Origin of the sequence: Tenacibaculum sp. 1B UA, assembly GCF_033978845.1 — a bacterium.
In the GTDB taxonomy this organism is placed as follows: Bacteria; Bacteroidota; Bacteroidia; order Flavobacteriales; family Flavobacteriaceae; genus Polaribacter.
This window is the reverse complement of record NZ_JAKVUA010000015.1, coordinates 1-57401: the sequence shown is the minus strand read 5'-3', so window position 1 is coordinate 57401 and position 57401 is coordinate 1. Positions and strand designations below refer to the sequence as shown.

Annotated in this window: 65 protein-coding genes and 2 tRNA genes (1 of these 67 running past the window's edge); 25 read left to right on the top strand and 42 right to left on the bottom strand. The window is 33.3% G+C overall.

Going from position 1 to position 57401, the window contains the following annotated elements; all coding sequences use genetic code 11:
• From ftsA to MK851_RS11850, 7 genes are all read left to right on the top strand, one after another.
• Positions 1-695: the 3' portion of a cell division protein FtsA gene (gene ftsA / locus MK851_RS11880; RefSeq protein ID WP_320244146.1), read on the top strand. It extends 646 nt beyond the left edge of the window; 695 of the gene's 1341 nt are visible here — the last part of the coding sequence; its start codon lies beyond the left edge, outside the window; it ends in the stop codon at positions 693-695.
• Positions 696-779: 84 nt separating this feature from the next.
• Positions 780-2642, top strand: a complete 1863-nt coding sequence (gene ftsZ / locus MK851_RS11875; protein ID WP_303510061.1) for a cell division protein FtsZ — start codon at positions 780-782, stop codon at positions 2640-2642.
• Between the two features lie 70 nt (positions 2643-2712).
• Positions 2713-3159: a GatB/YqeY domain-containing protein gene (locus tag MK851_RS11870; RefSeq protein ID WP_320244145.1), complete on the top strand. Its 447-nt coding sequence runs from the start codon at positions 2713-2715 to the stop codon at positions 3157-3159.
• Positions 3160-3170: 11 nt separating this feature from the next.
• Positions 3171-3244: transfer RNA gene (locus tag MK851_RS11865), tRNA-Arg, on the top strand.
• 467 nt (positions 3245-3711) lie between these two features.
• A complete protein-coding gene (locus MK851_RS11860) occupies positions 3712-3873 on the top strand; it encodes a hypothetical protein (protein WP_320244144.1) in 162 nt (53 codons plus the stop codon).
• Positions 3830-4333 (top strand): hypothetical protein, encoded by a 504-nt coding sequence (locus MK851_RS11855; RefSeq protein ID WP_320244143.1) that lies wholly within the window; start codon positions 3830-3832, stop codon positions 4331-4333. The genes MK851_RS11860 and MK851_RS11855 overlap by 44 nt, the downstream gene beginning before the upstream one ends.
• Before the next feature lie 10 nt (positions 4334-4343).
• Complete coding sequence (locus MK851_RS11850; protein WP_121145949.1) at positions 4344-4643, top strand: hypothetical protein; 300 nt, start codon at positions 4344-4346, stop codon at positions 4641-4643.
• A gap of 8 nt (positions 4644-4651) precedes the next feature.
• Here MK851_RS11850 and MK851_RS11845 read toward each other — a convergent pair whose 3' ends face one another.
• Complete coding sequence (locus tag MK851_RS11845; RefSeq protein ID WP_121145951.1) at positions 4652-5011, bottom strand: helix-turn-helix domain-containing protein; 360 nt, start codon at positions 5009-5011, stop codon at positions 4652-4654.
• Positions 5012-5726: 715 nt separating this feature from the next.
• Here MK851_RS11845 and MK851_RS11840 point away from each other — a divergent pair.
• The 10 genes from MK851_RS11840 to MK851_RS11795 all read left to right on the top strand — a co-directional run bounded on the left by MK851_RS11840 (position 5727) and on the right by MK851_RS11795 (position 13220).
• On the top strand, positions 5727-5915 hold the full coding sequence (locus tag MK851_RS11840; RefSeq protein ID WP_320244142.1) for a hypothetical protein: 189 nt from the start codon (positions 5727-5729) through the stop codon (positions 5913-5915).
• Positions 5916-5940: 25 nt separating this feature from the next.
• On the top strand, positions 5941-6153 hold the full coding sequence (locus MK851_RS11835) for a hypothetical protein (RefSeq protein ID WP_320244141.1): 213 nt from the start codon (positions 5941-5943) through the stop codon (positions 6151-6153).
• 53 nt (positions 6154-6206) lie between these two features.
• The gene (locus tag MK851_RS11830; protein WP_320244140.1) at positions 6207-6662 is read left to right on the top strand and encodes a hypothetical protein; all 456 of its coding nucleotides are present in this window, start codon (positions 6207-6209) and stop codon (positions 6660-6662) included.
• Positions 6659-7624: a hypothetical protein gene (locus MK851_RS11825; protein WP_320244139.1), complete on the top strand. Its 966-nt coding sequence runs from the start codon at positions 6659-6661 to the stop codon at positions 7622-7624. The genes MK851_RS11830 and MK851_RS11825 overlap by 4 nt, the downstream gene beginning before the upstream one ends.
• The gene (locus MK851_RS11820) at positions 7608-7790 is read left to right on the top strand and encodes a hypothetical protein (protein WP_320244138.1); all 183 of its coding nucleotides are present in this window, start codon (positions 7608-7610) and stop codon (positions 7788-7790) included. The genes MK851_RS11825 and MK851_RS11820 overlap by 17 nt, the downstream gene beginning before the upstream one ends.
• On the top strand, positions 7777-8814 hold the full coding sequence (gwsS, locus tag MK851_RS11815; RefSeq protein ID WP_320244137.1) for a grasp-with-spasm system SPASM domain peptide maturase: 1038 nt from the start codon (positions 7777-7779) through the stop codon (positions 8812-8814). The genes MK851_RS11820 and gwsS overlap by 14 nt, the downstream gene beginning before the upstream one ends.
• A gap of 70 nt (positions 8815-8884) precedes the next feature.
• Positions 8885-9088, top strand: coding sequence for a hypothetical protein (locus tag MK851_RS11810; RefSeq protein ID WP_320244136.1), 204 nt, complete (start codon positions 8885-8887; stop codon positions 9086-9088).
• Positions 9089-9157: 69 nt separating this feature from the next.
• A complete protein-coding gene (locus tag MK851_RS11805) occupies positions 9158-9718 on the top strand; it encodes a hypothetical protein (RefSeq protein WP_320244135.1) in 561 nt (186 codons plus the stop codon).
• 6 nt (positions 9719-9724) lie between these two features.
• Complete coding sequence (locus tag MK851_RS11800; protein ID WP_320244134.1) at positions 9725-11917, top strand: peptidase domain-containing ABC transporter; 2193 nt, start codon at positions 9725-9727, stop codon at positions 11915-11917.
• Position 11918: 1 nt separating this feature from the next.
• Positions 11919-13220, top strand: a complete 1302-nt coding sequence (locus MK851_RS11795; protein WP_320244133.1) for an HlyD family secretion protein — start codon at positions 11919-11921, stop codon at positions 13218-13220.
• Positions 13221-13319: 99 nt separating this feature from the next.
• On the opposite strand, the gene MK851_RS11790 is transcribed toward MK851_RS11795, so the two are convergent.
• The 26 genes from MK851_RS11790 to MK851_RS11665 all read right to left on the bottom strand — a co-directional run bounded on the left by MK851_RS11790 (position 13320) and on the right by MK851_RS11665 (position 32946).
• Complete coding sequence (locus tag MK851_RS11790; protein WP_320244132.1) at positions 13320-14330, bottom strand: hypothetical protein; 1011 nt, start codon at positions 14328-14330, stop codon at positions 13320-13322.
• Between the two features lie 75 nt (positions 14331-14405).
• The gene (locus tag MK851_RS11785) at positions 14406-16235 is read right to left on the bottom strand and encodes an ArdC family protein (RefSeq protein WP_320244131.1); all 1830 of its coding nucleotides are present in this window, start codon (positions 16233-16235) and stop codon (positions 14406-14408) included.
• A gap of 134 nt (positions 16236-16369) precedes the next feature.
• Complete coding sequence (locus MK851_RS11780) at positions 16370-16807, bottom strand: hypothetical protein (RefSeq protein WP_121145973.1); 438 nt, start codon at positions 16805-16807, stop codon at positions 16370-16372.
• A 1-nt stretch (position 16808) separates the two neighbouring features.
• Positions 16809-17456, bottom strand: a complete 648-nt coding sequence (locus MK851_RS11775) for a glycoside hydrolase family 108 protein (RefSeq protein WP_320244130.1) — start codon at positions 17454-17456, stop codon at positions 16809-16811.
• Positions 17457-17473: 17 nt separating this feature from the next.
• Positions 17474-17914, bottom strand: coding sequence for a hypothetical protein (locus MK851_RS11770; protein WP_320244129.1), 441 nt, complete (start codon positions 17912-17914; stop codon positions 17474-17476).
• A gap of 50 nt (positions 17915-17964) precedes the next feature.
• A complete protein-coding gene (locus tag MK851_RS11765; protein ID WP_320244128.1) occupies positions 17965-18459 on the bottom strand; it encodes a hypothetical protein in 495 nt (164 codons plus the stop codon).
• Positions 18443-18712 carry a hypothetical protein gene (locus tag MK851_RS11760; RefSeq protein ID WP_274635358.1) on the bottom strand — a complete coding sequence of 90 codons (270 nt, stop codon included), beginning with the start codon at positions 18710-18712 and terminating at the stop codon, positions 18443-18445. Before MK851_RS11760 ends, MK851_RS11765 begins: the two co-directional genes overlap by 17 nt.
• A 77-nt stretch (positions 18713-18789) precedes the next feature.
• The gene (locus tag MK851_RS11755) at positions 18790-19269 is read right to left on the bottom strand and encodes a carboxypeptidase-like regulatory domain-containing protein (protein ID WP_125066251.1); all 480 of its coding nucleotides are present in this window, start codon (positions 19267-19269) and stop codon (positions 18790-18792) included.
• A gap of 23 nt (positions 19270-19292) precedes the next feature.
• Complete coding sequence (locus MK851_RS11750) at positions 19293-19871, bottom strand: hypothetical protein (protein WP_320244127.1); 579 nt, start codon at positions 19869-19871, stop codon at positions 19293-19295.
• Positions 19872-19905: 34 nt separating this feature from the next.
• Complete coding sequence (locus MK851_RS11745; RefSeq protein WP_274635355.1) at positions 19906-20061, bottom strand: hypothetical protein; 156 nt, start codon at positions 20059-20061, stop codon at positions 19906-19908.
• The gene (locus MK851_RS11740; protein WP_320244126.1) at positions 20045-20860 is read right to left on the bottom strand and encodes a hypothetical protein; all 816 of its coding nucleotides are present in this window, start codon (positions 20858-20860) and stop codon (positions 20045-20047) included. The genes MK851_RS11745 and MK851_RS11740 overlap by 17 nt, the downstream gene beginning before the upstream one ends.
• Positions 20853-21152 (bottom strand): hypothetical protein, encoded by a 300-nt coding sequence (locus tag MK851_RS11735; protein WP_320244125.1) that lies wholly within the window; start codon positions 21150-21152, stop codon positions 20853-20855. Before MK851_RS11735 ends, MK851_RS11740 begins: the two co-directional genes overlap by 8 nt.
• A gap of 2 nt (positions 21153-21154) precedes the next feature.
• Complete coding sequence (locus tag MK851_RS11730; protein WP_320244124.1) at positions 21155-21580, bottom strand: hypothetical protein; 426 nt, start codon at positions 21578-21580, stop codon at positions 21155-21157.
• Between the two features lie 63 nt (positions 21581-21643).
• On the bottom strand, positions 21644-22231 hold the full coding sequence (locus MK851_RS11725) for a hypothetical protein (RefSeq protein WP_125066256.1): 588 nt from the start codon (positions 22229-22231) through the stop codon (positions 21644-21646).
• 25 nt (positions 22232-22256) lie between these two features.
• Positions 22257-22682 (bottom strand): hypothetical protein, encoded by a 426-nt coding sequence (locus tag MK851_RS11720; protein ID WP_147431690.1) that lies wholly within the window; start codon positions 22680-22682, stop codon positions 22257-22259.
• A 3-nt stretch (positions 22683-22685) separates the two neighbouring features.
• Positions 22686-23105 carry a hypothetical protein gene (locus tag MK851_RS11715; RefSeq protein ID WP_320244123.1) on the bottom strand — a complete coding sequence of 140 codons (420 nt, stop codon included), beginning with the start codon at positions 23103-23105 and terminating at the stop codon, positions 22686-22688.
• Positions 23106-23116: 11 nt separating this feature from the next.
• Complete coding sequence (locus MK851_RS11710; RefSeq protein ID WP_320244122.1) at positions 23117-23827, bottom strand: hypothetical protein; 711 nt, start codon at positions 23825-23827, stop codon at positions 23117-23119.
• 6 nt (positions 23828-23833) lie between these two features.
• Positions 23834-25246 (bottom strand): hypothetical protein, encoded by a 1413-nt coding sequence (locus MK851_RS11705; RefSeq protein ID WP_320244121.1) that lies wholly within the window; start codon positions 25244-25246, stop codon positions 23834-23836.
• Positions 25247-25501: 255 nt separating this feature from the next.
• Positions 25502-27031: a restriction endonuclease subunit S gene (locus MK851_RS11700; RefSeq protein WP_320244120.1), complete on the bottom strand. Its 1530-nt coding sequence runs from the start codon at positions 27029-27031 to the stop codon at positions 25502-25504.
• On the bottom strand, positions 27001-27432 hold the full coding sequence (locus tag MK851_RS11695; protein ID WP_320244117.1) for a hypothetical protein: 432 nt from the start codon (positions 27430-27432) through the stop codon (positions 27001-27003). Before MK851_RS11695 ends, MK851_RS11700 begins: the two co-directional genes overlap by 31 nt.
• Complete coding sequence (locus tag MK851_RS11690; RefSeq protein WP_320244115.1) at positions 27413-29029, bottom strand: type I restriction enzyme HsdR N-terminal domain-containing protein; 1617 nt, start codon at positions 29027-29029, stop codon at positions 27413-27415. The genes MK851_RS11695 and MK851_RS11690 overlap by 20 nt, the downstream gene beginning before the upstream one ends.
• Positions 29030-29274: 245 nt before the next feature.
• Positions 29275-29463, bottom strand: coding sequence for a hypothetical protein (locus tag MK851_RS11685; RefSeq protein WP_125066263.1), 189 nt, complete (start codon positions 29461-29463; stop codon positions 29275-29277).
• A 17-nt stretch (positions 29464-29480) separates the two neighbouring features.
• Positions 29481-30098, bottom strand: coding sequence for a hypothetical protein (locus MK851_RS11680; protein WP_320244110.1), 618 nt, complete (start codon positions 30096-30098; stop codon positions 29481-29483).
• The gene (locus tag MK851_RS11675; RefSeq protein ID WP_320244108.1) at positions 30070-30216 is read right to left on the bottom strand and encodes a hypothetical protein; all 147 of its coding nucleotides are present in this window, start codon (positions 30214-30216) and stop codon (positions 30070-30072) included. Before MK851_RS11675 ends, MK851_RS11680 begins: the two co-directional genes overlap by 29 nt.
• Before the next feature lie 452 nt (positions 30217-30668).
• A complete protein-coding gene (locus tag MK851_RS11670; protein ID WP_320244106.1) occupies positions 30669-32507 on the bottom strand; it encodes a hypothetical protein in 1839 nt (612 codons plus the stop codon).
• 211 nt (positions 32508-32718) lie between these two features.
• Positions 32719-32946, bottom strand: a complete 228-nt coding sequence (locus MK851_RS11665) for a helix-turn-helix domain-containing protein (RefSeq protein WP_099214612.1) — start codon at positions 32944-32946, stop codon at positions 32719-32721.
• 162 nt (positions 32947-33108) lie between these two features.
• Between MK851_RS11665 and MK851_RS11660 the strand changes: the two genes are divergently transcribed.
• Positions 33109-33822 carry a hypothetical protein gene (locus tag MK851_RS11660; protein WP_320244103.1) on the top strand — a complete coding sequence of 238 codons (714 nt, stop codon included), beginning with the start codon at positions 33109-33111 and terminating at the stop codon, positions 33820-33822.
• Positions 33823-33824: 2 nt separating this feature from the next.
• Here the strand turns inward: MK851_RS11660 and MK851_RS11655 are convergent, their stop codons facing one another.
• Entirely contained in the window at positions 33825-35135 is a 1311-nt protein-coding gene (locus MK851_RS11655) for a tyrosine-type recombinase/integrase (protein ID WP_320244101.1), read from the bottom strand.
• 338 nt (positions 35136-35473) lie between these two features.
• Here MK851_RS11655 and MK851_RS11650 point away from each other — a divergent pair, with 338 nt between their 5' ends.
• Positions 35474-36277 carry a zinc-dependent peptidase gene (locus MK851_RS11650; RefSeq protein ID WP_320244099.1) on the top strand — a complete coding sequence of 268 codons (804 nt, stop codon included), beginning with the start codon at positions 35474-35476 and terminating at the stop codon, positions 36275-36277.
• A 1-nt stretch (position 36278) separates the two neighbouring features.
• On the opposite strand, the gene MK851_RS11645 is transcribed toward MK851_RS11650, so the two are convergent.
• From MK851_RS11645 to MK851_RS11615, 7 genes are all read right to left on the bottom strand, one after another.
• Positions 36279-36467: a DUF2892 domain-containing protein gene (locus MK851_RS11645; RefSeq protein ID WP_303510053.1), complete on the bottom strand. Its 189-nt coding sequence runs from the start codon at positions 36465-36467 to the stop codon at positions 36279-36281.
• 1 nt (position 36468) lies between these two features.
• Entirely contained in the window at positions 36469-39675 is a 3207-nt protein-coding gene (locus tag MK851_RS11640) for an efflux RND transporter permease subunit (RefSeq protein WP_320244097.1), read from the bottom strand.
• Between the two features lie 63 nt (positions 39676-39738).
• A complete protein-coding gene (locus MK851_RS11635; RefSeq protein WP_320244095.1) occupies positions 39739-40812 on the bottom strand; it encodes an efflux RND transporter periplasmic adaptor subunit in 1074 nt (357 codons plus the stop codon).
• A 119-nt stretch (positions 40813-40931) separates the two neighbouring features.
• Positions 40932-42242, bottom strand: coding sequence for a TolC family protein (locus MK851_RS11630; protein WP_303510045.1), 1311 nt, complete (start codon positions 42240-42242; stop codon positions 40932-40934).
• 116 nt (positions 42243-42358) lie between these two features.
• Complete coding sequence (cydB, locus tag MK851_RS11625) at positions 42359-43435, bottom strand: cytochrome d ubiquinol oxidase subunit II (RefSeq protein ID WP_320244093.1); 1077 nt, start codon at positions 43433-43435, stop codon at positions 42359-42361.
• Positions 43436-43438: 3 nt separating this feature from the next.
• Positions 43439-44767, bottom strand: a complete 1329-nt coding sequence (locus MK851_RS11620) for a cytochrome ubiquinol oxidase subunit I (RefSeq protein WP_320244092.1) — start codon at positions 44765-44767, stop codon at positions 43439-43441.
• A gap of 274 nt (positions 44768-45041) precedes the next feature.
• Positions 45042-45674: a Crp/Fnr family transcriptional regulator gene (locus tag MK851_RS11615; protein ID WP_303510037.1), complete on the bottom strand. Its 633-nt coding sequence runs from the start codon at positions 45672-45674 to the stop codon at positions 45042-45044.
• A gap of 143 nt (positions 45675-45817) precedes the next feature.
• Here MK851_RS11615 and MK851_RS11610 point away from each other — a divergent pair, with 143 nt between their 5' ends.
• Positions 45818-46237, top strand: coding sequence for a CBS domain-containing protein (locus tag MK851_RS11610; protein ID WP_320244089.1), 420 nt, complete (start codon positions 45818-45820; stop codon positions 46235-46237).
• A 362-nt stretch (positions 46238-46599) separates the two neighbouring features.
• Here the strand turns inward: MK851_RS11610 and rpe are convergent, their stop codons facing one another.
• Together rpe and MK851_RS11600 are read right to left on the bottom strand one after the other, a co-directional pair.
• Positions 46600-47256, bottom strand: coding sequence for a ribulose-phosphate 3-epimerase (gene rpe, locus MK851_RS11605; protein WP_303510031.1), 657 nt, complete (start codon positions 47254-47256; stop codon positions 46600-46602).
• A gap of 149 nt (positions 47257-47405) precedes the next feature.
• A complete protein-coding gene (locus tag MK851_RS11600; RefSeq protein ID WP_028891227.1) occupies positions 47406-48269 on the bottom strand; it encodes an RNA polymerase sigma factor RpoD/SigA in 864 nt (287 codons plus the stop codon).
• Between the two features lie 219 nt (positions 48270-48488).
• On the opposite strand from MK851_RS11600, the gene MK851_RS11595 reads away from it, so the two are divergent.
• The 3 genes from MK851_RS11595 to MK851_RS11585 are packed head-to-tail and all read left to right on the top strand — an operon-like array spanning position 48489 to position 50111.
• Positions 48489-49058 carry an RNA polymerase sigma factor gene (locus MK851_RS11595; protein ID WP_115901773.1) on the top strand — a complete coding sequence of 190 codons (570 nt, stop codon included), beginning with the start codon at positions 48489-48491 and terminating at the stop codon, positions 49056-49058.
• A 6-nt stretch (positions 49059-49064) separates the two neighbouring features.
• A complete protein-coding gene (locus MK851_RS11590) occupies positions 49065-49250 on the top strand; it encodes a hypothetical protein (RefSeq protein ID WP_115901772.1) in 186 nt (61 codons plus the stop codon).
• A 42-nt stretch (positions 49251-49292) separates the two neighbouring features.
• Positions 49293-50111 (top strand): mechanosensitive ion channel family protein, encoded by an 819-nt coding sequence (locus MK851_RS11585; RefSeq protein ID WP_303510019.1) that lies wholly within the window; start codon positions 49293-49295, stop codon positions 50109-50111.
• Positions 50112-50407: 296 nt separating this feature from the next.
• Here MK851_RS11585 and MK851_RS11580 read toward each other — a convergent pair whose 3' ends face one another.
• The 5 genes from MK851_RS11580 to MK851_RS11560 all read right to left on the bottom strand — a co-directional run bounded on the left by MK851_RS11580 (position 50408) and on the right by MK851_RS11560 (position 55448).
• A complete protein-coding gene (locus tag MK851_RS11580) occupies positions 50408-51106 on the bottom strand; it encodes a porin family protein (RefSeq protein WP_303510016.1) in 699 nt (232 codons plus the stop codon).
• Position 51107: 1 nt separating this feature from the next.
• A complete protein-coding gene (gene ubiE, locus MK851_RS11575; RefSeq protein ID WP_320244081.1) occupies positions 51108-51836 on the bottom strand; it encodes a bifunctional demethylmenaquinone methyltransferase/2-methoxy-6-polyprenyl-1,4-benzoquinol methylase UbiE in 729 nt (242 codons plus the stop codon).
• A 24-nt stretch (positions 51837-51860) separates the two neighbouring features.
• A complete protein-coding gene (locus MK851_RS11570) occupies positions 51861-52754 on the bottom strand; it encodes a NifU family protein (RefSeq protein ID WP_303510012.1) in 894 nt (297 codons plus the stop codon).
• A gap of 99 nt (positions 52755-52853) precedes the next feature.
• Positions 52854-54248 (bottom strand): OmpP1/FadL family transporter, encoded by a 1395-nt coding sequence (locus MK851_RS11565; protein ID WP_320244078.1) that lies wholly within the window; start codon positions 54246-54248, stop codon positions 52854-52856.
• 48 nt (positions 54249-54296) lie between these two features.
• Positions 54297-55448, bottom strand: coding sequence for a hypothetical protein (locus MK851_RS11560; protein ID WP_320244076.1), 1152 nt, complete (start codon positions 55446-55448; stop codon positions 54297-54299).
• A 147-nt stretch (positions 55449-55595) separates the two neighbouring features.
• On the opposite strand from MK851_RS11560, the gene proS reads away from it, so the two are divergent.
• A complete protein-coding gene (proS, locus tag MK851_RS11555) occupies positions 55596-57074 on the top strand; it encodes a proline--tRNA ligase (protein WP_320244074.1) in 1479 nt (492 codons plus the stop codon).
• 75 nt (positions 57075-57149) lie between these two features.
• A tRNA-Glu gene (locus MK851_RS11550) sits at positions 57150-57221 on the top strand.
• Positions 57222-57401: the final 180 nt, after the last annotated feature.

Genomic DNA, 57401 nt, shown 5'->3' with positions numbered 1-57401 from the left:
ATTTAGCAATATTTAAAGACGGAATTATTCGTCATACAGCAGTCATCCCTTTTGGAGGCAATGTAATTACTGAAGATATCAAAGAAGGTTGTTCAATAATTGAAAAACAAGCTGAATTATTAAAAATTAAGTTTGGTTCTGCGTGGCCTGGAGAAAATAAAGAAACAGAAATTGTTTCAATTCCTGGGTTAAGAGGAAGAGAACCTAAAGAAATTACGCTAAAAAATTTATCAAAAATAATTCATGCTAGAGTTCAAGAAATTATTGAACATGTGTACTTAGAAATTAAGAACTATGGGCATGAAACTCAAAAAGGAAAACTAATTGCAGGTATTGTATTAACAGGAGGTGGAGCTCAATTAAAACATTTACGCCAGTTAGTAGAATATATTACTGGAATGGACGTTCGTATTGGGTATCCAAATGAACACTTAGCGGGAGATTCAGATGAAGGATTATCAAGTCCAGCATTTGCAACTGCTGTAGGGTTGTTAATGGAAGGTTTACAAAAGGAAACTGAAGAAAAAGTAGTTGTAAAAGAAGTGCCAGAAGCGTTAGTAGAAGAAGCTATTGAGGAAGAAAACGAGATTGTAGAAGAAGTTCGAGAAGAGAAGGAACACAAAACGAAAAAATCTAAATCATTTTTTGACAAGTTTACTGAACGATTCAAAGAATTTTTAGATAACGCAGAGTAATTAGTATATATAAGAAAACTCCTGATTAATCCCCTAAAAAGGAGTGTAAAATTGAATAAGAATTAATAAAAAAGAAAAGTTATTATGAGCGCAGAATTTGATAACATTTCATTCGACATGCCAAAAACACAATCGAATGCCATTAAAGTAATCGGTGTTGGTGGGGGAGGAAGCAACGCAGTAAACCACATGTATAGTAAACAAATTCACGGAGTAGATTTCGTAATTTGTAATACAGACGCACAAGCATTAGAAAACAGCCCAATACCTAATAAAGTTCAGTTAGGAGCACATTTAACTTCAGGGTTAGGTGCAGGCGCAAATCCAGAAGTTGGAGCACAAGCAGCGGCTGAAAGTATACAAGAAATTCAACAAATGTTGAGTACACATACCAAAATGGTTTTTATTACCGCAGGTATGGGGGGAGGTACTGGTACAGGTGCGGCTCCAATCATTGCTAAAATAGCTAAAGATATGGATATTTTAACGGTAGGTATCGTTACAATGCCATTTCAGTTTGAAGGAAGAATGCGCTCAAAGCAAGCTCAAAAAGGGATTGATGAGCTACGTAATAATGTAGACTCATTAATTGTTATCAACAATAATAAACTGCGCGAAGTTTATGGTAACTTAGGGTTTAAAGCAGGGTTCTCTAAAGCAGACGAAGTATTAGCAACAGCAGCAAAAGGGATAGCAGAGGTAATTACACATCACTACAAACAAAATATTGATTTACACGATGCAAAAACGGTATTGTCAAATAGTGGTACAGCAATTATGGGATCTGCAAAAGAAACTGGAGCAAACAGAGCTAAAAATGCCATTGTAAAAGCATTAGATTCACCATTGTTAAACGATAATAAAATTACAGGAGCTAAAAATGTATTATTATTAATCGTTTCTGGAGGAAATGAAGTTACACTAGATGAAATAGGTGAAATAAATGACTACATTCAAGATGAAGCAGGGTACGATGCCAATATTATTATGGGTATTGGAGAAGATGAGTCATTAGAAGATGGAATAGCAGTAACAGTTGTAGCTACGGGTTTCGCCGCTGATCAGCAAGGGAATATTACCAATACAGAAGTAAAAAAAATAGTTCATACTTTAGAAGATGAACAAAAGGCAACGTATAACTTTGGTGATCAGAAAGTGCAAACGTCTCCAGCAATTGACGAGCCAATAAAAAACAAGCCATCAAATAAGGTTGTTCATGTTTTAGAGGAAGAAAAACCTGAGTCAAAACCGAAAACTATTCCTACAACAGAAGCAATAAAAAATATTGATGTAACGTATGATGAAATAGAAATAGAAACTGTTTCTGAAGATGATTTTATCATTACCAATATAGCTGAACCTAAAGTTGAAGAAAGAAAAATAAAGGAACAACCGACACAACAAGATTTGTTGTTTGATTTGCCGTTAAACTCTTATGAAGAAATAAAGCCAACCTCTCATTTAGTAGAAACCACTAATGAGATTAAAAATATAGAAGTAAAAGCTGAAGAAGTAAAGAGTCATAAAGTTGAAAAACGATATGTGTTAGACGATTTTAGTGCACAACCAACAATTGGCAAAAGTTCTACTCCTACAATTAAAGAAGAGGTAGAAAAAGAATTACAATTTGAGGTGAAATCTAAAACACAAGAAGAAATTAATGGAATAGATACTTCAAGTGAGGAAGTTTCTCCGTTAGACTTAACAATTTCTGAGTTGCAAAAAAGGGCACAGGAAAGAAGGGAGAAGATGAAAGGTTTTAACTATAAGTTTAACGATCAAGTTAGTAAAAATATAGATGAAATTGAACGTCAACCAGCCTATAAAAGATTAGGAGTTGATATTGAAGCAGGATCGGATATTAGTAAGTCAGATACGGCATTAAATACTGATAATAACGATTTATTACGTTCTAATAATTCGTTTTTACACGATAATGTAGATTAATAAAAGAATAACACTTATTTTTAAAATCCCGATTTATCGGGATTTTTTAATATTTTAAAAATATAAGATTATGAGTTTGCAAAAACAGGTAATGGATAAAATGAAAGAAGCTATGAAGTCTAAAGACACGGTAGCTTTAACGGCTTTAAGAGCATTAAAGTCAGCATTTATGTTGGCAAATACTGAAGCTGGAGCAGGAGAATTGTCTGAAGCAGAAGAGTTAAAGATTATTCAAAAACAAGTCAAACAACGTAAAGATAGTGCAACTGTGTTTACGGAGCAAGGACGTAATGATTTAGCGGAACCAGAATTAGCGGAAGCGGCTATTTTAGAACAATTTTTACCAGAAGCTTTAAGTGAAGAAGAAATAGGTAAAATTGTAGAAAAAACTATTACAAATGTAGGAGCAGAAGGAATGAAAGATATGGGGAAAGTAATGGGAATTGTTTCTAAACAGTTAGCAGGACAAGCAGATGGAAAAACAATTTCAGCAATTGTAAAAGCAAAGTTAGCTTAATAGAATGTAACGGCTCAGTAGTTCAACTGGATAGAACATCAGATTTCGGCTCTGAGGGTTGGGGGTTCGAGTCCTCTCTGGGTCACATTTAGAAATGAAACCTATTGATTTTCAGTAGGTTTTATTTTTGAGGGTAAGTGTAGTGTTAAGTTTTTTTCTTTTCTCTAAAATAAAATTGTACCATTTCTTCAACTATAAGCATCCCTTAAAGATAAAAATAATTTTACTTACTTTTTAGGAAACCATATATAAAAGAAGTGAGGAACAAATTACTTTTTGCCATTCAAAATACTTTTTTATATAAAAAAGTACTATAAATTAAGATTTTACATATATTAGCGTTAATAAGTATTATAATGATACTTAGAATTATCCCCCGAAATAAATCAGTTAAAATATGGCACACTTATCAATTTACTCTAAGAATTCCTTTTTCTTGATTTGTTTCTAGTATGATTCTAGTATCTAATTTAACTATTAGTATTAGCTAGTTTAAGCTACAAATTATTGATTATTATATTTACTCTAGTATTAATTTTAAATAGAGTAATTATGAAAAAAGTAACTTTAATTTTAGCAGTAGTATTTTCTACATTTTTATTAACTAGTTGTACTGATGAGTCTAAAGAACTTGAAGAGTTAAACAATGAAAAATTGGAAGTTTTTTCAGTTGACAAAACTAAAATCAAAAGACCAGGCAGTCAAGGGGCATAATCCTGAGACAAAATTTATTCTTAGGATATTTGGAAGTCTTTTAGTTGCTTTGTCTGGATTTATTCTATTTATTGATAAAGTGACTAAAGGCTTTCATCTTGAAAATAACTTTGGTTATGATGATACTGAAACTTTTATATGGGTAATATCACAAACGTTATCACCTCTAATACTTATAGCTGCTTCTGTATTTAAACCTTATAAAACATCATATTTAATTCCTATCTACATATATGCAATCCAATTATATTGGGTGTTTGATTCAAGCGCATTACTTGATAATGGATACCTCCACATATATGCTACTGGCTTTTGTTTAAGTTTTTTACTCTTATCTTATATAGTCTTTAAAATTAACTCTCTTAAGAACAAAAGAAAAATAGAAAATGAAAATTTTCAAAAAGACGTAACAGAAACAATTGAATTATTAAAGAAAGATATTTTAACAAAAACAGAATAAATAAATTGAAATGGATATTAAAATTGAAAAAGCTAAAGAAATTAGAACACTAATAGAGAATAACACGATTGATAAAATTGCTGCTTTAAATCTTTTACAAGAGCTAGTTAATACACAAAATATTTCTATTTCTGAATTAGATGTTTACCTACACGAAATAGACAATTTAAAAAAGATCAAATTAATCAAAAACAATATTAGTAGTAGTATAATAGAGTTAGAAGAAAATAGTAATCAAATTATGGAGTTTTTAAGTTTAAATAATGACGATTTCAAAAAACTTAAACAATTTGGATATAAATTACTATAGAAAGAAAATTAATCTATACTGTCCAATCTATTTTTAAGAACTTCTTTTAAAGTCTTATTTCTCTCATCTGTTCTTAGAGATTTGACCCATAAATAAAAATTTTCATACTTCATTAGTTCATCTTCATGCAAGAGAATTTTCTCTATAACATCTAAAGCATCTTTCTCAGAAAGGTTTTTAGTTTCAGAGCTGGGTTTTCTATCATATTCTTTGAATACCTTTTCTAAAATTGGGATTTTAGATTTGGGTACAACTCCACTATTCTCATAATTATAAATTGTATTTTTACTCAAACCAACTAGTTCTCCTAATTCTTCTTGAGATAAACCAAATTTCTTTCTTAATACTTTTAAATCTGAACCGTTCATTAATTAGTAGCAAGTTAAAAACAACTTTCTTGTTTTTTTAAAAAAAAATCACAATTTTGTGACTAAAATATTTGTAAATCACAAAATTGTGATTATATTTACACCGTGTAACATTTCAAATATAGGTAATTTATAGTGATTCCCTATAAAAATTAGTAGCAATAGTAGAAAACAATAATTAAAGTAACAAGAGACTAAAAACAAAAAACTGATTCTTAAAGACTAAATAACTCTATTTAAAACTAATACTATCTATGTTGTTAAGTCAAAGAATCTAAAAATTTGAAAGCGGGGCTTTTCTTTTGTGTTAAAAAGAAAACTTTCTAGTCGGGGGCGACTAGGTTTTTTGAAGTTTGTGAAGGGGCTTCTTTAAACCAAAAAAATCGCTTTTTTCCCCTTAAGCGATGTCACCTCAAGTAGCAGTTACTTGGGGTGTTTTTATAACTATGAAATCAAATTTTTGAAATATTAATTATTTAATAAAAATAAAGCTTAGTATTATTTTATTTAATAAATACTTAAAAAAAATACACATATTATATATTAATCTGTTTTTTTTATATATTTGACTTGTTAAGAAAGAAAAATTGCTATCTGATAAAATTGCTATCCAATATATTATATAAAACATATTTCAATTGAAAATACTTGTTGCAACAATGGGCGGAAACAGAAAAGCCCTTAATAGAGTATGTGTAAATATAAAATTTTAAAGATGAAAAAAATTAGCGAGTTTGACTCAAAAGCTATTAGTAGCATTAGCTCCTCTTTAATTTATGGAGGAAGAGAAGTTAAGACAACTCTTAAAGAAGAAGGTTTATCTGATGTTCACAGAGACAATGATAACGACGGTAAATGGAGTCCCGGTGATCAATATGTATTGATTTGGGCGCCAGAAAAATAACAGTAATAATTAAAAACAATTTAAAATGAAAAAATTAGAAGAATTTAAGAACCAAGAAATTGATGTTAAAAATATTTTTGGAAGTTTTGACGGTATAGTTGCCACAGGTGGTGGGGAGTTAGGAGGACTCAAATATACTTCAGACCTTCTAAGAGATGATAATAGAGATGGAAAATTTGGACCAGGTGAACACCTAACCTTAAACTGGGATAGAACTGGTGGTGGTGGAATGGGATAAATTATAATTTTAAATTACCTCTCTATTTTAGAGAGGTTTTTATACAAAAAAAAATGAGAATTTACACTTTAATAGCATTATTTATATCTCTATCATCCTTTTGTCAAGAAAAGAGAGAAATTCCCAAAAAGATATTAGAAGAAGTTAAAATCATGCTAGAAAAAGACCAAAAAAACAGAACTCTTTTAGCCGAAAATAAAAACGATTTTTCAAAAAAGGAAATAGACAGTATATGGCGGCTACAAAAGACAATAGACTGTAAAAATGTTCTTAGACTAATTCAAATTGTTGAAAAGTATGGCTATTTTCATTCAGGAAACTCTAATAGTAAAGAAGCCATTTTTGCGATTTTTATGCACTCCCCAAATAAACTCAAAAAAAAGGTTTCTACCTTAATAGAAAACGAAAAAAAACAAAATAGAATAGACAAAGGTTCATATAGTTTAATAAAATGGCACCTTGAAGGAAGGTCAGTCAAAGACTTAAAAATAAATATAGAAAATAAATGATTGTATTAATTGGAAGTAAATATGATATTTCTACGTTTAATGTATCTCGATGGTTATACAAGCTTGAGAGCAACTTTACATGCTTGTTTTCTGAAGAATTTAATAGTCTAAACTCTTTAAAAATAACAAATCAAAATAAAAAAATAGTAATAAATGATTTAAATATTGATAATGCATCTGTAATATGGCATAGAAGAGGGCGTTTAAGGCATTTACCTAATGATTTAAATAATAGAGGGAATTTAACTAGCTATTTAAAGAAAGAAGAAGATGCCTTAATTAAATCCTTGGAGTTAATACTTAATGAAACCACCATTTATGTAGGCTCATACATTAAAGAGGTTGAAAACTATAAAATTTACAATTTAATCAAAGCCAAAGAATGTGGATTAGCAGTCCCAAATACTTTAGTTACAACTTCAAAAGATGAATTATCTCGATTTTACTATGAAAATGACGAAAAAATTATTTCAAAAGATTTAAGATATCCTGTTGATATTATTAGTGATAAAGAGCATATTTCTTCTTGTGGCACATTTCAAGTAAAGTATAAAGATATTGATATGTTAGAAGATAATTTTGCTCCAATTTTAGTTCAGAATCTTATTAAAAAAGAGTTTGAAATCCGTGTTTTTGTTTTTTTAGACCAATTATATGCAATGGCAATTTTCTCGCAGAACAATACCCAAACAATTATAGATTTCAGGAATTATGATAATGAAAAGCCTAACAGGTGTGTTCCTTTCCTTTTACCTGAAAAAATTCAACTTAAAATTTTAGAGTTTTGCTCTAAAATAAGTTTAAACTCTGGTTCAGTTGACTTAATTTATACTAAAAAAGGAGAGTATGTTTTCTTAGAAATAAACCCTATGGGACAATTTGATTGGGTCTCTAAAAATTGTAATTATTATATAGACAAAAAAATAGCTAATTCTTTAAACAGTTATGAAAAAAACAATTAAAGGAAAAGTCTCTTTAACCTTATTAAAGGCTGAAAAAAAAGACTTATCAATTAAAAATAAACATCAAAATCAATTAATAGAAATTAAAAAATTCAACTACTTCGCTAATAATCAAAAAGTAACGAAACCAATTTCTAAAATGATAAGCTTAGATGGAATTGAATAAACCTTTTAATCTATATGCAAACTGTATTCCAGTTAAAGGAGCTAGTAGAAGTACAATATGTGATTTGCAGAGAAATCAAGTAAAGATTATTCCAAACGATTTATTTGAAATTCTTGAAGTGTATGAAGGAAATTCTATTGAACAAATTCAAAAAAAATTTAAAAACAAGTATGATGAAATAATTAAAGAATATTTTATTTTTTTGTTAGAAAATGAATTTATCTTTTTCACAGATACACCTAATTTATTCCCTAAAATATCTACTTCTTGGGATACGCCCTCTAGTATAACTAATGCTATTATTGATTTTGATGAACAATCAAATCATGAATTTGAAAATATCATTAATCAATTAAATCTATTGAACTGTATTAATTTAGAGGTTAGGTTTTTTCACAAAGTAAAAAGAAGTTATATCGATAAAATATTGGATTATGTTGAAGAAAAAAAAACAACCATACAAACAATTGATATTACACTTCCTTTTAATGAAGAATCTAAAAAACTTGAATCATTCCTATCTAAGTTTAACCGGTTAACTTCTCTAAAAATATTTAACGCTCCGTTTGACAAGTTTATTTCTCAGATAGAAGAAAATAATGGATACATTATTTACACACAAAAGAAAATTGAAAATGAAAACCATTGTGGTATTATCTCTAAAAATTTCTTTGTTGTAAATATACCCACATATACTGAAAGTATAAATTTTAATTCATGCCTTAATAGGAAAATAGGAATTGACAAAAGGGGTAACATTAAGAATTGTCCAACAATGACTGAGAGCTTTGGTAATATATCCAATAAAAAAATAAGTGATGCTATTAATGAAGAAGGATTTAAAAAGTATTGGGGTATTACTAAAGATAAAATAAACGTGTGTAAAGACTGTGAATTCCGATATATATGTACAGACTGTAGAGCATTTGTAGAATCAAAATACGACAAACCTTTAAAGTGTGGATATAACCCATATACCAATATTTGGGAAGAATGGAGCTTAAACACTCTCAAAAACCAATAAAAAATTGTTGCAACTGTAGGTGGAAACTGAAAAACCTTAATAGAGTAGGTATTAATTTAAATCTAATATTATGAAAAGATTAAATGAAAAGTTATTTCAAAACTTTGAAATTAAAAACCCATCAAATATAAGAGGGGGTGATGGAAGCACAAGTTATAAAAAACCAGATGGCGTTTCTGGTAAAGACTGCTATAGTGATGATGATGGAGATGGTAAATTAAGTAAAGGAGACGGAGTGCTTCTAGATTCAGGTGAGTGGCATACTATGACATAAACAATTTTTACTAATTAATTTTGCACTTTTCTATTCCTTAATAGAAAAGTGCTTTAAATTTCAAACACAATGAAACCTTATCTTTTATTTTTTATTTTTTTTACCTTTTACTCTTGTGAAGTAAAATCACAAGATTTATGTACTACACTAAATACCCTTTACCAAAAAGATCAAAAATACAGAGGGAGTAAAGAAATGGAAGACCCATTTTTTAGAGTTTTTGATTCAATCAGAAAAAAAGAAGGTATAACTAGAGAAATGTATATGAAATATACTAAAGAAGAACAACTAGAATACGGTAAGAAAATTAGAAAAATTGTTAACTTGATGAAAATTACAAATCAAGAAGTACAAGATTCATTAATGGATTTACAAATTGAGCTAGATAAAGAAAATACCAAAAAACTTTTAGAAATAGTCAAAAAAAATGGTTTTCCTGACATTAAAAAATTAAACTGCTCGAGTTATTCTGCTCCCTTTTCCATTTTTCTTCATTCTCCTGAGGAGTATTGGGAAGAAATTAAAGAGGTCATAAATAAAGAAAAAAAGAACAATAGGATAACTAAAGGTGATTATGACTATATTATGTGGCATGTAAATGGAAGAAAAGGAAGTCCCATTCTAAAATAGTTAAGCTTGAAAAAATTTCCATTTTATAAACAATCTGGTCAAAAAGATTGTGGTCCTACATGTCTTAAAATTATATCTAAACACTATGGTAAATCTATCTCTACAAATGACTTACGTCAACTGTCAGAGACTACTCGGATTGGAAGTAGTTTATCTGGTTTAAGTGATGCGGCTGAAAAAATAGGGTATAGAAGTTTAGGAGTTAAAATCTCTCTTAAATTACTCAAAGAGGCTCCTTTACCATGTATTTTACACTGGAATAAAAATCACTATGTTGTTTTATATAAAATAAAAAATGATATTTATTACATATCTGACCCAGCTCATGGATTATTAAAATATAATAAATCTGATTTTCTAAAATATTGGATTGGTAACAACACCAATGAAGACACAGAGGAAGGAGTAACTTTACTTTTAGAGCCAACACCTAAATTTGATACTCAAAACTTTAAAAAAGATGATAAAACATTTTTAGGTTTTTCTTTTTTATCAAGATATCTTTTAAGGTATAAAAAATTTATTTCTCAATTACTTATTGGATTATTAGTAGCTAGTTTACTTCAACTCATTTTTCCTTTCTTAACTCAAAGTGTTGTAGATGTAGGTATAAAAAATCAAGATATTCATTTTATTTATCTTATTCTTATCGCGCAATTAACTCTTTTTATAGGTAAGACAGCTATAGAAATAGTACGTAGTTGGATTTTATTACACTTAAGCACAAGAATAAATATATCTCTTGTTTCAGACTTTTTTATAAAATTAATGAGTTTACCTATATCTTATTTTGATACTCGTATGACAGGAGACATTTTACAACGTATAAACGACCATAAACGGATTGAAATGATTATGACTACATCTTCTTTAAATGTTTTATTTTCAATGGTTAATCTGATTGTTTTTAGTTTTGTTCTTATGTATTATAATTTACTGGTTTTTTCAATATTTTTAGCAGGAAGCTTTCTTTATTTTTTATGGATTGCTCTTTTTCTAAAAAAAAGAAGAGATTTAGATTATAAACGTTTTTCTGAAGTAAGCGAAGAGCAATCAAAGGTAATCGAGCTTATTAATGGAATGCAAGAAATAAAGCTTCATAATGCTGAAAAGAAAAAACGTTGGGGATGGGAGTTTGTTCAAGCACGATTATTTAAAGTTTCAATTGAAGGCTTGGTTTTAGAGCAGTATCAAAGTGTTGGTTCAGGGTTTATAAATGAGTTAAAAAATATTTTAATTACTGTTTTATCAGCTAAGCTAGTAATTGATGGAGAGATAACATTAGGAATGATGCTAGCCATTAGCTACATTGTAGGACAACTTAATTCACCTATTGCGCAATTAATAAATTTTGTAAGAGAAGTACAGGATGCTAAAATTTCTTTAGATAGACTCTCTGAAATTCATAATAAAGAAGATGAAGAACCTGTAGATACTGAAAAAATAAAAGATATTAATGTGAATGATGATTTTCAGATTTCTGATTTATCTTTTCGATATATAGGTTCTGAGCAAATAGTACTCAAAGACTTGAGCCTTCACATTCCTGCAAATAAGGTTACTGCTATCGTGGGGGTTAGCGGAAGCGGTAAGACTACTTTAATGAAGTTACTACTAAAGTTTTATGACCCTAATAATGGAATTATAAAGTTAGGCAACTATGATTTAAAAAATATATCTCAAAAAAAATGGAGAGATGAGTGTGGTGTAGTAATGCAAGAGGGATATATCTTCAATGACACTATTGCTAATAATATTGCTGTAGGTGATGATTATATTGACAAAAAAAAACTAGCTCATGCCGTTGATGTCGCCAACATTAAAGAGTATATAGAGGGTTTACCCCTTTCTTACAACACCAAGATAGGAATGGAAGGTGTAGGGTTAAGTACAGGGCAAAAACAACGTTTATTTATTGCTAGAGCTGTTTATAAAAACCCTAGCTTTTTATTTTTTGACGAAGCAACTTCTGCTTTGGATGCCAACAATGAAAAAGTAATCATGGAAAAACTTAATACTTTTTTTAAAAATAAAACAGCAGTAGTTATCGCACATAGGTTAAGTACTGTGAAAAATGCACATCAAATAGTTGTCTTGGAGAAAGGAAAAATTGTAGAAGTTGGGAATCATGATAGTTTAATTCAAGAAAAAGGAAATTATTATCACTTAGTAAAAAATCAATTAGAATTAGGAAAGTAAAATGCCAGAAAATAATCATTTAGATAATATAGAATTACGAAGCGAAGAAGTACAAGAAATACTTACTAAAGTACCTCATTGGATGATTCGTTGGGGGAACTCTTTATTTTTAGTATTAATTTTAATGCTGTTACTTTTATCTTGGTTTATCAAGTATCCAGATATTATCACTTCAGAAGCAACTATAACTACAAAAATACCTCCTCAAAAAGCATTTGCTAGAGTTGCTGGAAAAATAGATACTATTTTGGTTAAAGACAACCAACAAATCACAGAGAACAGTCCTATAGCTCTTATCGAAAACACAGCTAATTATGAAGATGTTTTTTATCTAAAATCTGTTTTAGATACTATTACCTTGAAAAAAGATAGCTTTTCTTACCCGATTGAAAAAATGCCTCTATTATTTCTTGGAGATATTGAAAATGCCTATGCTAATTTTGAGAATAGTTATATACAATACATTTTAAATAAACAACTACAACCCTACTCAAATGAAGCAATTGCTAACAGCATTACTACATCTGAACTAAGAAGAAGACTACAAAACCTTAAATCTCAAAAAAAAATAAACAAAGCTGAATTAGGCTTTAAAAAGAAAGACTTAAACAGAAGTAAATCTTTATTTGAAAAAGGCGTAATTTCTGCAAAAGATTACGAAACTAAACAATTAGAATATTTGCAGTCAGAACGCAGTTATCAAAATATGAGTTCTTCAATCTCTCAATTACGTGAAGCGATTGCTAATAGTAATAAAACTTCAAAAGGAACTGAAATTACTCGTATTCGTGAAGAAATGACTTTATTAAAAAACACTATTCAATCTTTTAATTTATTAAAGAAAGCTATTAAAGATTGGGAATTACAATATGCTTTTATATCTAAAATAAATGGAACAGTATCTTTTTTAAATTACTGGAATGAAAACCAAACAGTAACACAGGGTGATTTGGTTTTTACTATTATTCCCACTAAATATTCAGCCTATATAGCTAAGCTAAAAACTCCTTCTCAGAACTCTGGAAAAATAACAATTGGGCAACGAGTAAATGTAAAATTGCAAAATTATCCTGATTATGAGTTTGGTGTTTTAAATGGAACAGTCAATAATATTTCTATGATTCCTGATAAAGAGGGTTTTTATACGGTAGATGTTCTACTTCCTAAAAAGTTAGTTACTTCTTATGATAAAACAATAGAGTTTAAACATGAAATGCGTGGAACAGCAGAAATTATTACTGAAGATTTACGGTTAATAGAACGCTTCTTTTATCAATTTAGACAAGTTTTAAATAGAACTTAATGAATACATATTTATAATCGCTTCACTCGTAGCTTTTTCACTTCTTCAATAGTTAAACAGGTAGCAAAAACAATTGCTTCTCTATCAAAACCTTTCTTTTTAAAACTCTATTTTAAACCCTTTTATAAGTTTCCAAAAAAAACTTTTTTTATTCCAAGCATGAACTAAACTTTCTGTTTTTTCTTTTTCTTCTTTTAGCTTTTCTTTTTGAGATTGATAAATCTGATTTTTTCTTTCTATCTGTTCATTACGCTTTAATAAATTTTCAATTATTTTTTTGCTTTCTTCTAATTTATCTTCCGTTCTTTTACTATCGTCTACTAACTTATTATTTTTAATTTTTAGAGTATTATATTTTTGAAAATAAATAGACTCAAAACGCATTTTTTTATACTCATCAGAAGAAGGGTCTACAATTAAATCAGACCAGATACTTTTATTAAAAAAGTTTTTAATTTTATATTCAAGACTATCTACTTCTTGCTTCGTTATTTGTTTAAAACTTTTCTTTTTAAAAACATCAAAATGTTTAGAGTAAGGAATTTCAATAACTCCATGTCCCGTTTTCTTTAACAAATTAATTTTATCTCCATTAGTCTCATTGTTTTCTACAACTTCAATATATAACTTATTGTTCCATTTTAAAGCTAATTCAAAAGGTTCATCAAACTCTATTGTTATGTCAGGTCTTAAACGTTTACCTTCAACATAGATGGTTTCTTCAATCAATACTTTTTTATAGATAATCGAAACCTGTTTTTTAGTATTAATTTTCTTGTTAATTATATTTCTGATACTAAAAACAGCTTCTTTTCTTTCAGAAATAATTTTTTGTCTTAGTAAATGAGATATTGTTACGGACTTGCTTTCTGTATTACCAGCTCTATCCTCTTCTGAAAAATAGCTAAAAGTCCCATGCCCTCTATGAAAGAAAATTAATGGGCTATCTATATCTCTATTAACATGAATTTTTTTATAGTACCTAGAATGCCATTCTCTATACTCTGTTTCTGACCTTTTATTTAACTGCATCAATTCCCAAGCATTAAATTCTGTCCAGTCATTATCTTCTTTTACATAGCCATAAATTTTTTGATCTCTTTTTAACATATTCTAACAAATTTTTTAAAATAAAGTCTAGCTACTTAGAGCTAGACTTTACAACTTAAAATTAAATAAAACATTTTAAAACTCCACCTCTTTCGGCATCAGATTTCCTGTAACCACTTCTTCAGAAATAATCGGGTCGAGTTTCCCTGAATAAATATTGTATTTCAACTCATCGAGTGGTTTATCTTGGTAACGGTTTTTATCCGTGTAAATAAAGTTAGTTTTGTAATGATTTGTTTTCTCGGTAAAGAAAATACAATCCCCATCAAAGCCACTTTTAGCACCGCCACGCATTTTACCGTCTGCGGTTTGTTGAAAGATGATAAAAAACAATTTCCCGTCGTACTTCTTTCGTAAGTCTTTGTCAATTTCAAACTTACTATCCAGTTCCTTTAACTTGGCAAAACTATCAATCACAATCACATCGTTTTCTCTAATCAGCTTGTCTAATTGGTCTAGGTTTTCAATATCAGGGTTGGACAAATTTCGTTCTGCTACCTCGTTAAAATACATATCCGCTTTATCCCAATACAACGCACTTTCAGGATGTTCTTCCATAGAGGCATGACCGACCTTGTATTTTTGAGCTAGTATATTGATAAATTTAAACGCAAAGTGTGTTTTGCTTGAACCTCGTTTCCCTGCTAGGGTAATCACCAAACTTTCTTTGGTTTTTATCTCTAACTTTCCTAAAAAGCTTGCCAGTACAGCATCCTCAATTTGGTAATACTCAAAGGTTCTATGTCGTAGTTGCTTTCGTTTGTAAGCTACCGAGTTTGTATTGAGATTCCCTGGTATATTGTTATTGGATTGAGGCTTTGACACTCTTTTGACGGGGCTGTTTAAAGCAGGTGTTTTCGTTGGTTTTGGGCTTACTTTTTGACTCTTTTTTACCAGTGCTTTGTAAAACTTAGGCTCTTTGTTGGTGTCAACTTGTAAGAGGTAATCCACTGCTTTTTGTGCCTCACTAGCTGCACGCATCAAAAGCTTTGTGTCTTCTTGCATAAATTGTAACGCCAATTGCCAGTTTTTTAAGTAGTCCGCATGGTTTGCTTGTGTCTTCCATAAAATTCCTGCTTGTGCAGATAAAAACACCGCTCCAAATTCTGCTATGAGTTCTTCTTTGGCATATACCACATCGCCAAAACGTTTTCCAAAAGGGCGGTTCAATCGGCTTGGGTGTCCTGTGCTGTGTATCATTTCATGGAATAGCGTACTGTAGTAGTCTACACTTTGATAAAAGGCTTCGTACTTAGGCATTTTTACTTTGTCTTGTACTACATTGTAACTCGCTCCTTTAAATCCGTGTACTATCTTCGCACTGTCTTTCGGAAAGTGTTGAATGATAAGTTCTGCTATCGGGTTCTTTTCTTCTGTATTATGAGGAGTACTTGGTGCGACAAAGCCTAAACGTGCTTTTTCTAAAGCGGTAAGCTTATTCAATCCAAAATCAATCCCCTCAATATCTGCTCCATTAAAAACCGTGTAGTATTTTAAAATAGGTATGGTTTGTACGAGAAAATCAAAATGGCTCGTATCATAGCCTTTCGATTGTAAAAAGTCTTGCATTTTTTGTTTGTTATAGGTGGCATGTTCTAGTCCTTTTTGAGCATCTGAGAATTTATACAAGCGGGTAAAGTAGATTACCTCTAATCCTTTAGCGCCTTTTTTAAGTTTCCCTTTTGCTTCTTGTACTTGTTTAAAGGTTAAGAAATAAGGGTTTTGATACGCTCCAAAAGGATTGCCTTTTTTTAGGAGTATGATATTGATACCTCTATAGGCTTTTTTGGAGACAAAGTTCACAAGCGATAGATACCCGCCTTTTTCTAAAAAGCTATCATCCCATCCCAATTTTGGTGTTCCTTTAGCGCTCCTGATAGCACTGATAAGTTTATCCGTAATCATTTGATAGATTTGGTCGGGACGTACAGGTGCACCCAGTCCTGTGGTGTTGGTGTCTTCTTCCTGAATGAAGTCTAAACCTGCTAAAAATTCTAAGGGAATGTTTTCAGCAGGTTGTTGGGGTTTAGTGGCAGGCGCTACAGCACTTTTTTTTTTGAGGTAGCTTTTACAATCCTACCTCCTTTTGCATATTTATAGCCTTTCTTCAAACGTCCACTAGCGGTCAATCCCTCTTTTCTTTTTGGGGCTGCCAATCCTTTTCGAGTAGGTTTGGGTACTTTGGCGCTTGCTTTGACTACACGTCCTTTGATAAAACGCCATCCTTTGCGCAAACGTCCGCAACTGGTTAAGGCTTCTTTGTATGCTCCTGTATGCCTTGGTGCGTTCAGTCCTGTGGCATATCGTTTGACTGAAATGTTAAACGTCGTGTATTTAGGGTGGTCGTTTAAGATTTTTGAGACTCTATAAATAACCTCCGTATTGTTTTCTTTTTTTGCCTGTGTTACTAATCTTTCTAACGTACTTCGGCTGACTTCCTTGCCGTCTAAGGCTTGAAATTTTTGTATGGTATTCATCTTATTTTTTCTTTTTCTTTTTAGCTTTTGTATATATCACATAGCTTATAAGGGCTATGCCTGCAATACTTCCTAGTAGCGGTGCTACCTTTTTTTTTTTGAGGTCAACACCAAACTTATGAGCTAGTGCAAACACTCTTCCTGTCCAACTCGTAGCAAAGTATTGGTAGTCTTTTAAGCGTTTGTAATAGGCGAGACGTTCTTTTCCTATGCGCTCAAAAAGCTGTTTGGCATCTACCGAGTTAATGGCTTTAACAGTATTAGATCCTATGACATAATCTACCTGTAGGTTTTTGCCAAAGTATCGGTTTAATGAGCGTTGTACGATACCTGCGGTTACTCTTGGATTGGCGTTTATCGCATGGTCGACTATCATTTCTGCAACTGCCTGACTACGGATGCTATCGGCTCGCATTTTGTCCCAAAACTCATTTTTAAAAAGGATGTGGGCTTCTACTTTGGTAAGGCTTTTCATATCGCTGATACTCGGAGGTCTGCCTAGTACCTTTTCATAGAATTTAGCGGAGATTCCGTGATTGGTTCCAACTCGTTCTTTTTTTGAGTTGTAGTTTCCTTTGTCGTCTTTTAGGTTTTGATACCCGCCCTCTGCTTGTTCTAAAGAGGGTTTGAATAGTTCATAGCTTGCCATTTTCTTTTTCTTCTTTTTTAAAATTGTACGGTTCGTGTGTTTCCTAAACTGGCTATGTCCAGTTCAAAACGCAACGCCTTTATAAAGTCCTGTTGCTTTTTTTGAAGCTCCTCAAACACCAACTCTCCTACGGTGAGTACTGGCAGGGTAATGTGCGTGGGTGGTAACTGGTACATACCACCACTAGGAATGCTAATTTTGTGGGTATTCAGCTTGGTAAAGGCTAATTGTTTCCCTGTCTTCTTTTCATATACTCGTAGCTCTTTTGCACTTATAAATCCTGTATTGATGTTCAAATGTTCTTTTGTTGGGTTTTGTAGCTGTATGTCTAGTTCTAAGGCGATGTGTTGCCATGAGAGTTGCACATTTCTAATTCCTGAAACACGAAACTGTAATTGTTCTATAATACGGGTCAGTTGGACTTTCTTTTGGCTGATAAAAGCGGTTAGGGTAACCAAGCCAATGCCCGCTCCAACGACCCATAGCTTTCTTGTGTTCATTCTTAGTTTTAGGTTGTTTTAACTATTCCATAGACCATGCCTGCAAGCACTAAGAGCAGTACCCAAACCCACAAGGGCAATCGGTGTGTTGTTGTTTGCTCTTTTACCTCTTGTTTTTTCTTTTTGTGTTGGCTCGTTGATGTACTATCCCGCTGTTTGGTAACCACTTCCTTGGTAGTGCCTATGGTACTGCGTATCTCAAATCCTTGGGCTTGGGTGTCGTAGCGAACGCTATAACTGTTTGTACCGCTTTGTTTGCTACTGGCAAAGTGTTGTAATTTTTGATTGACTAGGCTGTCTAGTAAGGTATCTCCAGTGGCAACTTTTATAAATATTTTATCTTGAATAGCGCTATTGATAGTGATGCTCTGTACGCTGTCTTTTTGTACATAGACACTATCCACTTGGGTTTCTAAACTATGTGTCTTACTGTGTTTGGTTGTCCCACATCCTGTAATCAGTAGTAGTAAAACAACACTGAGTATTTTAAATGTCTTTTCCATATTTTGTAATGTATTTGTCGAGTTCTTTTTGTTGCTTGGCTACAATGCTGTGTAGCTTTGTGTTCATGTGTTCCAATTGTTCGATATACTGATGTAGTGAACCGATACGAGCCATAAAATCACTTTTAATGCTTTCTATCATTTCTGCATTGATATCAAAGGCTCGTTTGTAATTCTCTAGCTTTTGTAAATCGGCTTTGTAACGTCTTTCTAGGGCTAGGTTTTTAGCTTCTTGGTGGCGTATCTTCCGCATTTTAAAGCCTGCGAAAAAGGAAAAAATCAGCCCTAAAATGCCCGTGATTTTTTCCCAGTGCATGAGTATAAATTCCATTAGGTCGTTGTTTTATTCTTTTTCTTATCCTTGGCAATGGCATACATAAACAGTAAGCCTAACAGTCCCATACTGGCATAGATATAATTGTTATCTCCTTTCTTATTAGCGGTTATCACTACTTCTGATAGTAGTTCCGAGCTTTCCTGCAACGTGATGGTGGCAGGTAGTTTTGAGGCTGCTATTTGTAGGGTATCATAGCCCACAAAGGAAATGTGTATCACATCGGTAGGACTGGCATACAATTGAAATGCTCCGTTTGCATCGGGCGTTGTTCCTTTTTTGGTTTGGGTATTGTACACATTGACAAGCCCTGCTTCAAAGGGTTTTCCTGTGCTTCCGTTGATAATGATTCCGCTGATTAATTGTTGTGCTGTTGTATTCATCGTACATCCGCAATTTTTTTTCGTGTCAAATTCTTCTTGGGCTTGTTGGGTGTCGGGACATGCCAACCCGTAAATTGGTAAACTTGCTTCCATTGTTCTTTTTCATTTTTTTTTATTTAAAAGGGCATATCTGCGCTTTGTACTCGTTGTTTGATTTGGTGGTATAATTGCCTATCCCACGTCTCTGAAATCTCTGCTTTGAGCCAGTAGATTAAATCGTAATCGTCCGCAAGCTTTTTATCGAGCCATACCGTTGGGGTTTTGCCTCCCATGCGTTTTCTTCTGCCAAAGATTTTATAGACGAGCCTAAAGTCATCGCCTGTTTGTAGTTTGTCAAAGACTTGTTGTACTTTGGCTTCATCGGTGGCAGGAAGTCCAAAAGCGGTGTCGTTAAAAGCATCTAGTAAGGACTTGGCTAAAATCTTCGCTTGTTCTTTGTTTATGCTTAGCTTTCCTGTATTGATGTGTAGGTCTGCTTCGATATGGTCGTTTGCTACATCTTGAAAGACTTCGGTTACCGCATCGGCTGATTGTTTGAGTCTTTTGTATAGGAAATACGCTACGACACTTCCGCCTGCTACTATCAGTAAAGGTTTGTTGGCTAGTAAAAAGGCACTGGCTTCGTTGGCTTTGCTTACCGCTTTTTTAGCGTTGTTTCGGGTGGCAATTTTCGATACACTTGTTTTCTTTTTCATCGCTTTTTTTTCTCCTGTATCTTGTTGTTGCTTTCTACTTCAAAAAGCTCTTGACCGCTCCGTATTTTATCGGGCATGCAAAGTAGCTTTGTGCTTCTTTATGACTGGATAGCTCTGCTAGGCGTATCAATACTTTTTCTGGTAATTTTTCTAATTGGGCAATGGCTTCTTTTTTAGTTTGTATCTTCATGGTGTTCTTGTTGTTCGATAATCTGTGCTACTTGTGTGATTAAATCTTCTTGCCAGTTGTCAAGCAAATAGTTAAAAAACATCACTTGTTCGTCAGTGGCAGTGGGAAGCTTTTGTACAAAGGCTTTTTGTATGGGCGAAACATTCGGGCTTGCTAACTGACTCGGGTGTCTTACAGCGTTGCCTCCTGAAGCTTCTAAAATTTTAGGAAGCATTCCGCCCAAGGTTTCCATCGTCTTTTCAAAGGCGGGGGTTTCTAAAAAGCTTTTTTTCTTCAGCAATTCTCGCTCAACTCTGAGTTCTTCTCGTTCTTTTGCTGTCTCTAACTTAATAGTAAGTGAGCTATTGGTTTCTTCTAATACTCGGTTGCGAGAACGCAGGTCTTTGACGGTTTCTTTTAGCTCTTGTACTTGTTCTTTATAGTCTGCCGAACGTTCTGCTTGTACCATCTTTGCCATCAGCTCTGGCGCTCCTAAAAAGGCGGTGGTGGGGTCGGTAGCATTCATATCTTGGGTTAATTTTTCTGTGAGTGTTTGTAGCGTGTGATAGGTGGTTTTACCATCCTTGGTATAGGTTTTTTGTAGGGTAAAGACCACCGTTCCGCTAAATCCTTTTTCGGGTAAGGCTTGTAAAAATTGGGCTATCGAACCGTATTTGCTTTCAATGTCTTCTAAGGTAAAGGCGTACTTCTGTGCCGAAGTAGACTTGACAAGTTTTACGCCGTTACTGGATACCTTGATAACATGATTGCTTCCTCCTTGTAGGTGGCTTTTTAATATGTTCGATAATTGATTATTCACAATATAAATACCTTACTATGGCTTTTTTAAAGGGTGTTGTTTGTACGGCTGTGAGTGCTGGGTATTCTGAAAATTCAAAGCGTATCAAGCCGTCTACAATTGGGTGATTGGTGTCTATTACAAAAGGGGCTTGGGCAGTGATTCGCTGTCCTGAACCGTCTTTGATAAGCAAAGGGGCGCTTAGCTCGTGTAGGTGTATTTCAAGCTTTACAACGCCTTTGCAATCGTTCTTCTCGGAAAAGTTTATCTCAAAATCATCGGTAAACTGTTCGCTGTGGTATATGGTTTTCATCCTTAGCACGGGTTAGGGGCTTCTATTTCAAAAATGAACTCGCCACAAATGGGTCTACTTCCTAGGGTTTCCCAACTGATAGTCACTCGTTCGTTTTTGCTTTCAAAGTCAAGCTCTTTAAAGCCCTCGTTATAGCCTCCGCTTTTGTGTTCATAGTCTTTGATGTCCGTGGTCTCCGTCAGCAAATGCCCTCTACTGTCTTTCAGGGTAATGTCTGTTTGAGAAATCCCAAAAGGAACTAATCTCGACATGGTTTCTCCTGTGGGCATGCCTGTGTCCATAGGGGGCATATAGGAGATAAAATACACTCCGATTACTTTTCCTGTGGGGATGGTGTCGCTGACCTCATTTTGTAAAAGCTCTTCAGGAGGAAGATTGGTCTTTAAAAGGTCTTTGTTGATTTTTATACGTTTGTATATCTTTTTCATCTTTGGTACTTGTGGTAACACTTTGCGCTTGTCTTAGCGCAAAGTGTGGTTATAAAAATGAGCTTAGCGTTTTTGATAGGTCGCAAATCCTGATAAGCGTGCAGAAGCGAACAGGGCTTTTCCGTCTTCTAACGTGATTTTTGCTCCTTCTGGGTATTGGATTTCGATTTCGGTAATGGTGTCGTCTTCCAACAGGGCAAATGAGCCTAATTTGAAATAGTGGTTACCGCTTTCGGTAGCGCCTAAAATGTCACAAATCGGTAGTTCTATTAGGATTTCGTTTTTTTGCTTGACTACAACCATCGATTGCATTAAGGTGTTCGGGACTTTGGCAATGCTATAGGCAATGTCTTGCTCTGGTTTGCTGGCATCGTCAATGGCGCATTTAAACGTGATGCCATTGGCAACAAACACACGTCCTTTGACTAGGGAGTTTCCGTCAAAATTGGTAACGCCTCTTTTGGCTACTGACGAACCTGTTAACAGGGATACCGTACCGCCTACATCTACTTTTTTGTTGGCGTATAAAAAGCTAGGCATGGGCTTCATCGCACTGATGTTCCACTTTTCGTTTTCTTTGCGTTTGGAGTTCTTGTATTTTAAATACTCGGTTACTCGTAAATAAGGTTCTTCGTTTCTTAAAAAATTCATCTTTTTCTTTTCTCTTTTTTGTTTTTTAACTATTAAAATCTTCTACGGTTTCGTAGGAAATGTCTTCGGAAATTCCATCGTAGTTAGGACTGGTGTAACTTGATAAAAAGTCGGTGCTATCTAGCGCAAAGGGTTCGTTCCAATTGTCATAAGGAGATCCTAAAGCGGAATGTAATAGCGGGTTGTTTTGCAACTTTTCATCCAACAGTTCTTTGACGAGTTCGCCTGTTTGGGTGACGGCTGTTCCCATTGCCATATCTTGTGCAATGGCTTTGCCTGTGGTTTTCCTGTCTAAATAGGCTGCGCCTACGACACCTGCCAAGGCTAACATGCCTTTTTTGAGCTTGGTGTTTTGCATCGGTAGCTTTTTAGCGGTTACACGTGAAAGCATTGCGCCTGCACTCATACTTAGCAAACTGACTACCGAGTTTTCTATTGATTCTTTTCTCATCGTTTATTTTTTTTGTGTCATTACGTACATGCCTCCTAACAATACGAGTATGCCTGCTCCAACTCCTACATACAACAGCGTGTTGTCTTTTTTAGGTTGTTGTTGTGTTTGTAATTGTAGCTGCATCATTTTTACCAAGTTGTCGACCGAGGTTTGCTGTGCTTGTGCTTGTTGTTCTAACCTGGCAATGAGCATCGGGGCAATGTCCTTGGTTTCTCCATTGGCTTGTTGTACATAGACTGGTTTTCCGTTTCGGGCTTGTTCTATTTGCGACCATGTTCCGCCAACGGTATTGATTATCCCCATCAGGTTCGCTCCGTCCCAAAATCCATGAAGTCCGCTTGCTTGTGGTTTAGAAAGTGCTTGGTTCTCTAAAGCTTCTTCTTGTTCGGCAAGCAATAGGTGTGTTTGTAACAAATTCATCGTTCTTAATTTTATACACTTACGGACTTCACCGTTTTGTGGGTTGGACTTCTTTTATTGAGATAGACGACTGCGCCTAACAGTGCGATACCTCCTAGTATCAGCGGTGCGTTTTCTTTGGCGATTCCTGCAATGCGTTTCTTGTTGGCGTTGCTGACCTCGGCGGGTGTGGCGTTGGCTGCTTGGGCTTTTTCATGGTCTCTTTCTGCTTTGTACTTTGCAATTTTTTGTTTGACTTGGACAATGCTTTGTTTGATGGCATTGAGTTTTTGTTGGTTTGCTTTAATCACTGCATTGGCTTCTTTGATACCTTGGGTTTGTTGACGTTCCAAGGTTTGAAAAGCGCCTTTGATATGTCCTAGGGACTTTTCTGCATTGCGCAAACTTTCTTCGGCTTTTTTTCTTTTGGAGACTGCTCCGTTACACCAAGCGCCTAAGCCTAACGCATCGGCGATGCCTTCTTCTTGTGCTAATTGTTGTTGTTCAGCTTTTATGGCTTGTTCTAAGCGCCGCACTTCTTTTTTAAGGCTTTCCCATTCGGCGGCTTGTCGTCCGTTTTGGAGTGCCTTGTACTTGTTGTCCCATTCGGCTTTTTGCGCCCATACGCCTTTGGCTTGGTTATTCAATCGACTGGCAATTCCATTGGAGGGACAAAAGCCATCGAACCAACCATACAGCCCATACGGAACATGGCTGCCTATGGTGTCAAATTCTTCATTCATAACTTTTTATTTTTTTTGTAAAAACAATACGAGCAAGGCGGAGGCTGCTGCGCCAATACCTACTTGGATTTTTAATCGTTTGCGCTTTTTGGCTTGCTTATCTTCTGCCACATTTTTTTTAAAGCGTTCTTGATAGTCTCGTAGGGCTAATTCATTAGCGGTACGTGTGTTTTGAGCTTCTTCTTTTAGGTATTGGGTGTAGTTTGCATCATATCGCAACCATACTTTGTAGAGTTCTCGTTGTAAGGGTTGTTCGAAATAATACAGCATTTCTCCGCCTAAATGTGCTTTGGCTCGTAAGGCTTTTACTTTGTCTAACAGTGGGGTTATTTCTTTTTCATAGCTTTTTTCCCGTCCGTCGTTATAGGTTTTTTGTAAATGGGCTAGGTTGTTTACTAACCATTGTGCTGCATTGGCTTCAAATGGAAATATCGGGTCTAGTCCATAGGTGGATATTTCTTTTCGTACCACAATAAAGCGGTAGTCAGCTACGATGGGGTTGGTCTCGTTTTCCACCACAAAATAGAGCGTTCTACTGTTCACATTGGCTGACTTGGTAAATGCTTCTACCTTGAAATAGGGGGCATGCTTTTTAAATTCTTCGAAAAAATTATCGATAAATGTTTTTAATTTTTCCGCAAAGGCTAACGCATGGGCTAGGGTTTCTCCGTCGCAATGTTCATAGGAACTATAAGCGGTTTCGTTACGTAAATGGGCAATACCTAAATCTACTTCTTTAAAAATTTCGTTGAACAGGTGTTGTGTCCTTGCACGGTTTCTAAAAGTGATGGCTTCGCCTAATTGGGTGATTTTTTGTTGTAGCTTGTCTCGTAAATCACGTCTGATTTTAAGTTCTACTACCGAGGCATCGTAATACGAACCACTACAGGAGTTCATTTCTTGTATGAATTCACTCACAGCATAGTTCACTAGTTTTCCAACGCCTTTTACCAGTTCTCCGCCAATAGCTCCTGATAAGCCTTGGGTTTTGGGTGTCATTAGTACATCGTCAGATTGGTGTATGTCCTGTTCTTTGAATGTTTGTAAGGTGCCGTCTATGGTATAGTACCCGTCGTTTAGGTCAAATGTGTGTTGGTTTTTGGGGACTATCACATATACATGACTGTAACCCTCACCCTCTTGTTGTATAACACGTCGCAAGTAGTGTGTAACCCCACAATTTAATAACACACTGCTTGCGAAAATGCTATAACTTTTGCAATCCAATCCCTGTGAGCGAGTAGCCCAAGCACAGGCAGGGCTACGTAATAATTGGTCGTAGGTATCTATCTTGTATTGTAGATGCTGATACAAAAACCTGTGTAGCTCCTTGCATAATTTTTGTAAGGGGTGCTTTGCAAATTTTTCTTGGGATAGCTTTTGGGTGTGGTGTTGGTATTTATATACCCACAATGCCATACTCTCAATTGCTACCTTGGTGTCTCCGTTGGCAATTTTTACACTACTACAGTCGCTATGTGGAAGTAACTTGTCGTATGTACTTCCTTTTTGGATGGGTCTGTATAAGATGGTATTAATTGCCTCGGGATTCACTTCTTTTTCTTTTGTTGAGTCAAAAGTACTTGAAGTGTTTTGTGGGCATTCAGGGTTTGAAAGGCTTCGCTAAGCTTTGCTGTAATTAGCTAGTTTATGCTAACTTTTGTCAAGTTTAGCTCATCTTTTTGTATGTAGAGAAGTTTTGTTATCTATTATCTCTTCCATTTTTTTTATCGCTTCCTGCTCTTTTAAATGGGCTTGATATCTCAATTCATTTGCTTTAAGAACCAAGTCATTTATTTCTTTCTGCTTTCGTTCGTTCTTTAATAATGGAATATCAATACTTGACAACATAGTAGGCTCCATTGCATCTACTACACCACCATAAATTTGTCTTTTAATTAATATACTACCATATTCAGAATTTAAAATAGAGAACAAGTAACCTGCAACATTTTCATTTGTAGGTCTTATGTTTATTATGTTATCACTTATCGCTTTATCAGAAAAGTGTTCAGGTGCAAGTACAACTTTCCCAATTGTACCTCTTGAAGGTGTAAGTATATCGTTCTTTGATATTTTCAAATCACCTTCTATTTGCTTTTTATGAACGACTTTGGATAAATATTTTTCCGTTGTTGGGCTTAATTGAAATAAATCCCTACCGCCTAAAAATTGTACTCCGTTTTCTTTATCAACATAAGTTCTACTAAAGCGACCTGGTAGTACAATATCATTTGTTAAACTTAAATCAGAAAGTTTAACTAATTCTTTAGCATTTAGTTTTAAAGCAGATTCCACCTGTTTAACTATTGGGATATGAAAAGAACCATCAAAACGCAATCTTAAATCACTCAATTTTGTGGTGTAATTTCTTAACTCGACTGAATTATCAAAGTATTCAGTTTTCAGTTCTTCAATTGGTTTTAATTGAAGTTCCTTATATAAAATTTGTTCTGCTTCATCAATCAAATCATTTGATTCATCTCTTAATTCATAAGAAGTAACTACAAGTTCATGAATTTCTCTTTTAAGTTGCTCTGGTGCGTTTGGTATTATTATACTTTGCAAATGTTCAGGCTCAATATGCTTAACTACTGCACCATAATTATTGGTTTGTAAAATCAGTTGCCCATCTGTTGTCTGAAAAAAAGCATAGGTATATCCTAAATCATATTTATTTTTGAAACCAACTCTTATAATATCGTCCGAATATAGTTTTCCTATGTTAGTTTTTGATGAAATTGTACATCTACCAATTGTACCTGATCTAGACATTAATAAATTGTCTTTTACAATTTCAATACCATTAAGAGTTTTATATGTTTTTGGTGAAATAAATTTTGTTGCTTTTGGTTTTATTTCGGTCATTTGAGAAGGTAGGAAAAATGGTTTTCCTTCTTTTTTTGAAACATAAATTCGTTTAAAACGACCAGGGTAAAAAGCATTATCTACTAATCCATTTTTTGACCATAGATTTATAAACCCATATTTATTATTCAATACCTTTTCTTTAGCAGTCTTTGCTTCCAAGTTAAAAGCGTTCGCTTCCAAACGTAACTTGTTATTTAATATTTCTGTTAATGATACAGAAGTATATTTGAGCTTATCTGGTAAGTAGGTATAATTTATTTCCTTTTCTACTTCTTGAAACTTATATGCTAAATTACTCTTATCTACCATGTTATTCCTTGTTTGTTCTTCCATTTACTAAAAACATTTGCAACATGAATAGTTTGGTCGTTTACAATTTTTTCTTGTGTTACTTCTTTTCGAGCTATTAAATTACCTTCTGCATCTTTTTCTTTTACAATTTCTTCAACTTCAAGCATCACAATATTACCTTTCTCATCACGCTTAAATATTTTTCCACCTCTTTTGTCGTGTCCAATATGGTCTATCATTGTCATGAAAATATCATAGTCAATTATTTGTCTTGATTTTTCTTCTTCAGTAATCTCTTCTTTGGTTTTCTTTTGGAGGAATAGGATAGAACATTGTGTTCCATTTCTTGGTTGGAATGCATCCGCATGTAAATCAACACTTGCAATTATCTTAGTATTTTTAACCAACCAGTAACGAATAAATTCAAGACCAGGTGCTCCCAATATGGAATCTGGTAAAACAATAAATAGCTGTTCTACCTCCTTCTTTTAGAAGTTGTATAATTCGTTCAATAAATAGTTGCTCAGGCGGAACACTCGACTGTAAACGGTTAGTTTTATGCCAATTTCCTTGCTCATCTTTAGACCAGATATAAGCAATTTCAAATTGCTCTAATATTTGTTGGTCTTTAATTGGAATTTTTGAACCAAAAGGAGGGTTCGTTACAATGACATCAAAATGTCCTAAACTTCTATGATTACGGATATCTCTTGCTGAAATCCCTAATGCTTTAGCTAGCTTCTTTTTGGTTTCTTCTTCCCATTCTGCTGGTGGTAATAATGAATTAAGTTGTAAAATATTCCCACTTCCATCATTATTCATTACCATGTTCATTTTGGTGGCTTTAACCAAGTCTGGGTTAATGTCAAAACCATAATAATTTTCAGCAGCTATTTCAGATATTTTATCGTTAAATACTTTTCTTATATCTGCACTCCAACCTTCTTCTTCTCCGTATTGGTTTTCCATTCTTTCACGTAGTGAATCAATTACAGAAGTCATTGCAGTAACGACAAATCCGCCCGTACCACAACTGCTGTCCAAAACACGTTCAGTTTCTTTCGGATTTATCATGGCTACTGCCATTTTCATTACATTTCTCGGTGTAAAAAACTCACCTCTATCTCCTCTTAAATTTGCTCCAACAATTTCTTCGTAGGCTTTCCCTTTTATGTCAATGTTAGTTGTTAAAAGAGCATATTTTTGAAGTTCTGCAACCAAATATGTAACCGTTCTTGGAAGTAATTTTATTTCGTCATTTTTATCAAAAATTTGTCCATGACGCTTTTTTACTTCTTCAAATATTTTTGAGATACGCTTGTAAACACTTGCTTGCCCATCTTTGTAATTTCGTTCTTTAGAAGTTGTAAAAAATTCTATTGGCTCAAGTAAATTTCTCTCATCATGTATTTTACAGAAAATTATCTTTAAGAACTCAAAAAAAGCAGGTTGCTTCTGTAATCCTTCGTTTACGTAAATAATGTTGTGACAAGTTTTGAAAGTGAAAAGTAAGTTGTCTTCGTATGCTTTAATTAACGTGTTTCGATTTGGTCTTTCCTGTTCATCTGTTGTTCCGTCAGCAGAAGGGATGTCGTTAAATTCTTCGTAAATGTATTTGCCTTTTTCATTTTTTACTTTCCTCCAAACTTCCTTATGCATTCCATTTGTCCACATTCCCCATTCGCAATTTGCACAAGCAGCCATGTAGGACTTCATTTGTTCAACTCCGTTGTTTTTGTCTGTTGGTTTAACAGCTTCTTTTTTACATTCAATGACTAACCAAACATTGTCTTGGTCTTTCATTTCTTCTTCTGTCGAATCTTCTGGAAATATTACAATGTCTGCACGTTTTTTACCTGACCCCATTTGTACACCATATTCAATTTTGACTTGGTCTTTTGAATATTTATGTTCGTTGATTAGTCTTTTTTCAACAGTCTGCCTAACGTATTCCTCTGGCGTGTCCTTTCGAATAGTTCCGTCAATATAATCTCTTAACTTCCCTTCGGGAATTGAAATGATAACCTTGGTTTCAATCATTTTTTATTTTTTATTTCTAACAAGCATATTAAAATAACTTGTAAAATATTGTATGCTTTTTTAATTCCTAAACATTAAAGAGTTCTATTGTTTATTTTCTCTTCCAGAAATGTTCTATATCAAGTTTTCTTTAAATTAATAGATGTATGATTAAGTGATGTGTGAAATTAATCGGTATTTCTATATGCAATATAGCGTTTAAGATTAAACGCAAAAATAATAAATACTTTTTTAGTTTTTTTTATTTATTTCAAATCATATACTTCTAAAAATCTTCTTACTTCACTTGGACGTAGTTTTTTTTTATGTTTGGCTACCTCAAAAGGTAAATGGCGTATCTCTGCGATAATCTCATTAATCGTTGCTCGCATTTCTCTCTCTGGTAGGTAATAGTATTTTTCAAATAGTTTCTTTTTACTGTAAATAGCGGTCATTGTTCGTGTGTTTACTGCTAATAGGCTTTCTCATAGACATACCCTGTAATGGTATTGTTGCCATCATACACATAAACCTTTTTGGGTTCGTGTACGTAACTGGTACTTCCTGACATTAGAATGTAATTGATAAGGCTCTGGTTGTCTAGCTTGTAGTAGTAACGCAAGGTTACTCGAATGATAAATGTTTCAAACTGACAAAAAAAATCTTCTTCGCTTATTCTACCGTCTTCATGGTATCTTTTTCCTCCGATATTGTCTTGATGTTCTTTAACAAAACTTAGCAACTTTTCGTAAGTGTTGGCTTGTAAATAAGCGACATACATCGGGTCTTGTTCTTTGGTTTTAGGTGGGGCTTCCGTTGTTCCTCCTTGTAATACTAATTCGTTTTCTAACATACTTTTTAAACTCTGTGCATTTCCGTGAAACCTCGTTTCGTTTACATTGGTTACATTTCTTGCGAGTATGGTAATGCCTTGTTGTTCGTCTTTGTAATTGGTATTGTGGGTTATTAGTATTGCTTCATTAGGGTATCTCGGGTGTTTGTGAATAGTTATTGTGGGTAAGATGTGTTCTATCACTCCTGATGTTCCTATGATTACTATATTACCATTTGCTGATTGTTGTATTTTCATGTTCTCTTTTTAATTGTACTTCTCTTTTTGCGTTTCCTTGCGCTTTATTGCGTTTTTCTTGCGTCTTCCAATACTGCTTTTCTTCTTGGAGTTCACACCATTTTTGATAACTGTTCATTGCTTATTTTTTTATCTAATTCTGATCTCCCAACGATAGACTGATTTACTGGCGAGCTTAATGGGTATTTCGGGGTTTCAGAGTTTCAGTCTCATACTACAAACCCTTTTTCTGTGTTGGTTGATGCTTTGTTATTCTTTTTATGCGGTTACTATTGTCGTGATATGTTGTTTGGTTTGATTGTCAAAAAACATAAGTTTATTGGTAGCGTTTGCATATTTGGACTTTTGAAATCGTTTGTACATGCTATTGATTAAGGTGTTGATGGTTTTATTATTTTTACTCAAATGGTTATACCAAACGGGATTTGCATAGGTGGTATGGCTTATTTTATACTTTAAATGACTGTTCCCATTTTTTAAGAGGATAACCATTTTTAGCTTGCTACATTGGGGACAGGTGATTTTGTGTCCTGTTCCGCAATGGCATCGGTTTTCTTTTTTGCTCATTTTTTATATACTGTTTTGATGATTATAGTGTATCATAGTGGACAATGCTGACAAATAGCTATGTGGTAAGTTGGTTTGCACATAGGTATATAGCTGTTTTGCCGTATAATTGCCCTTTTCATATTTCTTGATGGCTGTTGTAATTTTCTTTTGATAGGTCGCTTTGCGCTTTCTTGCGTTTTGTTGCGTTTGTCGTTGCGCTTTTTCTATTGCCTTTTGTTCCTGATACTTTACATGGGTTTTCCATACTTTATGCAAGCTGAAAAAGCCTATCTCATGGGTTTGGGTACGTGTTTTATCAAAGTACAACGAGGGATACAATGCGGTTACTTGTGATTTGATAAACCACTTGCGAGCAAACTCTAGTTTCCAACGGTATTCTTTGAGCTTTTGAATCAGGGTTGTCTTTTGAGTGATGTTTGTAAATAGTTCGTCGTTTAGGTAATTGATGGCTTTTTTCCATTCGCCTACATAGACATTGTGCTGTTTCCATAGTCTTGCAGAAGTTTTGATACAATCCTGTATTAAAATTGCCTTAAATTCTTCAGTCGTTACATTGGCGTAGAGTTCTATTTTTTGCAAATAGTCATAACGCAATCCTTTGTAATTATCATACATACCGTCTGCCAATTGTTGGGCTAGCTCTCTATCATCTTGCAATCGAGCTAGAAAATTATGTGTAAGCTGGCTGTTTGTGCCTTGGCTTGTTTTTTCTTGTTTTAAAAAATCAGGTAACAGGGCTTTAACTGCTTCGGAAGTTTGGCGCGGGCGAGTTGTTGTTTTCTTACTTATCACTGTGGTGTTCTTGTAGAAGCCGTCCGCAGGACATATAAATTCTTCCTTTTGAAATCCTGTGTTATTTACACAGTCTTTTATTTCTTTTTCTTTTAATAAAAAGGTTCTAGTAGTATCATTATTATCTGGTAATTCTTTCCAGTTCTCTTGTTTAAAAAATTGGTTTTCAATTCTTTTGGGTTTTGGTGGATTTCCGTCTAAAATTGTTAGAATTTCAGGGTGAAAATTAACCGCTATGGGTTTGTACTGGTTGGTATATGTATAGTTGATTAAGATGTTGGCTTCTCTAAGTCGTTTGATGTGGTTTTGCGCTGTTTTTTTACAAATAGCAAGTCTTGGTATCTCTGCAATGGTGTGTGTCGCTAATTTACGGTGGTCTATGGTTAGCTTTGGTAAGGCATTTTTTAATACACTGGTTGGACGATTCATTTCTAAGAGATATGAATTGCGTTGTTTTAGTTGGGCGATATAAAAGCCTACCAAGACATTAAATAAAAGCTCTGTGGTGTACTTGATGGTTGGTTTGCGCTTTTTTGCGATATAGTTTGCGTTTTTTTGCGCATTGAATTTTGCTACAGCTTTGTTGTAGTGAATTGTAAATTCACTACGGTGTTTCTTTGTAAAGTTTGTAACCTCTTGGGTTAGTGTTGGAGTGCTAGGAATTATAACCGTTTTGTTATACTCGGCTATGGCTTTGTTATACTCTACAGCTTGCTGATTGTAGCTATGTACATATTGACGGTAGTTATCCATCGTACTTTTCATAGCACTTCTATCTAGAAAAGGATAGTTGATATAGTTGTAGTGTTTACTTATCGCTTTTTCATGCTCTTTTCCCTTTTTTAAAAGTAAATAACCATGTTGGGTATTAAATTCCTCTACGGCTTTGTTGTATTGCGCATTGTTTAGCTTATTGCGCTGCGCATTGTCTTTAAATAGCTTGATAGCTAGTTGGGTGGTGGCATCCAACGTTGTGTTTTGTAAATACTCATGTACTTTTTGATTGTACAATCCTATCGCTGTGAGCGATACATTACTTTTTTTCATATCTTTGAGGTTCTTAAAAGGTTCTGCATCCTTGCAGAATTTTTTTCTTTTTCATAGCAATTTTTTAAACGGTTAGTGACAGCTAACCGTTTTTTGCTTTAAAAAAGCAACCCACAACCTGAATGTTGTGAGCTACTTACAATAAGTGCTTACTTATCGCTGTGGTGTTTTTGCGCTTTTTGCGTTTTTCATTGCGCTTTCTTTTCCATGGTTATTGTTCAAAGCTCTCTACTATCTTTTCTAAAAATTGAATTTTAGGGATATGGTATTTACCGTCTTGAAAGATTGCTTGAATGGTATTTTTATGGATGCGGTTTTTAACCGTGTTAGGATGTACCTTTAAATACTTTGCGCAACCATCTACAGTAAGCATCGTATCATTGGCATTAAAAATGGTTAAGGCTTTAAGGTTTACTTTTAACAAGTCTGCTTGGGTCATATTCAATTTTTAAATTTTTGTGCTATTTTTTATTTTTTGCTCACAAATACCAATAATATATCGTTAATTGCTATATTTGTGGACAATTATAGCGCAAAAATAAAATCAATTGTCAACTTTTAGAATAAATTGTGGACAAAATAATTTAAAGAAATTGATAAGATGTTGAAAACCAGTTCGGAAATTTTACAGGAGTTATTAGACCATTTAGGCATCAAAGCAAATCGCTTATCGGTTGAGATTGGAGACAATAGTAATTCTCGTATCTACTATGTAAGAAATGGAAGAAGTAAAATAAGCCCAAAGCTTGCCAAAGCGATTACTAATAGATACAAAGAGATTAACTACATGTATTTGCTTACAGGAGAGGGGGAACTTGTCAACAAGGATATTATGGTGAATACCAATGGGAATGTTTTTGTGGAAAAACCTGATGGTAGTTTTAACGTAACTACACGACTGATTCCTTTTGATGCCTATTCTTCTTTTTTAGAAACACTAGATGATGCAAATGTGATTTATGAATGGGAGGAAGTGACTTTTAATGTAGAAAAGTACGGTCGTGGTAATTACGAAGCGTTTAGAACTAAAAACGATAGTATGAACGGGGGAGGAATTAATGATACTCCTAACAGAGCTTTGGTATTGGGTAGAGAGCTTGGACGCCATCATTGGATGGATGGATTCAATCCTACTTTATACGGATGGATTATTCTTTCTAAGCACAATGTTTTTCACAAGGATATTATCGGACTGGATAAAGAAAACGGGACGATTATTTGCCGTAGTAGAAATAAAAGTCCCGAGTATTCAGATTTTGAGTTAGACCTTAATGAGGTATATCAAATTTTTAAAGTGATTAAAAGAACGTTTTAGACTTAATCAACTCTTTTTTGACTATAATATTCATTCCAGTGATTAAGTAGTTTCTCTGCATGTTCTGTTGGCGTAACTTTGATGTATGATAAAAAGCTTTTTTCAGAACTATGTCCAGTAATTTTCATAATAGAAAGAGAAGGGAAGTTCATCTTATATAAATTCGTTGCAAAAGACCTACGACAAGTGTGGGAACTAACTAATTTATATTTAGGATACATGCCTACTTTTTTACGGTAAATGTCTGTTTTCTCATCTTTAACCATGAGTGAACCTTTTACCTTATCGGTAAATCCAACCTCTAAGCAAACCTCCTTAATATATTCATTGAATTTAACGTCAGTAATCATTCTAGGCATGCCTCTTTTATTAATGACTTCTTTGATTTGATGGTGTAGGGGAATAACGACTTTAACCCCTGACGAATTTTTGGTCTTTTTAGGTTGTACAGTAATAAACTTATCATCCGTATTAATTTGAGGTAAGTTAAGAAAATCAGAAACTCTTAACCCTGTCCAAAGACCAATAATAGCCATGTCTCTACAATTTTGCAAACGTTCATTTTTTGAAAAATCGTGATTGAAAAGTGTATCGATTTCTTTTTCGTTTAGTGCTATTGATACACTTTCTTCTTTGATAACGGAGAACTCACTTCGTTTATAATCCTTATGAACATCATAGCCAAATTCTACATCAGCTACCTTAAGCAATTTTTTGATGTTTTTTATCAAATCTCCTGTATAGTTGACTGAGTATTTTTTGTTATCTGTGAGGTAGTGTACCAAGGCATCATAGACAACAATATCAAACTTGTTTATTTTGATTTTTGAACGTCTGTAAGTTTCAAACTCTTTTAATCGATTGTTTGTTTTTTTATAGTGCTTTATCTTGTCTGTTGTATAATTTCGTTTTGTAGAACGATTGATAAGATTAGGCGCTTTGATAAGAAAATCATCGATAAAATCAGTAAGGTATTCAAATCCTTTTTTTTCTGCTGCAACCTTTTTCTTGAAATGCTTGTCAAACTCTGTTTTTAAGAACTTTCGAGTTAGGGGTGTATTATTGATTTTACAGTTATCAATCAATCGTTCCAAAAAGGTATCATAGCGCATAATATTGGAAGTTATTTTTTTTAACTTCGCTCCACCGATTCCTTTTTTGGATTTTGGTAGTCTGTTTTCAAAATCCCAATTCTCGGGATTTATTTTTTCGCCAGTTGAATATTTGAAAATAGCCTTTTCGCTCTTTACATAGAATTGAATAATTATCAGTGTCTCTTTTTCTGACTTAGGTTCTTTTAAATAGAAATACATTTTTTGTTTTTTTACTTACCCCAAAGATACAATAGTGGTAAATATAGTGGTAAGAAAAATTGTATTTTTTAGTTTTTTTAATGAACATTTATAAACAATAATATTCATGTATATAGCTTTGTTGTTGGGGTTTTGAAAAAATAGAGATAATGATAAATAATATAATGTGACCCTCTCTGGGTCACAAAAACATAAAGCAGCAGATACAATTGTATCTACTGCTTTTTTTGGGGAAAATGATTAGAAAAAGTTGCTTAACTGAGGCAATATTACAAAACGGAAATTTGAAGTAATGTAACTAAAGTTACATAAGCCATATTTGAATTTTAAAAATTAAAATGAAACCTTTTTTTCTTATAAAATATACCGCTTTCTTTTTGGGGTTTATAGCTGTTGGAGTTAACGTAATAGAATCTATTTATGTGTACATATTTAATAAACCTATTTTTGTGCACTTTTATCTTGTAAAGAAGAAGTTGCCTAAGAAGAAGAAAGAGTTTTTAGTTGAAAATATAGCTTTTTATCAGAGGTTAAATGAAAAGCAAAAAGTATATTTTGAACATCGATTAACTAAGTTTATTAGAACCTATGACTTTATTGAAAGGGATGATTTTGAGTTAACCCCAGAAGCAAAAGTTTTAATAGCTACATCGTATGTCAAATTAACTTTCGGTATGCGAAGATATCTCACAGCTACATTCGATAAAATTATCGTATACCCAACCAGTTTTTATTCAACAATAACTAAACAATATCACAAAGGAGAGTTTAACCCTAGGCTAAAATCTATAGTGTTTTCTTGGGAAGATTTTTTGTTAGGAGATATTGTGTTAAATGATAACATAAACTTAGGAATTCATGAGTTTTCACATGCGTTAACTTTTCATGGAAGAAAATCGAAAGATGTAAGTTCTCGAATTTATTATAGATTGTTCGGAGAAATAACAAGTTTTATGAATGACAAAGCAAATATTGAAAGAATCAAAACATCAGGTTATTTTAGACCATATGCATTAACAAATAAATTGGAATTTGTTGCTGTAATTATGGAGCACTTTTTTGAAACTCCAGAAGACTTACAGCAACAATTTCCACAATTGTATAATAAGATTCAACTCATGTTGAATTATTCCATAGAATAAATTAATCTTTTACTTTAAAAACCTTGGTTAAAATATCATCTAGTAAACACCATTTGGTTAATGATGATTGTAATAAGTTGGCTCCTACAAAAGCAGTGAACCATAACCAATTACTATTTACTTTGATTGCTAGGGTTAAACTGATAAGTATAAAAGCTCCTGCAATACCGCGTACAATTCTATTTTTCATGTTACTTATAATTTTTACGTTCAATTAAATAATATACCAAAGGCACTACTAATAAGGTAAGTACTGTAGCTGTAATTGTTCCTCCCATTAAAGAGATAGCCAATCCTTGGAAAATAGGATCAAATAAGATTACAAATGCCCCAATAACTACCGTACCTGCTGTTAATAGTATAGGAGTGGTACGAACAGCACCAGCTTCAATCACAGCTTGCTTTAGCGGAACTCCTTCTGCCAAGCGTAAGTTGACAAAGTCAATCAATAAAACGGAGTTTCGAACCATAATTCCAGCGAGGGCAATCATTCCAATAAATGAAGTAGCTGTAAAATAAGCCCCCATCATCCAGTGTCCTAAAATAATTCCTACCATTGATAAGGGAATGGCAACCATCATTACAATTGGAGCTTTAAAGTTTTGAAACCAGCCTACAATCAACATATAAATAATAATGATTACTCCTAAAAAGGCAATACCTAAATCTCTAAACACCTCTAAGGTAATTTGCCATTCACCATCCCATTTTACGGTGTAATCATCTTCAAAATCGGGTTGTTTAATGTATAATTCGTTCAATTCATATCCCTTTGGAAGTGGAATTTCTTTTAACTTTTCTTCCATTCCTAAAATAGCATAGGCAGGACTTTCCAATTCACCAGCCATGTCTGCCATCACATAAACTACACGCTTTTGATTTTTTCGATAAATACTTTTTGCGCTGTTTTTTTCTTCAATAGAAACCAAATCACTTATAGAAACCATAGTACCGTGTTGCGATTTAATCTGTAACTGAGCAATATCTTGAACAGAAGACTTCTCTTTCTCATCCAAAGCAAACACAATTCCTACTTGATTAGAAGCATCTTCATCATATAAAGTTGAAACCGCTCTGTTAGACAATGCCATATTCAATGTGTAAGCAATTTGCTGAGGTACCACACCATACAACATTGCTTTTTCCTTGTCGATTACAAATTCATATTCAGTTTGATTGTCTTCTACCATCCAATCGATATCTACAACGTCATTTGTATTATGTAAGATGTTTTGAACTTCATTAGCAATTTCAATTTGCTTTTCATAATCTGGCCCGTACACTTCTGCAACAATGGTAGATAATACAGGAGGCCCTGGTGGAACTTCTACTAATTTTACATTTGCTTTGAACTTTTTAGCAATGTTTTGAATGTCACCACGCATTGACTTTGCGATATCATGACTTTGTATGCTTCTATCTTTCTTGTCAACTAAGTTTACTTGAATGTCTGCCATATTATTACCACCACGTAAATCGTAATGACGCACTAACCCGTTAAAGGTAATAGGAGCAGAAGTACCCACATAACTTTGGTAGTTTACTACTTCTGGTCGTGTAGCTAAGTACTGTGCAATTTCTTTGGTTACTGCATCGGTACGTTCTAACGTGGTGCCTTCAGGCATATCAATTACTACCTGGAATTCATTTTTATTATCAAAAGGCAACATTTTTACAGCTACCGATTTGGTAAAGAACAACGACATAGAACCTAATAATAAAACAATCGTGATTCCTAAGAATGCCCAACGCTTGGTTTTGTTTTCAATCAACGGACGTTCGAATCGCTCATACAATTTATAGATTAGCGTGCTTTGCATAGCTTTGGTTTCGTCTTCTTCTGCCTTTTCCTCCGCACCGTGCTTGTCTTTTTCACGTAAGAAAATATATCCTAAATATGGAGTAATCGTTAATGCAACAAATAATGATAAAATCATAGCGATAGAAGCTCCAATAGGCATCGGACTCATATAAGGTCCCATTAATCCAGAAACAAATGCCATTGGTAATACCGAAGCAATTACGGTAAAGGTTGCCAATATGGTTGGGTTTCCTACTTCGTTAATAGCATATAAGGCAGCTTGTTTAAACGGCAGTCGCTTCATTTTAAAATGCCTGTGCATATTTTCGGCAATAATAATGGAATCATCTACCACAATGCCTGTTACAAATACCAAAGCAAACAAGGTAATTCGGTTTAAGGTATAATCTAACATGTAGTAACTTAACAAGGTAAGCGCAAAAGTGATGGGTACTGATAAGAATACAACTAAACCACCACGCCATCCCATGGCTAACATTACCACTAACGTTACTGCGATAATTGCACCGATTAAGTGTAATAATAATTCCGATACTTTTTGAGAGGCTGTTTCACCATAATTACGTGTAACTTCAACATGTACATCATCAGGAATCAAGTTGGTACGTAAATGATCAACCTTAGCCAAAATAACATCGGCAATTTGCATTGCATCTGCACCTTTTCGTTTAGCTACCGATATGGTTACCGCTGGATACTCTGATTGATATGTCGAAGCATTACTACTCGCTTGTCCGTACCCAAAACTTACATAGTTTTTAGGAATTTCTGGACCGTCTAGTACGTTCGCAACTTGTTTTAAATAAATCGGTTGATTTTGTTGTACACCAACGACTAAGTTTTTTACATCTTCAGCAGATTGTAAAAACTTTCCTGTAGTTACTAAAAACTCGGTATCATTTTTATCATAACTTCCAGCACTCAGTTGCTGATTGCTGGCTTTTAGCATTTCAGTAACCGATAAAAAGTCTAGCCCACTAGCAGCTAATTTATCTTTATCTACGACCACACGTACTTCACGATTTCTACCTCCAATTTTTTGAGTAATCGCTACATCGTTTACCTTTTCGATTTCGTTGGTAAGTTCTTGTGCCATTTGTTTTAATTGATAGTCATCATAGTTTTCACTCCATAATGTCAACCCTAACATAGGTACATCATCAATTGCACGTGTTTTTACCAAAGGCATCGTAACATCTTTCGGCACTTGATCCATATGTTTTTTAATCTCATTGTATAGTTTTACGAACGAGCGCTCGATGTCTTCTCCAACATAAAACTGAACAATGACCATTCCTTGTTCTTTCATCGAAGTAGAGTATACGTACTCTATTCCTTTGATGTTAGAAATTATTTTTTCTAAGGGTTTGATAACTCTCGATTCTACCTCTGTAGGGCTCGCTCCTGGATACCCTACAAAAATGTCAGCCATAGGCACATCAATCTGTGGTTCTTCTTCTCTCGGAATTAAAAAAGAACTGTACACACCAATTACCATAAACACTACCATTAGTAAGATGGTAAGTTTAGAGCCTATAAACCCTTTGGCTATTTTTCCTGCTAAACCTTCTTTCATTTTATATAATTTGAAAATTTGTTGATTTGAAAATGGGGTGATTGATTCATTTTCAAATTGATTTTATTGAATTGTAATGTTCGCTCCGTTGTAAAGTTTACCTTCAGAAGAAACAATGTAGCTTTCATTGGTTGATAAGCCTGATAAAACTTCTACTTGATTTCCAAAAGTTCTTCCTAAGCGTAACCAACGCAACACAGCAGTATTACTTTGACTTACCGTATAAATTCCTGATAGTTGTCCTTTGTGTACTAAAGCTTCTGAGGGAATTAAAACCATATCAGTACTTTTTTGTGTTTTTTCAATAGGAAACTGTACCGTTGCAAACATTCCTGATAATAATTTGATATTGGTTTTATCTAGGTTAATTTTAACTAAGTATTGTCCACCAGTATTTTTTGCTGAGGTACTAACTTCCGATACGTTACCTGTAACTGTTTTGTTGATTGATTTGATAGTTACATCAACCTTTGTATCCTTTTTAATTTGAGAAATATCACTTTCTGGTACTAACGCAGTTACTTCAAATCCGCCTTTTCCTTCTACAGAAATTAAGGGCATTCCAGGATTCGCCATTGCACCTTTATCAATAAATTTGTTCGTTACTACTCCTGAAAATGGAGCTCTAATATTAGTATAAGCAAACTGAGAGTTGATTTCATTTCTTAGCTGTTTTGCTGCTTCTAAATTCGCTTTGGCAATATTGTAATGAACAGTGATATCGTCAAATTCTTTTTGAGAAGCACTGTTCTGTTCAAATAAGTTTTTAAAACGATTGTAATCTTTTTCAGCACTTGAAAATCCTGCTTTTGCTTTAATAATATTGGCTTCTACTTGTGCTTTTTTGGCTTGTAAATCACTGTTATTGATAGATATTAATAATTGACCTTTATTTACCTTATCACCAACTTTTACATGTATGTTGGTTACATAGCCCATCATACGAGTACTTAATTCAGCACTATTGGTAGCTTCCACTTTTCCGCTTGCTGTTATAAATGGATTGGTATCATTAGCGGTTACTTTAGTAATTTTTACAGCTACCGTTGGTTTGTTGCCATTATTTGTTGTTTCTTTTTTACCACAACTTATTGCTAAGAGTGATGTGGCAAGAGCGATTGTATATATGGTTTTCATTTGTTCGTTTTTACTATTGATTATTTTTTAGTTTACTACCTCAAAGCAAACCTACGAGGTGTCCAAAGGAAATTGATTTAAAAAAATCGACACAAGTGTCGGAGCATTTTAAATCTCACTTAGTGAGTTAAAAAATGTAAATAAGCTTTGGTATAGTTATATTGATATACAGTTTGGTAATATTCTAATTGTTTTTGAGCGTATTGTGTTTCAGCAGTTAATAAATCGGCCGTTTTCTCTAATCCTTCTTTAAATCTGTTTTTTCTGATTCGTAAGGCTTCTTCTGATTGTTTTAAAGCTAATTCGGTTAACTTTAATTGTTCCTTAGCATCGTTTAACAATCGTTTAGTGTTGTTTAACTCTAATTGACTTTTAGATTTGTACTGTTCGTATTCTAATCTTGATTTTTCATACTGAGCTTTACTTTTTTGTGCTTTTCCGTAGCGTTTAGAGCCTTTGAAAATATCCCAAGTTAATTGTGCTCCAACTACATAACCACTTGCATCTGCATTGAAAATTTTATCATCGTATAATTCGTAACTACCAAAAGCATTTAAGCGTGGAAGAAAATCCATTTTATCGGCTTTGTGCATTTTTTGATAAGCCTCAGAAGCTAATTCCATAGCTTTAATATCTGAACGTTTTTCAGAAATAGTAACGTCAGCTAGTTGATTCGTTAAGTGTACTTGCAAACTATCTGAAGGTTCATAAATGTTGTTTTGTGTTTCATTCATTAAAAAAGACAAATAGTTAGAAGCATTTAGTACATTGCTTTTTGCTGTTTGTAACTGGTTTTTTACTTCAGTAACTCTAACTTCAACAGCTAGTACATCTGCACGTTGTAAATATCCCTGCTTAAAGCTGTTTTCTGCCATTTGTTGGTTTGCTTCTGCAGCTTTTAATGCTTTTTCTAATACTGAAACTCCCTTGTGAGCTAATTGCAATTGCATGTATGCTTTTTCTACTTCAAGTAATAAGTATTCTTGAGTACGTTGTGTTTGCAAGTTGGTTGCTTCCATTTTAGTTTTAGCAGCCTTACGTTGGTAAATACCGTCTAAATTCACTAAAGGTTGTTGTACTTCAATTTTAGTAGCGAAGTTTTGTGTTCGTTTCGGGTTATTTAATAAATCAGGATTGAAATCTGCCTGTGTTAAAATTTCCTGATTCAACTTACTACCAAATGTCATTAGCGGATTCGTAGTTATAATTCCTGTATGAGAAGCAGTAATATTTGGCAAGAACACAGCGTTGGTTTGCTTGTAATCGGCACGTGCTTGCTGATAGTTTTGTTCAGCTATTTTTAAAGAGGTATTATTTTCCTGAACTCTTTTCAAAACCTCACTTTTGGAAATGGAAGTTTTAGTTTGAGCTAGGGTAGTAGCAGTTATAAAAAGTGCTAGCGTAAATAAACGAATATATGATGTTTCCATTTTTACTGTTTTATAACAGCAAATTTAGTGGGAACATATACGGTAGTCAGTAACTTTAGTTACAGAGTCGTATGGTTTTAAAAGGTATGCCTTAAGTAAGCTTATGTTAAAATAGGCTAATGTTCGCCATAGTCTACATCATCCATTTTTCCTTTAAAAACTTTATACTGAATAACAAAATAAACAACTACTAGTATCGCAGCTATAAAAAACCAATTTAAACCTACAGACAAACCATACTCGTTAGCAGCTACATTGTAAATTGTTAAATCAGGATTGATGCTATTGGTTGAAGGTAAAACTTTAGGGAAAATTGATGCTACTGTAGTTGCTAAACCTCCCAATAAAAACAAAGAAGAATATAAAAATCCAGTGATGTGTTTTGTGTACTTTTTTACGTTGAATAAACCAAATAACCCTACAAAAGTTAGTAGAGGGAAAATCAATAGAAAAGGGTGCTCTATGAAATTATGAAATGGTTTAGGTTCTATAACATGCCAAGCGATTAATGAAATAATTACTAAGCCTAATAAAACAAAAGAAAGAGCAAAAATAACTTTCTTTAGCTGGTTGTTAATACTAGCATTGGTTTTGAAAATAACCCAATTGGCACCATGGATAGTTAGTGATACAACTGCAATAATTCCCAGAAGTAAAGTAAACCAGTCTATAACACCAAGTGTTTCAGAATGAGGAGAGAATTCAGAATTCCATAAAGGGAGGAAAAAGTAATGTGCCTCATGAGTAGAAACACCATCTACAACGTTACCTAGATTAACACCACGTACAACATTTCCTAGTGCCACTCCAAAAAATAAGGCGAGAAGTAGACTGGCAATTCCAAAAGCTTTGTCCCAAATGCTTTCCCATATTCTATTGTGTATTTGTCCACGTAACTCTAAACCAATAGCTCTAAAAATTAGTAGCCATAAAACCATCATTAAAGGAAGATAAAAACCACTAAATGAAGAAGCATATAAAGTAGGGAAAGCAAAAAAGAGGACACCTCCCGCAGCGATTAACCATACTTCGTTCGCATCCCAAAAAGGACCTATTGCTTTTACGACTTTCTTTTTATCTTCTTCTTTTTTAGCAAAGAATAAGTGAATAATTCCTGCTCCAAAATCATAACCATCTAAAATAACATAAATGGCCAACATCGTAACTAATACTATATACCAAAAAAGTTCCATAATTTAATGTGTTGTTTGAGGTCCTTTGTTAATGATTTTTCCTGCTAAAATTAGAAATAACATTCCTAATAGTAGATATAATCCGATAAATCCTAAAAGAGTAAATAAAGTGTTTCCTGAGGATACTGTAGGAGATGCTCCAGCAGACGTTCGTAGTAAATTATAAACTAACCAAGGTTGACGGCCAAGTTCAGCAGTATACCAACCAGTAGTGTTGGCAATATATGGGAATGGAATCATGAAGAGTAAAGACCATAAAATCCATTTTGTTTGATATAATTTTTTTCTGAATAATTGTACAATGCTAGCTAACATTAATGCAATAAAAATAGTTCCTAAACCTACCATTATATGATATGCATAATACAAACCCGGTATGTTTGTTGGGTAGTTTTTTTCATCAAACTCATTGAGTCCTTTAATCTCTGCATTCCATTCTTGATAGGTTAAAAAGCTCAAGATGTTAGGCACAGCTATTTTATTATCTAATTTTTTTTCCAGCATATTTGGTTGTCCAATTAGCACTATTTCAGAACCTCCTTTTTCTGTTTCAAATATTCCTTCCATAGCGGCAAAGGTTATAGGTTGATATTTGACAACATTTTTAGCGGCTAAATCACCTGTAGGAAAAGCAACCAGAATAGATGCTATAACTCCAAAAATAACTCCAGTTTTTAAAAATAATTTTCCAAATTCAACATGCTTTTTATTTAAAAGATAAAGAGCTCCAATACCAGCTACTACGAAAGAACTTGTTACCAAGGAAGCAGCCTGATTGTGCAAATAAGAAGGCCATAACCATGGGTTTGAGAATAAGGCTGAAAAGTTATTTAATACAAACTTACCGTTGGCCAGTATTTCATATCCTACAGGGTTTTGCATCCAAGAATGTGTAGCTATAATTAGAAAACCACTTGCCCAAGAGCCTAAAAAGACAAGGAATCCAGTTAAAAAGTGAAGTTTGTGTCCTAGTTTTTTCTCTCCAAATAAAAATAGCCCTAAAAAGGAAGATTCTAAGAAGAAAGAAAACATTCCTTCCATGGCTAATGTTTGACCTATAATACCACCAGTAAGTTCAGAGAATTTTGCCCAATTAGTTCCAAATTGAAATTCCATAGGGATTCCAGTGACAACTCCCATAGCAAAGTTTAATGCAAATATTTTCATCCAAAACTTAGCAGCATCGTTGTATTTTTCAATTTTAGTCCTTAAAAATTTCCATTTGAAGAAAACTATCATGAGTGATAGTCCCATGGTTAATTGCGGAAATAAGTAGTGAAAGGTAATGGTAAAAGCAAATTGCATTCTATCATAAAAGAGCATGTCTTCCATATTGAAGATAGTTTATGAGATTATTAAATAAGAACGTTTTTTGTAGTAGATAAAGTGTTATAAAAATAACGATATTATTTCATATAACCGTTAATAATAGTACCCAAATCGTTTTATATAACATTCCCGATTGTTGCCATAATAGCTTATTTTCTTTAAAAAAGTATAAAAATGGGAACTCCTTTGTTTATTTTAGAAAATTTACTCATCGTTTTAATATTTACCATAAAGGTAGAACGATCCTCTTAAAAAAAATGTAACTTAAGTTACAAGATTAAAGTTCTAACACTTTAACTTGATTTCTATTTAGTTCTATTTTATCTTGCTTTTCTAAGGCTTTTAAAAGTCTTGAAATAACTACTCTAGAAGTGTGTAAATCGTTAGCTATTTGTTGGTGTGTTACGCTAATTGTTTCATTTTGATTTACTAAGGCTTTGTCTTTTAGGTATTTTAATAAACGTTCATCCATGTTTAAAAAAGCAATAGTGTCAATAGCATCAATGAACTCTTGTAATCTACTATGGTAGCTATGCAAAATAAATTCTTGCCAGTTTTTATACTTGCTTAGCCATTCACTCATTTTTTGTTTAGGAATCATCAATAGTTTTACATCGGTTTCAGCCACAGCTTTGATTTTACTTTTAGTTTGCCCCATACAGCACGAAAGGGTCATGGCGCAAGTGTCTCCCTTTTCTATATAGTATAAAACTAAGTCGTCTCCTTCTTTATCCTCACGTAAAATTTTTATGGCACCACTTAATAACAGAGGGATAGAAGTAATGTAACTGCCAATATCAATAATAACTTCATTAGCTTTTACTTCTTTAGCTATAGCAACATCAGCTATTTCTTTTAATAATGCTTCCTCAAATAAATAACCGTAGTATTTCTGTAAATCTTCTATCAAGATAAAATGTTTTTGTAAAAATAGTTAAATAATTACATTTTTAGATAGAAATAAAATAGATGAAAATCTATGATTTTAATCAGGTTTATACTTGTTTTTATTACTGAAATTTGAAGTAAATAATAACACAAAACCTTACAAAGATGAAAAAAAGAATACCAGTTTCTGTTATAATGACTAAAGATGTAATTACATTAAGTAGTACTGATGATTTAATGACGGCAGAGAAAATATTTAAAAAAGAACATATACGACACATTCCAGTAGTTAGTGGAAATGAAATAAAAGGAATGTTAAGTTATACAGACTTATTACGAATAAGTTTTGCAGATGCAGTTGATGGAAATGAAACCGACGTTGATACTGTAGTGTATAACATGTTTACAATAGACCAGGTAATGGCAAAAAACCTGGAAACTGTAAATTCTAGTACTACAATTAAAGAAGTTGCAGAGATTTTAGCAAAAAAAGAGTTTCATGCTTTGCCAGTTGTTGATAATAATGAATTAGTAGGGGTTGTAACTACCACTGATTTAGTTTATTACCTATTAGAGCAGTTTTAGCTTTGGTAGAAGGAGATTAGTAAGGTTAAAATTATGGATAAGCCTTACTTTTATTACGGTTTTTTAGGAGATAAGTTCTGCTTAAGGTCTTGTTTTTTGAGAAGATTAAAACATTTTGTTGTGTTGAAAAATATTACAAATTTAGGTTTGATTCTAAATAAGTCAGAGCAAAAATCCATTCAAGGTGGATGGACTTACGTAATGTGTACTAGATGTGAACCTCTTCCTTCAGGTTATATTTGTATGAATGAGATTTTTTGCGAGCCTAATTAAAAAAGTAAAAAGCTATATAATTTATGTTATATAGCTTTTTTAGTTAAAAAATAGTGTAGTTTAGACACGATTGTTTTTTAAAAGTAGTCTTAATTTATAATAGCTTTTAAATTTTCAATTGTTTCGGTAGGGTTATCACTTTTGAAAACAAAACTACCAGCAACTAACACATCAGCACCAACTTCTACAAGTTTATTAGCGTTTTGGTCAGTTACACCACCGTCAATTTCAATTAGAGTAGAAGATTCACTAAATTGAATTAAGTTTTTTAACTGTTGAATTTTTTTGTAAGTATTTTCAATGAATGATTGTCCTCCAAATCCTGGGTTTACACTCATAATACAAACTAAATCTAAATCTTTAATAATATCTTCTAAAACTGCGATAGGTGTATGTGGGTTTAAAGCAACCCCAGCTTTCATGCCAGCTGCTTTTATTGCCTGAATAGTTCTGTGTAAGTGTGTACAAGTTTCATAGTGTACCGTTAAAATGTCGGCACCCAAATCTGCAAAAGTCTGAATGTAGCGATCAGGATCTACAATCATTAAATGTACATCAATTGTTTTAGTAGCGTGTTTTGTAATTGACTTTAAAACGGGCATTCCAAAAGAAATATTTGGAACAAAAACACCGTCCATAATGTCAATATGAAACCAATCTGCTTTACTATTATTAACCATTTCAACATCACGTTGTAGGTTTCCAAAATCAGCCGCTAAAATTGATGGGGCTACAAGTTTTTCCATTAATATATAAGTTGTTGTGTTGTTATTATGTGCAAATATAGTTAAAACTAAGGGCATTAAAATCAAAAAGAAAGCTCTCATATTTGAGAGCTTTCATTCATTAATCAAAAACTAATAGTTACGATAACTATTTGTTGTTGTTTATATTATTAGCCTAAGTAGGTCATTAAAATCTTACTACGTGATGTGTGTTTTAATCTTCTGATAGCTTTTTCTTTAATTTGACGTACACGTTCACGAGTTAAATCAAATGTTTCACCAATTTCCTCTAAAGTCATTGGTTGGTGCTCTCCTAAACCAAAGTATAATTTTACTACATCAGCCTCACGAGGTGTTAACGTTTCTAACGCACGATTAATCTCAATACGTAAAGATTCGTGTAGTAAAGTTTTATCAGGATTTGGTGATTCACCCGAGTTTAATACGTCATATAAGTTAGAATCTTCGCCCTCTATTAAAGGGGCATCCATTGATACGTGACGACCTGAGTTTTTCATTGACTCTTTAACATCATTAACAGTCATGTCTAATTTCTTAGCAATTTCCTCAGCACTTGGTGGGCGCTCGTTTTCTTGCTCTAAGAAAGCATACATCTTATTAATTTTGTTTATGGAACCAATTTTGTTTAATGGTAAACGTACAATACGAGATTGCTCAGCTAAAGCTTGTAAGATAGATTGACGAATCCACCATACTGCGTATGATATAAATTTAAATCCACGAGTTTCATCAAAACGTTTCGCAGCTTTAATTAATCCTAAGTTACCTTCGTTAATTAAATCAGGTAATGTTAATCCTTGGTTTTGGTATTGTTTTGCAACTGATACAACAAAACGTAAGTTAGCCTTGGTTAGTTTTTCAAGGGCTCTTTGGTCACCAGCTTTAATTCTTTGTGCTAATTCAACTTCTTCATCAGCAGTAATTAAATCTACCTTTCCTATTTCTTGCAAATATTTATCTAAAGACGCGGTTTCTCTGTTGGTAACCTGTTTTGTAATTTTAAGTTGTCTCATCTACTTCAAGTGTATTTTTAATTTATCAATCAGTCTACATTATCTTATACGTATGCAATTAAAATAATGTTACAAAGTTTTTTGTATTTCTTGAAAAATTTCGTCTCTTTGTTAAAGAAATGTTAAAATCTGTTGTTTGAGCAATAATTGAGTGACCATCTGGTAGAGTAGGTGTCTAAATTAATGTGTAACTAAGAAGGAAACTAACTGTACTGCCCCTTGGAGAGTATTGATGTAAAAAAAATAAGCGACGAAGATTTAGTTCGTAAAATAGTAGAGAAAAATGATACTCATTTGTTTGCTGTTTTATACGATCGTTACGCTGGTGTGGTGTATAATAAGTGCTATGGGTTTTCCAAAAGTAAAGAAGAGGCTCAAGATTTAACACATGATGTATTTATTCGTTTATTTGTTAAATTGAGAACTTTTAAAGGAAAATCTAAGTTTTCTACTTGGTTATATTCTTTTACTTACAATTTTTGTGTTAATTATGTACAGAGAAATAAAGAGAAGAAAAAAGAAAGAGTAACGGTAGTAACAGATGAAATAAGAGAGGAAAGTAATATTGATGATATAGATGACGCTACACTGTTCGAGTTAAAGTCAGATAAATTAGCTAAAGCACTAGAAATGATTTCTCCTTTAGAGAAAATGATTTTATTAATGAAGTATCAAGATGAAATGAGTATTAAAGATATTTCAATAGGATTAGATTTAGGGGAAAGCGCAGTAAAAATGCGATTAAAAAGAGCTAAAGCGAAAGTGGTGAAAGCGTATAACGAATTGTAATAAATTATGGATAATCCATTTAAAAAAATATTACATAACGAAGAATTGCCAGAAGTACTAAAAGATAAGGTGCTTAATGATGTGGCAATGATAAAGCTATCAATAGATATGGCTGATTTATTCGTGGTTAAATACCCCAGTGCAATTGTTGATTTAATTGGGGGTACAGAACCAAACGGAAAAAAGAAGTGAAGTAATCCAGACTAACCAAATATACCACTATACATAAAAGTTATGAGTTTTTTAAAGATAGATTTTTTAACCCCTTTTAAGAATATTTTTCAAGATATAGTAGATTCACTACCAACAGTAGCGGGTTTTTTAGCTTTTGTAATCCTCTCTTGGCTTATTATAAAGGTCTTTTTATACCTTGTTAGAAAAGCATTAGCAAAAACAAAAATAGATGAATGGTCAAAGAAACTTAGACAGACAGAAATTTTTGGAAGTAGTACGATAAACATCGTGCTTACCAATGTTATCTTGGCTGTGCTAAAGTGGTTTTTGATTTTTGTTTTTGTAATGGTCGGTGCCGAAATGTTTGGTTTAACTGTAGTATCCGATGGAATTAGAAGTTTTTTTGCGTATTTACCAAACCTATTAACAGCGGTAGGTATTTTTGTAGGTGGAACTTACTTAGGAACTATGGTGAAAAAAGCTATTCAATCCATGTTTAAATCTATTGAAGTTTCTGGAGGAAACCTAGTAGGCAATATTGCTTTTTATCTTATTGTTGTATTTTTATCTATAACAGCACTAGATCAAGCAGGAGTAGATACATCAGTAATTAAAAGTAATTTAACTCTTTTAATAGGGTCTGTGCTATTAGCTTTTACCTTAGCTTTTGGGTTTGGTGCAAGAGATGCTGTTTCAAGATTACTTTTTGGTTATTATTCTAGAAAAAATATTTCAATAGGAGAAAAAGTTATAATTAATGATATAGAGGGAGTTGTTGTAGCTATAGATAATATATGTATTACAATAAATACAGAAGCAGGAAAGGTTATTTTACCTATTAAAGATGTGGTTAACAATAAAATAGTTGTAAAAAAGTGATGAGATTAACATTTTTTTATATCTTTGAAAACGCTAAAAACAATGTTTTTAACAGTACGATAGATTTCGGGGGACTTCTATCCAACTAATAAAGAGTAATCTTTATGAAACAAGACCGCATTTTGCGGTCTTTTTTTGTGAGTTTTTTTTAAAAAAAATGTGACCTTAAAAAATAAAGTGTGTCTAATAAGTATAGAGTAATAAGATTTCGGGGGACTTCATATTATTTTTAAATGTAAAAAGGCTTTCTAAATTTAGAAAGCCTTTTTTTATTGTATGTGTTTTAGATAAAAATATTACTCAAAAGCTAAATGTAAAAACACTCCTCTAGTTCCTAGGAAATTAATAGGATCCGTCCATTGAGAAGAAGGTTTGTTGTCATATTTAACTTCATTGTTAATAGCAAAAACACCTCTTATTGAAGGAGAAAACTTAAAATAACTTAAATAAAAATCTACACCAATGCCAACTTCATACATAAAATTATTTGTTGTAGTCCTGAACTCACCAGCAAAGTTGTCATCACTATTTCTCTCATTGCTTGAAAAGTTATGGTCGTATGAAAGCCCTCCAATAACATAAGGTCTCATGTTATTAAGTCTGTTTGTGCTTAATTTTAAAAGGAGAGGTAAATGTAGGTAAGTGGCGCCTACTTCACGAGTGTTTATGTTATCTGCACCAGGAATATGTTTAAAACGCAATGTTTTCGTGTTAGACATTAATCCAGGTTCAAAACGAAGGTTAATGTTGTTATGTAGTCTTAAATCGGCAATTAAACCTACATTAAAACCAATAGATGACTCAATTTCAATTTCGGCATCGTCAAAATCACTAGGAGCATAGGAAATTTTGTAACCATTATTATTTGCACCTAGGTAGAAACCATAATGAAAAAGAGGTTTATCAAAACTAGGAAGTTTTAATATTTTTTCTCTTTGAGCTTGTGATGATAATGACACTACTAAAATTCCGAAAAGTAAAAGCTTTTTTAACATACTATTTTAAAGCGGTATAAATTGATGCAACACCAAATGTTACAGGTATATTCTTTGCATTCTTAAACCCGTTTTTTTGTAAAATATTGTTGAAAGCCTTTCCAAAAGGAAAAGTATTTGCTGTTTCTGATAAATATGAATACGCAACTTTATCTTTTGAAAAGAGTTTACCAATAATAGGTAAAATATAATTGGTATACAATTTATATCCTTGCTTAAAAGGAAATTTGATTGGGTTAGAGGTTTCTAATACCACAAATTTACCTCCAGGTTTTAATACCCGTAATATTTCGGTTAAACCTTTGTCTAAGTTTTCAAAGTTTCTAACTCCAAAAGAAACAGTAATTGCGTCAAAAGTATTATCAGGAAAAGGGATGCTTTCACTATCACCAACAATCATCTTAATTTTATTTGATAAGTTAGCTTTAGTTATTTTTTGTCTTCCTACTTGCAGCATTCCTTCAGAAATATCTAAGCCTACAATCTTTTCAGGGTTTAATTCAGACATCATCAAAGCTAAATCACCTGTACCAGTTGCTATATCTAAAATTTGTTGAGGATTATTTTCTCCTACTAATTTTACTACTTTTTTACGCCAACTAACATCAATTCCTAAAGAAATAACACGGTTTAATCCGTCGTAATCTTCAGAAATATTGTCAAACATTTGAGCAACTTGCTCTTTCTTTCCTAATTCAGAATTTTTATATGGTTTGATCTTTTCAGACATGTGTTTTATTTGGTTTACGGTTAACTACCCGTTAATAGCAACGACTTCATTAATTTGGTTAGGTAACATTTCTTTAAGCATGGTTTCAATACCATTTTTTAATGTTACTGTTGATGATGGACAACCACTACAAGCCCCTTGTAAAACAACACTTACTCTTTTGTTGTCGGCATCGTATGATTGAAATGCGATATTACCACCATCAGAAGCTACTGCAGGCTTTATATACTCATCTAAAATATCAACAATTTTAGCTTCAGTATCGGTTAAACTCTCTTTAGGAACTTCAACGTTTTGCGTAGTTTGTTGTTTAGGTAGTTCAGTAATGATTTTTTTACCTTCTTGTATATAGCTGCGAATAAAGGTACGTACTTCTTGGTACACTTCATTCCAATCAATCATGTCATACTTTGTGATTGATATGTAGTTTTCAGAAATGAAAATTTCTTTTACAAAAGGAAAGCTAAATAATGCTTGTGCTAAAGGAGAAGATTTGCTTGCTTCTTCAATGTTTTTGAATTCAACATCAGTTTGTGTTAAAGCTTTGTTGGTTCCAAATTTCATTACTGCTGGGTTTGGAGTAACCTCTGCATATACTTCAACAGCATCTTTCTTAGTAGTTTCTTCTTTTACTACAGAACTACCACTTTGTATATAAGCTTCTATTTGCTCGCGAACCTCTTCTTCAACATCGCTCCACTCAACAATATCATATCGTTGAATAGCAATGAAGTTAGCTGTAACTAATACTTTTTTCACAAAAGGAAGATGAAATAGCTGTTGTGCTAACGGAGAGTTTTTAGCCTCGTCTATATTATTGTATTCATAACTACCACCATTGACTAAAATTTTGTTACTAACAAACTTTAGAATGGTTTCGTTATTGGTTTCTTGTATGTTTATTTTTGTTGAACTCATAAGTTGTAAATAAGAAGCAAAATTACGGTAAAAAACTGAGAAATGGATATATAAAAAGTCCTGCATATAGCAGGACTCTTCTTCTATGTTTTTTATGAATTATAAACTGAAAGTAATTGTTCCAGAAATTCGTGATGTATCAGTTGTTAGTTCGATAGGATTCACATCAACAGCTGGTGAGTTGTATATATGATACGGACTGTTGTTTTCTGAATTAGTGTAAGATAAATCAAATTTAATGTTTCCAAAGTTATAACCAAGTCCTAATGAAAATCCAGAAATGTTATCATCGTCTAAAGCATTTTTATAAGGACTTTGCTCATAATGATAACCACCACGAACACTCATTTTGTCAAAACGCCACTCAGTACCAATATTTAAGGAGTGGGTACCTTTAAAGTCATTATCAAAGTTTTGATTAGTTTCTGTAAAAAAAGGATCGTTTTCTCTATATTTTGTACCACTGTAGTCTTTGTATGTATAATCAGCACTTATTAAACCTTGTTTGCCAAAAACAAATGCTGTACTAGCTGTAAGTTTACTTGGAGTTCGTAGTCTGAAAATGTTTGAGTTAAATTCTTCACCGCTATCTACATCAGTGTTTTGGTTTGTTGCTGAAATTTCTGTATAGCCTACCCAGTCATCATATCTAGAATCATTTGGGTCGAAAACATTCAAATTACTATCTTCAAAAACTTCGTTGTACCATGTAGGTGTTTCATAAGCTAATCCGAAACGGAAGCTTTGATTTACTTTGTATATAAAACCAGCACTAAAAGAAATTCCGCTACCTTCAAAGTAACTATCTTGAATGTTAAGAGCTGTTAAGGTGTTCCCATTATCATCCTCATTAACCTCTCTTAATTCGGTAACTTGACCAAAGCTAAAGTTATGAAACTTTATACTAGCTCCTGCATATAATTTGTTTAGATGTACAGCAGAGAATCCCATTTCAAAAATGCTACTCTCTCCATAGGTAGAATTAAAAAAACGTTGCTCTTGTCCATTGTCGTACTGATTTGTAATATCATCAGGGTGTTCATTGAATAATGCTTGACCACTATTACCTTGTGTAGAGAATGAACCTTCAAAATCACTTTTTAATCTATAATTAAAAGTTAAAGCAAAACGGTTCCAATCAGAGTTATGAGCAGAGTCGAAAGATAAAATACCACCAGCTTGGATAATATTAAAAAAATCATCCTCAGTTTCTACAGTATTTCCATAATATTTAGTCGAATAGGTGGTGTTTCTGTTACCTAGGGTTACTCCAAAAGTACTCTTAATAGCAACGGCACTACCAGCTGGGTTAATTCCAAAAGAAGATATGTCTCCACCTAATGCTCCAAAGGCTCCACTCATTGCTTCAAAACGAGCAGTTCCGTAATTACCGTCTTTTGAAAATAAAATTCCTAAATCATTGTAGCCTAGTGATTGTGAATAGGCAGTATATGTACTGGCGATAATTATCGCGAAGGTTAAAATTTTTTTCATTTTTTTCATTAATTCGTTAAAAACTTATCTTGAAATCTGACAGTAAGATTATCTTTTAGAACTTCTTGATGAGCTTCTGCTACTTCCTCTTGAGTTACTTCTTGCAGAAGAATTACTTCTAGTGCTTCTTGATGGAGCTGAATAGCTACGAGAGCTTCTAGAAGGTTTAGAGTAACTTCTAGAATTCTTTGCTGATGTTGCTCGACGATCACCATTATTACTGGAAGCCCTAGAATTTCCTCTTGAGCTTCTTGTAGAACGTGGTGTGCCTTTGTAGCTACGAGTAGATCTACTATTACCATTAGAGTTGTACCTTCTTGTTCTAGTTGATCGTTTGATGCTTCTATTGTTAGAGTTGTTTCCTCTTCTTGTATTATAGCTTCGCGTATTTCTTGTAGAGCGAGTGTTATTGCGGTAGGTTCTACCATTACTTCTTCTGTAAACATTAGAAGAACGTCTTGAAGTTGTAGTTCCTCTACGACCAGAAGTGTAACCTCTTCTAGAGGTTGTTGCAGTTCTGTGCCCTCTATAATAGTTAGCGCCTCTATAAGGACGTTTATAATAACGATTGTTATAGTATCTATATGGCCTATAATGATTGTACCTGTAATAAGGAGAGTTCCAGTAAGAGTTATAATAAATTCCACCTAAACCAACATAAAGACCAGAGTTCCAATGGTAAGGGTGCCAGTAAGAGTTATATCCCCAACCGCCATAGTAGCGAGACCTCCACCAAGGTCTATGATAATTGTATCCATAGCCATAATCCCAATCGTTGTAATAACCCCATCTTGGATAAGTATTGATATTTATAACCACATCATTATTATCAGAATAACCCCAAGGTTCATTTCCGTTATATGTAATTCTTGTTTCAGGCTCTTCTTCATAAATAATATCTTCATCATCATAAGAGTCCACACTTTCAGACTTATAATTTTCTATATCAGTGAAAATGTCGGTACCATTTAAAGCATCTAAACGTTCTACTTCTTTGGTGAAATAATTTTCTTGATATTCGTCATAAGCACGATCATCGGTAACAATCACTCTACGTTGAGGTTGCTCTATCTCATCAGCATAAATACCATCATCACTACCAGTAACCGTTTGTGCAGAACCACAAGATATAAATGTAGCTGCCATTAAAAATGATAGGATATAAAAAGGGAGTTTGGTTTTGGTGTAATATAGCTTCATGACTTCTTTTATTTTAGGTTAAAGCAAATTGTTTTTTTATGAGTTGCAAAAAATTAGTTCTTTGTTGGGCTTGTTACCTTTTTAATGTAGTTTTGCAGACACAATTTACGCATAAAAAATAACAATATTTATGCCAAACTTTTGAATATGAGCAAACATTTAACAAAAAGAGCCGAAGATTACTCGAAATGGTATAACGAATTGATTGTAAAAGCCGATTTAGCTGAAAACTCAGCAGTAAGAGGTTGTATGGTAATTAAGCCATACGGATTTGCAATTTGGGAAAACATGCAGAAAGAATTAGATAGAATGTTTAAAGAAACAGGACATCAAAATGCTTATTTCCCCCTTTTTGTGCCTAAAAGTTTGTTTGAAGCAGAAGAAAAAAATGCAGAAGGTTTTGCAAAGGAATGTGCGGTAGTTACGCATTATCGTTTACAAAATGACCCAAATAATGAAGGTAAATTACGTGTAGATCCTGAAGCTAAATTAGAAGAAGAATTGGTAGTTCGTCCTACTTCTGAAGCAATTATTTGGAATACTTATAAAGGTTGGATTCAATCGCATAGAGATTTACCGTTGTTAGTTAATCAATGGGCAAATGTTGTACGATGGGAAATGCGTACGCGTTTGTTTTTACGTACTGCAGAATTTTTATGGCAAGAAGGTCATACAGCACATGCAACAAAGGCAGAAGCAATAGCTGAAGCAAAGCAAATGCAAGAGGTGTATGCAACTTTTGCTGAGGAGTTTATGGCAATGCCAGTTGTTAAAGGAATAAAAAGTGAAAGCGAGCGTTTTGCAGGAGCAGACGATACCTTAACAATAGAAGCATTAATGCAGGATGGTAAAGCATTACAAGCTGGAACTTCACACTTCTTAGGGCAAAATTTCGCAAAGGCTTTTGATGTTAAGTATACATCTAAAGAAGGAAAGCAAGAATATGTATGGGCCACTTCTTGGGGGGTGTCAACACGTTTAATAGGTGGACTGATAATGACACACTCTGATGATGCAGGTTTAGTATTACCTCCAAAATTAGCACCAATTCAAGTTGTAATTGTGCCTATATACAAAGGGGAAGAGCAACTAAATGCTATTTCTGAGAAAGTTGAAGTAATTGTAAAAGAATTACGTATTAAAGGAATTTCTGTAAAGTTTGATGACAGAGACACATTCAGACCAGGAGCTAAGTTTGCTGAATACGAATTAAAAGGAGTACCTGTACGAATTGCTATGGGAGCTCGTGATTTAGAAAACGGGACTGTTGAGGTTGCTCGTCGAGATACTTTTGAAAAGCAAACTGTTTCTAGAGACGAAGTAGTTGATATAGTATCAAATTTATTAGAGGAAATTCAAGAAAATATTTTTAATAAAGCTTTAGCATATAGAAACGATCATATTACTGAAGTAAATTCTTTCGAAGAGTTTAAAGATGTGATAGAAAATAAAGGAGGATTTGTTTCTGCGCATTGGGATGGTACCATAGAGACTGAAGATAAGATTAAAGAGTTAACAAAAGCTACAATAAGATGTATTCCTAACGATGCACAGGAAGAGGCAGGTGTATGTGTGTTAACAGGAAAACCTTCAGCAAAAAGAGTGCTTTTTGCAAAAGCATATTAAAAAAATAAAAAAAAGCTTTGCGCAATAAAAAACAGTTTTTATATTTGCACCCGCAATCGTAAAAAAGATTGTTTTGGTCCGTTCGTCTAGGGGTTAGGACGCCAGGTTTTCATCCTGGTAACACGGGTTCGATTCCCGTACGGACTACAAGTTCTTTTGTTTCTTTTTAGTGTGAAAATAAAAGAAATAAAAAAATAATTTTTATTGCAAATAACAAAAAGAATTGTATATTTGCACCCGCAATCAGAATGATTGTTTTGGTCCGTTCGTCTAGGGGTTAGGACGCCAGGTTTTCATCCTGGTAACACGGGTTCGATTCCCGTACGG

Coding starts and splice junctions, on each gene's coding strand:
- MK851_RS11665 (WP_099214612.1), bottom strand. CDS start 32,946: ATGACCCAAGCAGACTTGTTAAAAGTAAACCTTAAAGCCTTAACCATT.
- ubiE (WP_320244081.1), bottom strand. CDS start 51,836: ATGTCTGAAAAGATCAAACCATATAAAAATTCTGAATTAGGAAAGAAA.
- MK851_RS11680 (WP_320244110.1), bottom strand. CDS start 30,098: ATGAAAATACAACAATCAGCAAATGGTAATATAGTAATCATAGGAACA.
- MK851_RS11640 (WP_320244097.1), bottom strand. CDS start 39,675: ATGAAAGAAGGTTTAGCAGGAAAAATAGCCAAAGGGTTTATAGGCTCT.
- MK851_RS11755 (WP_125066251.1), bottom strand. CDS start 19,269: ATGGAAGCAAGTTTACCAATTTACGGGTTGGCATGTCCCGACACCCAA.
- MK851_RS11560 (WP_320244076.1), bottom strand. CDS start 55,448: ATGAAGCTATATTACACCAAAACCAAACTCCCTTTTTATATCCTATCA.
- proS (WP_320244074.1), top strand. CDS start 55,596: ATGAGCAAACATTTAACAAAAAGAGCCGAAGATTACTCGAAATGGTAT.
- MK851_RS11735 (WP_320244125.1), bottom strand. CDS start 21,152: ATGAAAACCATATACCACAGCGAACAGTTTACCGATGATTTTGAGATA.
- MK851_RS11620 (WP_320244092.1), bottom strand. CDS start 44,767: ATGGAAGACATGCTCTTTTATGATAGAATGCAATTTGCTTTTACCATT.
- MK851_RS11730 (WP_320244124.1), bottom strand. CDS start 21,580: ATGAAAAAGATATACAAACGTATAAAAATCAACAAAGACCTTTTAAAG.
- MK851_RS11775 (WP_320244130.1), bottom strand. CDS start 17,456: ATGGCAAGCTATGAACTATTCAAACCCTCTTTAGAACAAGCAGAGGGC.
- MK851_RS11750 (WP_320244127.1), bottom strand. CDS start 19,871: ATGAAAAAGAAAACAAGTGTATCGAAAATTGCCACCCGAAACAACGCT.
- MK851_RS11630 (WP_303510045.1), bottom strand. CDS start 42,242: ATGGAAACATCATATATTCGTTTATTTACGCTAGCACTTTTTATAACT.
- MK851_RS11570 (WP_303510012.1), bottom strand. CDS start 52,754: ATGAGTTCAACAAAAATAAACATACAAGAAACCAATAACGAAACCATT.
- MK851_RS11675 (WP_320244108.1), bottom strand. CDS start 30,216: ATGAACAGTTATCAAAAATGGTGTGAACTCCAAGAAGAAAAGCAGTAT.
- MK851_RS11715 (WP_320244123.1), bottom strand. CDS start 23,105: ATGAATTTGTTACAAACACACCTATTGCTTGCCGAACAAGAAGAAGCT.
- MK851_RS11725 (WP_125066256.1), bottom strand. CDS start 22,231: ATGAATTTTTTAAGAAACGAAGAACCTTATTTACGAGTAACCGAGTAT.
- MK851_RS11700 (WP_320244120.1), bottom strand. CDS start 27,031: ATGGAAGAACAAACAAGGAATAACATGGTAGATAAGAGTAATTTAGCA.
- MK851_RS11720 (WP_147431690.1), bottom strand. CDS start 22,682: ATGAGAAAAGAATCAATAGAAAACTCGGTAGTCAGTTTGCTAAGTATG.
- ftsZ (WP_303510061.1), top strand. CDS start 780: ATGAGCGCAGAATTTGATAACATTTCATTCGACATGCCAAAAACACAA.
- MK851_RS11810 (WP_320244136.1), top strand. CDS start 8,885: ATGAAAAGATTAAATGAAAAGTTATTTCAAAACTTTGAAATTAAAAAC.
- gwsS (WP_320244137.1), top strand. CDS start 7,777: ATGGAATTGAATAAACCTTTTAATCTATATGCAAACTGTATTCCAGTT.
- MK851_RS11780 (WP_121145973.1), bottom strand. CDS start 16,807: ATGAATACCATACAAAAATTTCAAGCCTTAGACGGCAAGGAAGTCAGC.
- MK851_RS11850 (WP_121145949.1), top strand. CDS start 4,344: ATGGATATTAAAATTGAAAAAGCTAAAGAAATTAGAACACTAATAGAG.
- MK851_RS11760 (WP_274635358.1), bottom strand. CDS start 18,712: ATGCGGAAGATACGCCACCAAGAAGCTAAAAACCTAGCCCTAGAAAGA.
- cydB (WP_320244093.1), bottom strand. CDS start 43,435: ATGGAACTTTTTTGGTATATAGTATTAGTTACGATGTTGGCCATTTAT.
- MK851_RS11655 (WP_320244101.1), bottom strand. CDS start 35,135: ATGTATTTCTATTTAAAAGAACCTAAGTCAGAAAAAGAGACACTGATA.
- MK851_RS11825 (WP_320244139.1), top strand. CDS start 6,659: ATGATTGTATTAATTGGAAGTAAATATGATATTTCTACGTTTAATGTA.
- MK851_RS11830 (WP_320244140.1), top strand. CDS start 6,207: ATGAGAATTTACACTTTAATAGCATTATTTATATCTCTATCATCCTTT.
- MK851_RS11635 (WP_320244095.1), bottom strand. CDS start 40,812: ATGAAAACCATATATACAATCGCTCTTGCCACATCACTCTTAGCAATA.
- MK851_RS11690 (WP_320244115.1), bottom strand. CDS start 29,029: ATGATTGAAACCAAGGTTATCATTTCAATTCCCGAAGGGAAGTTAAGA.
- MK851_RS11790 (WP_320244132.1), bottom strand. CDS start 14,330: ATGTTAAAAAGAGATCAAAAAATTTATGGCTATGTAAAAGAAGATAAT.
- MK851_RS11645 (WP_303510053.1), bottom strand. CDS start 36,467: ATGAAAAATAGAATTGTACGCGGTATTGCAGGAGCTTTTATACTTATC.
- MK851_RS11685 (WP_125066263.1), bottom strand. CDS start 29,463: ATGACCGCTATTTACAGTAAAAAGAAACTATTTGAAAAATACTATTAC.
- MK851_RS11705 (WP_320244121.1), bottom strand. CDS start 25,246: ATGGCATTGTGGGTATATAAATACCAACACCACACCCAAAAGCTATCC.
- MK851_RS11600 (WP_028891227.1), bottom strand. CDS start 48,269: ATGAGACAACTTAAAATTACAAAACAGGTTACCAACAGAGAAACCGCG.
- MK851_RS11870 (WP_320244145.1), top strand. CDS start 2,713: ATGAGTTTGCAAAAACAGGTAATGGATAAAATGAAAGAAGCTATGAAG.
- MK851_RS11765 (WP_320244128.1), bottom strand. CDS start 18,459: ATGGAAAAGACATTTAAAATACTCAGTGTTGTTTTACTACTACTGATT.
- MK851_RS11745 (WP_274635355.1), bottom strand. CDS start 20,061: ATGAAGATACAAACTAAAAAAGAAGCCATTGCCCAATTAGAAAAATTA.
- MK851_RS11710 (WP_320244122.1), bottom strand. CDS start 23,827: ATGAATGAAGAATTTGACACCATAGGCAGCCATGTTCCGTATGGGCTG.
- MK851_RS11820 (WP_320244138.1), top strand. CDS start 7,608: ATGAAAAAAACAATTAAAGGAAAAGTCTCTTTAACCTTATTAAAGGCT.
- MK851_RS11660 (WP_320244103.1), top strand. CDS start 33,109: ATGTTGAAAACCAGTTCGGAAATTTTACAGGAGTTATTAGACCATTTA.
- MK851_RS11650 (WP_320244099.1), top strand. CDS start 35,474: ATGAAACCTTTTTTTCTTATAAAATATACCGCTTTCTTTTTGGGGTTT.
- MK851_RS11860 (WP_320244144.1), top strand. CDS start 3,712: ATGAAAAAAGTAACTTTAATTTTAGCAGTAGTATTTTCTACATTTTTA.
- MK851_RS11840 (WP_320244142.1), top strand. CDS start 5,727: ATGAAAAAAATTAGCGAGTTTGACTCAAAAGCTATTAGTAGCATTAGC.
- MK851_RS11580 (WP_303510016.1), bottom strand. CDS start 51,106: ATGTTAAAAAAGCTTTTACTTTTCGGAATTTTAGTAGTGTCATTATCA.
- rpe (WP_303510031.1), bottom strand. CDS start 47,256: ATGGAAAAACTTGTAGCCCCATCAATTTTAGCGGCTGATTTTGGAAAC.
- MK851_RS11785 (WP_320244131.1), bottom strand. CDS start 16,235: ATGATTACGGATAAACTTATCAGTGCTATCAGGAGCGCTAAAGGAACA.
- MK851_RS11805 (WP_320244135.1), top strand. CDS start 9,158: ATGAAACCTTATCTTTTATTTTTTATTTTTTTTACCTTTTACTCTTGT.
- MK851_RS11670 (WP_320244106.1), bottom strand. CDS start 32,507: ATGAAAAAAAGTAATGTATCGCTCACAGCGATAGGATTGTACAATCAA.
- MK851_RS11845 (WP_121145951.1), bottom strand. CDS start 5,011: ATGAACGGTTCAGATTTAAAAGTATTAAGAAAGAAATTTGGTTTATCT.
- MK851_RS11795 (WP_320244133.1), top strand. CDS start 11,919: ATGCCAGAAAATAATCATTTAGATAATATAGAATTACGAAGCGAAGAA.
- MK851_RS11585 (WP_303510019.1), top strand. CDS start 49,293: ATGAGTTTTTTAAAGATAGATTTTTTAACCCCTTTTAAGAATATTTTT.
- MK851_RS11835 (WP_320244141.1), top strand. CDS start 5,941: ATGAAAAAATTAGAAGAATTTAAGAACCAAGAAATTGATGTTAAAAAT.
- MK851_RS11610 (WP_320244089.1), top strand. CDS start 45,818: ATGAAAAAAAGAATACCAGTTTCTGTTATAATGACTAAAGATGTAATT.
- MK851_RS11565 (WP_320244078.1), bottom strand. CDS start 54,248: ATGAAAAAAATTTTAACCTTCGCGATAATTATCGCCAGTACATATACT.
- MK851_RS11590 (WP_115901772.1), top strand. CDS start 49,065: ATGGATAATCCATTTAAAAAAATATTACATAACGAAGAATTGCCAGAA.